The organism is Vogesella oryzagri, assembly GCF_040148885.1.
In the GTDB taxonomy this organism is placed as follows: Bacteria; Pseudomonadota; Gammaproteobacteria; order Burkholderiales; family Chromobacteriaceae; genus Vogesella; species Vogesella oryzagri.
Genome location: NZ_JBEFLD010000007.1, coordinates 223,736 through 277,348 on the forward strand (window position 1 = coordinate 223,736; position 53,613 = coordinate 277,348).

A 53,613-nucleotide genomic window follows, 5' to 3' on the forward strand; every position below is an offset into this window, starting at 1 on the left:
CGCCGAACGCGTGCATGGCATCTCGCTGGATTTTCTCGCCGACAAGCCGAAGTTCCGCGACGTTGCCGCCGAGCTGTGCGAATTCATCGCCGATGCCGAGCTGATCATCCACAACGCGCCGTTCGACGTCGGCTTCATGAATGCCGAGTTCAACCGTCTGGGGCTGCCGCTGGTGAACAAGCAGTGTGCGCTGGTGACCGACACGCTGGCGATGGCGCGCGATACCTTCCCCGGCAAGCGCAACAGCCTGGATGCGCTGTGCGACCGCTTCGAGATCGACCGCAGCAACCGTACCTTCCACGGCGCGCTGATCGACTGCGAGCTGCTGTCCGAGGTCTACCTGTGGATGACCCGCGGTCAGGAAAGCCTGATGATGGACATCGGCTACGGTGACAATGCCGACGGCAGCCGCGGGCAAGGCTACCGCTTCGAACGCAAGCCGCTGACCGTGCTGGCGGCGTCGGCCGAGGAGTTGGCCGCGCATCAGGAATACCTCGATACCCTGGATAAAAGCGTCAAGGGCAGCTGCCTGTGGCGCAGCATCGAAAACCCGCCCAGCGAGCAGCCGGCTTGAGCGCAGCCAATATGACCCGACGCATCGCGCTGGTGCCGGCGGCCGGCCACGGCAGCCGCTTCGGCTCGGCTACCCCCAAACAGTACCTGGACATCGGCGGCCAACCCTTGCTGGCGCACACGCTGGCAGTGCTGGTGGCCAACTCCGCCATCGACCAGGTGGCGGTGGTGATCTCGCCGGGTGACGAGTGGTTCGACAGCTTCGACTGGCCGCAGCCCAAGCTGACCGTACTGCGCGTCGGTGGTGCCAGCCGCGCCGCAAGCGTGGCCAACGGCTTGGCGGCGCTGCAGCCGGCGGCGGACGACTGGGTGCTGGTGCACGACGCCGCGCGCTGCTGCCTGTCACCGCAGGCGCTGGCACGGCTGATCGCCGACATTGGCGACGATGCCGTCGGTGGCATTCTGGCGCAGCCGGTGGCCGATACCGTGAAGCAGGGCGATGCCGGCGGGCGCATTAGCGCCACCGTGCCGCGCGACGGTCTGTGGCTGGCGCAGACGCCGCAGATGTTCCGTGCCGGGCTGCTGGCCAACGCGCTGGCGGATGCGGCCAACCCGGCGATTACCGACGAAGCCTCCGCTATCGAGCTGCAGGGTCACGCGCCGCGGCTGGTGGTGGGCGAGGCGCAGAATTTTAAAGTGACCTGGCCGGGCGATCTGGCGCTGGCGGCGGCGATTCTTGCCGCGCGCGGCTAGCGGATTTGTCACCGCACAGCTGGTGGTGCTGAGCGCTGCGGCCAACATAAAGGATTTGAACATGACACCGTTTCGCATTGGTCAGGGCTACGACGTGCACCGGCTGGTGGAGGGGCGGCCGCTGATCCTTGGCGGCGTGACCATCCCGCACGACAAGGGCCTGCTCGGGCACTCGGATGCCGATGCCTTGCTGCATGCGATTACCGATGCAGTGCTGGGTGCGGCGGCGCTGGGCGACATCGGCCGCCACTTTCCGGATACCGATCCGACCTTCAAGGGCGCCGACAGCGGGGTGCTGCTGCAGGAGGCCATGCGCCGGGTGCGCGCCGCCGGCTGGCAGCTGCTGAACGTGGACAGCACCATCATTGCCCAGGCGCCCAAGCTGGCGCCGCACATCGATGCCATCCGCGCGCGCATCGCCGCGCTGCTGGACATCGATGTCGGCTGCGTCAATGTGAAGGGCAAGACCAACGAGAAGCTGGGCTACCTCGGCCGTGCCGAGGCGATAGAAACCCAGGCGGTGTGCCTGCTGGTGCCGGCGGCGGGGTAGTCCTGGCCGCAACGTTGGCCGCATCAAGCGATTCAAAAAACACTAAACACCTGAAACCCGCGGAGTGATTCATGGACCAGAACCAGCTGAAACAGCAAGTGGCGCAAGCCGCCATCAAGTTTGTACCGGATGACTGCATCGTCGGCGTCGGCACCGGCAGCACCGTCAATTTCTTTATCGATGAGCTGGCCAAGATCAAGGGCCGCATCAAGGGCGCGGTGTCCAGCTCCGAAGCCAGCACCAAGCGGCTGAAAGAGATCGGCATCCCGGTGCTGGATCTGAACAGCGTCGGTCCGGACGAAGTGCCGGTGTATGTGGATGGTGCCGACGAGGTGAACCATCAGCTGCACATGATCAAGGGCGGCGGCGCGGCGCTGACGCGCGAGAAGATCGTGGCCGCGGTGGCGCAGCAGTTCATCTGCATTGCCGACAGCAGCAAGTACGTGGCGATGATGGGCAGCTTCCCGCTGCCGGTGGAAGTGATTCCGATGGCGCGCAGCCACGTGGCGCGCGAGCTGGTGAAGCTGGGCGGACATCCGGAATGGCGCATGGGGGTCACCACCGACAACGGCAACATCATCCTGGACGTGCACGGCCTGCAGATTGCCGAGCCGGTGAAGCTGGAACAGCAGATCAACCAGATCGTGGGCGTGGTCACCAATGGCCTGTTCGCCGCCCGCCGCGCCGATGTGCTGCTGCTGGGCACGCCGGATGGGGTGAAGGAATACCGCTAAGCCGGTGAGGTTGCCGGCTACCTGGGCTGTCCTGCGGGGCGGCCTTGTCGCATGGGTTGCAATCTGCCTGTCACAAAGCTGGGTTACGCTACGTCGTTACGTCGAAATTCTGACCGAGGTCTGACATGCCCGAACATCTTTCCAAACAGTATGACCTGGAGCTCGAAACCATCCGCACCCGTGTGTTGCAGATGGGCGGGCTGGTAGAGCAGCAGATCCGCGCCGCCATGGACGCCTTGCAAGAGGGCGATGTGGCGCGCCTGGAGCGTGTGATCGCCGACGATGCCAAGGTCAATGCGCTGGAAGTGCAGATTGATGAAGATTGCCAGCACATCATCGTGCGTCGCCAGCCGGCGGCCAGCGACCTGCGCATGGTGGTAACGGTGATCAAGACCATTACCGATCTGGAGCGCATCGGCGACGAAGCGCAGAAGATCGCCCGGGTTGGCCGCGACCTGTGCCAGGGCTCGCGCATGCCGGCGCCGCGCTTCCGCGAGGCGTCCAAGATGGCGGAAACCGCCATCGCCATGCTGCATCGCGCGCTGGACGCCTTTGCCCGCCTGGACCCGACCGCCGCGGTGGAGCTGGCGGAGGAGGACGTGCTGCTGGACCAGGATTACTCCTCCGAGCTGCGTGCGCAGATCACCTTCATGATGGAAGACCCGCGCACCATCAGCACCTCCATCGATACCCTGTTCCTGTGCAAGGCCATCGAGCGCATCGGCGATCACGCCAAGAACATCTCGGAATACGTGGTGTATCTGGTGAAGGGCAAGGACATCCGCCATACCTCGCTGGAAGAAAAGAAGCGCGAATCGCTGGGCGATGCCGCCCAATAAGCGTGCACCACCCTAGCGAACGGCGGTAACATTGTTACCGCCGTTTTTTTATTCAACCAATCTCTGACAAGGGGTGAGCTTTTTGAGTACCGTCACGCCCCCGTTTGACGTGCTGGCTACCGTGGACATGGGTTCCAACAGCTTCCGGCTGCAGATTTCCCGTGTGGTAGATGACCAGCTGTATACCCTCGATTCCCTCAAAGAAACCGTACGCCTGGGCGGCGGTTTGCAAGAAGACAAGACGCTGGATGAAGAAACGCTGGCCCGTGCCCTGGGATGCATGGCGCGTTTTGGCGAGCGACTGCGCGGGCTGGATCCGAAGCAGGTACGCGTGGTGGGCACCAATACGCTGCGGGTGGCGAAGAACGCGCCGGCCTTCATCGTGGAAGCCGAGCGCCTGCTGGGCTTCCCCATCGAAATCATCGCCGGCCGCGAAGAGGCTCGCCTGATCTACCTGGGCGCCGCGCATACGCTGCCGGCCACCAAGGAGCGGCGGCTGGTGGTGGACATCGGCGGCGGCTCCACCGAGTTCATCATCGGCAGCCAGTACAAGGCGCATGTGACCGAGAGCCTGCCGCTGGGCTGCGTTACCTTCAGCAAGCGCTTCTTCGTGGATGGCAAGATCAGCAAGAACGCCTTCCGTGACGCCGAGTTGGCCGCACGCAACGAGATCCAGCGCATTGCGCATCAGTATCCGCTCAGCGAGTGGCAGCTGGCGGTCGGTACCTCCGGCACCGCGCGCTCGCTGCGCGACATCATGGAAATCAACGACTGGTTTGGCGGCGAGATCACCCTGGCCGGCATGAAGCGGCTGCGCGAGGCGCTGCTGCGCTGCGGCGATATCCGCAATATCGCCATCAACGGCCTGAAGGCCGACCGCGCGCCGGTGTTGCCGGGCGGGCTGGCGATCATGATCGCGGTGTTCGAGTCGCTGGCGGTCGAGCGCATGATCGTTACCGATGGCGCGCTGCGCGACGGCGTGCTGTACGACCTGCTTGGTCGCCAGCGGGAGAAGGACATGCGTGATTCCACCATTGCCCAGTTCAAGCGCCGTTATCACGTCGATACCGCGCAGTCCGAACGGGTGACCCGGCTGGCCGAGCGGTTGTATCGCATGGTGGCGGGTGAACCGCTGGACGAGGACATGCTCAAGCGGGTGATCTGGGCGGCACGGGTGCACGAGATCGGGCTGTCGATTGCGCACACCGCCTATCACAAGCACTCCGCCTACATCCTCAACAATGCCGACATGCCGGGCTTCTCGCGCCGCGAGCAGAGCGTGCTGGCCACCATCGTGCTGGGGCACCGTGGTGACATGGGCAAGATGCTGCGCGAAGTGGGCGACGAGACACTGTGGCCGGCGGTGCTGGCGCTGCGTCTGGCGGCGCTGTTCTGCCGCAGCCGCAACCCGGTGGAAGTCGATGCCATCCACGGCCTGCGCCGCACCCTCAACGGCTACGCGCTGACGGTGGGTAAAGCCTGGCTGGCGGCCAACCCGCTGACCACCGCGGCGTTCAAGCAGGAAATCGGCCAGTGGCGCGACATCGGCGTGGCACTGGAAATGCGCGGCGAATAAGCCTGGGTAGGCGGCCACTCCGGCCGCCGGGTACCGGCCGTGCGCAGCAGCTGCCACGGCCGTTTGTCTGTCTGGAGCCGTATGCGTCATCCACAACTGAAACAGCGTTTTCCCACCCTGGGCGAGCCGCCGGGCACGCTGCTGCCGGCGGGAGAGGCGCCGGCGCTGGCGAGCCGCATCTCGCTGATCGAATACAACGCCGCCGAATGCCGTGAGACGGTGTTCGCCACGCTGGAAGAGGGGCTGGCGTACCGGCCGCAGCTGCCGGTGCTGTGGCTGAACGTGTACGGCCTGACCGACCCAGCGCTGCTGCAGGCGATCGGCCAGCGCTTCGGCCTGCACCCGCTGGTGCTGGAAGACATTCTCAACAGCCGGCAGCGCCCCAAGGTGGACGACTACGGCGACTACCTGTTCATCGCCACCCGGGTGTATCGCTACCAGCCGGACAACCAGCGTTTGCAGCACGATCAGGTGTACCTGGTGATCGGCAATGGCTTTGTGCTGAGCTTCCAGACCCAGCCGCTGGGGGTGTTTGCCGCGCTGCGCGAACGGCTGAGCCAGGGTCGCGGCCAACTCCGGCAGCAGGGCGCCGACTACCTGGCCTATGGCCTGCTGGATGCCATCATCGATGATTACTTTGGCGTCATCGACCAGTTCAACGCCAACGTAGAGCAACTGGACAAGCAGGTGTTGTCCGGGCACGACCGCTTCATCCTGGCGCGCATCCAGCGCCAGAAGCAGGAGGCGATGCGCCTGCGCCGGGCGCTGGTGCCGCTGCGCGAGGTGCTCAATGTGCTGACCCGCGGCGACCACACCTTCTTCCAGCACGGCACGCTGCTCTACCTGCGCGATGCCTTCGACCACACCCTGCACCTGATCGAATCGCTGGAAACCGCGCGCGAGGTGATCTCCGGCATGCTGGACTTGTACATGTCGGCGCAATCCAACCGCCTCAATGTGCAGATGCGGGTGCTGACGGTGATCACCATCATCTTCATGCCGCTGACGCTGATCGCCGGCATCTACGGCATGAACTTCGACAACATGCCGGAGCTGCACTGGCGCTATGGCTATTTCGGCGTGATGGCCGGCATGGCGCTGATTGCGCTGGTGTTGGGCTTTATCTTCTGGCGCCGCCGCTGGCTGTAAGGTTGGCCGCAGCAAGCGGCCGCCGGCGATGCGGCCAACGTGACTTTGCTATATACCCTGTAGGGGTATATTATGGGCTTATATTCCTCGCCGGAAATCGCCATGAATCAGCAAACCGTTACCCTGCCGGTACAGGGCATGACCTGCGCCGCCTGCGCGCAGCGTATCGAAAAAGTGCTGGGTCGCCTGCCGGGCGTCAGTGCCAGCGTCAGCTTTGCCAGTGAGTCCGCCCGTATCGAATTCGACCCCGCGCAGCAGGATGTCGCCGCCTTGCGCGCCGCCATTGGCAAAGCCGGTTTCGCCGTGCCGGAGGCCAGTGTGCAACTGGCCATCAGCGGCATGACTTGCGTCGCTTGCGCACAGCGCATCGAGAAAGTGCTGAACCGCCTGCCTGGCGTGGCGGCCAACGTCAACTTTGCTACCGAGACCGCCAGTGTGCGTTTTCCCGCCGGCAGTTTGCAGACCGACGACCTCATCGCCGCCGTGCGCCGCGCCGGTTACGACGCCAGCGTGCAAAGCGACGATAGCGCCGCGCGTGAACAGGCGGCGCAGCGGCAGTACCGGCGCGAGTTGCTGTGGTTTGCGCTGTCGCTGCTGCTGACGCTGCCGTTCGCCGGCGAGATGTGGACGATGGCTGCCGGCGGTCACCACGGCTGGCTGCCGCGTGAGTGGCAGCTGGCATTGGCGACGCCGGTGCAGTTTCTGGTGGGCTGGCGCTTCTATCGTGGCGCCTATCTGGCGCTGCGCGGTGGCGGCGCCAATATGGATGTACTGGTGGCGCTGGGTACCAGCATGGCGTGGCTGTGGTCGGCATGGGTCACCGTGGCCGGCATGCACGAGCTGTATGTATACTTCGAAGCCAGCGCGGTGATCATCACCCTGGTGCTGCTGGGCAAGCTGCTGGAGGCGCGCGCCAAGCATCGCACCGCCGGCGCCATCGAAAGCCTGCTGGCGCTATCGCCGAAGACCGCGCGAGTGGAGCGCGACGGCCAGTTGCTGGAGCTGCCGATCGGCCAGCTGCAGTCGGACGATCTGGTGATCGTGCGCCACGGCGAACGGCTGGCGGTGGATGGCGAGGTGGAGGCCGGGCAGGCGGTGCTGGATGAAAGCCTGCTCACCGGCGAGAGTCTGCCGGTGGAGCGCAGCGTGGGCGACCGCGTGTATGCCGGTACCCAGAACAGCGGCGGCATGCTGAAAGTGCGCGCCCGCGGCGTGGGGGCGCACACGCAGCTGGCCGCCATCGTGCGCGCGGTGGCCGAGGCGCAGGGCAGCAAGGCGCCGATCCAGGCGCTGGCGGACAAGATCGCCGCGGTGTTCGTGCCGGCGGTGCTGGCCATTGCCTTGCTGACGCTGCTGCTGACCGTCTGGCTGAGCGGCGACTGGCCGCGGGCCTTCATTCACGCGGTGGCGGTGCTGGTGATTGCCTGCCCGTGTGCGCTGGGGCTGGCGACGCCGACGGCGGTGATGGTGGGCATGGGCAACGGTGCGCGCCGCGGCGTGCTGTTCCGCAACGCCACCGCCCTGCAGCATGCGGCGGCGCTGGATCTGCTGGTGGTGGACAAGACCGGCACCCTTACCGTCGGCAAGCCGCAGCTCACCGACATCGTGCCGTTGACGGCCGGCGACGAGGCGCAGTGGCTGGGATGGGCGGCGGCATTGGAGCAGGGTGCCGAGCACCCGCTGGCGCTGGCCATCCTTGCCGCTGCCGCCAAGCAGCAGCTGCCGCTGGCGGTGGTGGAGGCATTCGAGGCCACTATCGGCAAGGGCGTCAGCGCGGTGTTGCCAAACGTTGGCCGCCTGCAGCTGGGCACGCCGGACTGGGTGCTGGGCACGGTGCCGGCGCTGGCGCAGCCGCTGTATGCGCAGGGCAAGACGGTACTGGCGCTGTCGCGCGATGGCGTGCCGCAGGCGCTGTTGGCGCTGGCCGACCAGTTGCGGCCAACGTCGCCGCAGGCGGTGCAGACCCTGGCTGCCTTGGGGGTGAAAGTGGCGATGCTCACCGGCGACAAGCCGGAAACCGCCAGCACTATCGCGCGCCAGGCCGGCATCAGCGAGGTGCATGCCAGCCAGAGCCCGCAGGACAAGGCGGCGCAGATCCGGCAGTGGCAGGCACAGGGCCTGCGGGTGGCGATGGTGGGGGATGGCATCAACGATGCACCGGCACTGGCGGTGGCCGATGTCAGCTTTGCCATGGGGGCGGGGGCGGATGTCGCCATCGAGGCGGCGGACGTGACGCTGATGCATGGCGATCTGCTGCATCTGGCCGATGCCGTGCGCCTGTCGCGCGCCACCATGCGCAAGATCCGCCAGAACCTGTTCTTTGCCTTTATCTACAACGTGCTGGGGATTCCGCTGGCGGCAGTGGGGCTGTTGAATCCGGTCATTGCCGGCGCAGCGATGGCCGCCAGCTCGGTATCGGTGGTCAGCAACTCGCTGCTGCTGCGACGCTGGCGCTGATGCGGCCAACGTTGGCCGCCGCCGGAAAAGCAAAAACCCGCCGAAAGGCGGGTTCTGTTTTTTTGGCTGCTGGTGCTTATGCTGCGGTAACGCAGGCTTCGCCCTGGTAGCTGGCGCTTTCGATGCCGAACGCCGAGCGGAAGGTCACCATGAAGCGGCGGCCGATTTGCTGGATGGACATTACTTCAAACGCGATAGTCGAATTGTCGATTTGCTGGGTGATGCGGTCACCCTGTTTCAGTTCTTTGATTTTCATTAGGTATTTCCTTTGCGGCAACCCGCTGGCGGGTAGCCGATTAGTGGCGGCGCCTCATTGGCGCAGCATGTTCTATTTTTGCGGTAGGGTGGCGGAAATTGATGCGGCCCTTGGTGAGATCATAGGGTGACATTTCCACCGTGACTCGGTCGCCAACCAGCACGCGGATGCGGTGCAGTTTCATCTTGCCCGAGCCATAGGCGAGAATCTCCACGTTGTTATCGAGCCGAACGCGAAAACGCGACTCCGGCAGCATCTCGATGACAACACCTTGCAGTTCGATCATGTCTTCTTTGGACATGGCAGCTCCAATCTTGAAATGGTAGGCAGCCACGTGCAGCGGTAATCGCTCTGACATGGCAGGTTGCTTCGTAAACCTGAGCGGAAATTGCTGTGCGATGTGACAGCAGTTAAGGCAAGGCAGGCGTCAGTTGAGATGACGCCAGAGAAGAGGCAAAAAGCAGTATGGTGCTAAATGCTTGATTTGTCAAATTTTATTGATGCAAGGCAAGCAGGGTGGGTTGCGGTCCATAAAAATCAGACCAGCAGCGAGACGATGGAACCGACTGTCGCGGCGGCGGCAACCCATTTGCCGGCAGTGAAATAAGTGTTTTCCGGCTTGGCCGACGGCGTGTCGACTGGCAGCGGTTCCGGCAAACCCAGTGCACCATAGGTAAAGGATTTCACCGGAGACGGTTCCGTGCCGCCCTCAGTTTCTGCCGCTGTTGCCGCCGGGGACTGCAGGGTGACGATGGTGGAGGGCGTTTCCGCTGGCGTAGCTAGCTCAGCGCCGGCAGCGGCGGTCTGGGGCGCACTGGCCGGGGCGGAATAGGGTATCGCGCTGATATTGCTGCGGATTTCCATAGCGGTCTCACGTAATGAATGCCATCTGGCAGACAGCTTATCGACAGGACTGCTGATATCTTTAAGAACATGCAGCATGTTAGCCGTAGTAAGCATCAGAATGCCACTATTGTCGGCAATACCCGCCAGGCAATCAGCCCGGCAAAACCGATCAGCAGCAGCCCGCACAGGCGGTCTACCCAGCGGCGGCCCCGCCCCCCCAGCCGTGACAGCAGGCGGCCGCCGCCGTAGGCCAGCAGCAGCCACCACACGGCCGAACCGGAGAACACGCCCAGTACCATCAGCAGCGCCTCGCCGTTGCCGGGCGCATGGCCGCCGGCCAGCCCGGCGAACACCGCGATGAACGACAGAATGGTCATCGGGTTGCTCAGTGTCAGCGCCAAGGCACTGCTGTAGGCGCCCAGCAGGCTGCCCCCTTCTTTGGCCTGTGCCGCCCCCGCAGCCTGTGGCCGGCGCAGGGTGGCAATGCCCAGATACAGCAGTAGCGCGCTGCCGGTCAGGGCCAGCGGCGCGGCCAGTGCGGTCAGCCAGCCAATCACGACTCCCATGCCGGCAGCGCCCAGACTAGCGTACACCGCATCGGCCGTGGCAGCGCCCAGCCCGGTCGCCAGCCCGCGCGCCGGGCCGTGGTGCAGGGTACGCTCAATGCACAACAAGCCGATCGGTCCTACCGGTGCGGCAATCGCCAGCCCGATGGCGACGGCTTCTACAAACACGGTCATTATTTGCTCCCAGCATCAGATTCCATATTCTTAGTGTGCCGGTGACGCTGGCGGCCAACCATGCCATGCTGGGGGCCATTGTTCGCATTGACTTGTCAATTTAAGGCAAAAACCAAGATGGACCTTACAAATGGAAATCGACAGTAAATCCTGGGCCATACTGGCTGCCCTGCAGGCCAATGCCCGCCAATCGCTGACGGAACTGGCGCAGGGGGTGGGCATGTCGGTACCAGCGGTGTCGGAGCGGGTGAAGCGGCTGGAAGAGGCAGGGGTGATTCGCGGCTACCACGCGGTGGTGGCTCCGCTGAAAACCGGCTACGCGCTGTCGGCGCTGGTGGGCATCACCGTGCCGCAACCGGCCAAGAAAATCCTGCTCGACAGGTTGGCCGCCATGCCGGAAGTGCAGGAATGCCACCACGTCACCGGCAACGACTCCTACGTATTCCGCCTGCTGGCACGCGATGTCTCGCACCTGGAGCTGCTGGTATCGCGGCTGAACGATCTGGGCGAAACGCGCACCAGCATCATCCTGTCCACGCCGATCAGCCTGCGGCCGGTGTTGCCGCCAAGGTAGGGGTTGCAGACCGGAAGTATCTAGCAAGCCAGGGGCGACTCATTAAACGCGTGGGCTAACTTTTGGTCGTTTGCCCGGCAAAGTGCCGGACGACCCATTGCTCGCACACTGCCCACAGTTGCGGTGCTCCGCGTTTGATAACCGGGCCATATCGGGATACGACTTGTTCCAGCGAAACATTGTTTTCCGCCCAGGTTCCGCCACCGGTGAAGACATTGATGAGCAGCGGTTGAAAGCGGTCGAGCGCCTTGGCGAACTTCGCGTCTTCACTCTCTGCGCGCTCGAATTCCTGCCATAAAGCAAGGAGTTCGTTGCCTTGCTGCGGCGGCAATAAGCCAAACAATCGCACAGCTGCTTCAGCTTCCTGTTTAGCCTGCAATTCGCCGGAAAGTCCGGCATGAATAGGGAAGTCGCCAACATCTATCTCGACAATGTCGTGCAGTAACAGCATCTGCATGACACGGTTTGTGTTCACGGCGGCGCAGGCGTACTCGTTCAGCAGCAAGGCATACATCGCCAGGTGCCAGGAGTGCTCGGCCGAATTTTCTTTCCGGCTTTGGTCAAGTAGTGGCGATTGCCGTGTGACGGTCTTCAGACGGTCGATTTCTCTGAGGAAATTTAACTGCTGTTCTAGTGCTGTCAGGGGCATGATTTTCACGCGGCAAAAGGTGGCGTTGCCAGATTATATAGAACGGAACGAACGGGGCCTGCCTCGGCGCTATCGCACACATTTGCGACCATGCTGGCTGATGTCCACCTGAATCTGATGTCGTTGCTCGGTTACTGCGCCATACCGGACTGTCCGGTGAAAATGAGCCAACTGCCGACTTGGTCGATAATCCTCCCCCAAATCACTGCGGCCAACCTTTTACAAGGTTGGCCGCAGTGATTTCAGCTGAGCCGAGTTTATTCCAGCCCTCGCCGCAGCCAGCGGCTGATGCCCTCCACCCCCCAGGACAGCAGCAGCATGGCGGCGATCAGGGTGGCTGCGTTGTGCAGCTGGAACAGCGACAGTGCCAGGTACAGCTGTTGACCGAGGCCGCCGGCGCCGACCAGGCCGAGGATGGCGGCGATACGGATGTTGTTTTCCCAGCGGTACAGGGTGTAGGCGATCCATTGCGGCAGCGCCTGCGGCAGCAGGCCGTAGGCCAGCCGTGTCATCGGCGCGGCGCCGCTGGTGGTCAGGGCGGCTTCCGGTTCCGGTGGCAGGTTTTCCAGCGTCTGCGCGAACAGCCGTCCCAGCACGCCGCTGGTGTGCAGTGCCAGCGCCAGCACGCCGGCTGCCGGTCCCAGGCTTAGCGCCAGTACCGCGATGGCGCCCCATAGTAGATCGGGGGTGCCGCGCAGCAGGTTCAGCAGCAGCCGTACCGGCGTGCGCAGCCAGCGTGGGCCGCGCTGACTGGCCGGTAAGGCCAGCAGCGCGCCGCCGAGAAAGGCAAAGGCGGTGCCCAGCGCCGATTGCGCCAGGGTTTCCAGCATGCCGCTGGCGACGGTGAGCAGGAACGCCGGCGCCAGATTTGGATGCAGCAGTTCGGCGGCAAAGCGCAGCAGACCGCCGACATCAAACGGGCTGCCTTGCCACTGCGGCCACAGCCAGTACAGTGCGGCGGCTTGCAGCAGGACAAAGCCGAGTGCCAGCAGCAGGCCGCCACGGCGGCTGTCCACCGCCAGCCGGGCGAGGCGGCTGACGGTTTCGGTCAGCGCCACCAGGATCATAAAGACCAGCAGCAGGGCGCCGACTTCGCCGCCGTTGAGCATGCGTACCGCGGTGTCCATCAGCAGGCCCAGGCCGCCGGCGCCGACAAAGCCCATCACCGCCGAGGCGCGGATGGCGCATTCCCAGCGGTACACGCTGTAGCTGATCAGCTCGTGCGCCGCCTGTGGCAGCAGCGCATAAGCGAAGCACGCCAGCCGGCCGGCGCCGCTGGCAGCCAGTGCGGCGGCGGGCTCGCGCGGCTGCGCTTCCAGAATCTCGGCATAGACCTTGCCCAGCATGCCGCCGTAGGCCAGCCCCAGCGCAAGTACCGCCGGCAGGCTGCCGAGGCCGGCGGCGCGCACCAGCAGCAGTGCCCACACCAGATCGGGCACGCCGCGCAGGATCACCATCACGCCGCGCAGGCCGTGTTGCAGTGCCCGCCATGGGCGGGTGGGGGCGTCGCCGCACAGCGTGTCGCGGTCCAGCGCGCGGCTGGTGAGCAGCGCCGCCGGCAGGCCGACCAGCATGGCCAGCAGGGTGCCGCTGCTGGCGACGGCTAGGGTGGTGACGGTTTCGCCGAGCAGGCTGGCGATAAAGGCCGGCTCGTGGCTGGGCGGAAAGAACTGGCTGACGAAGCTGCCCAGCGTGGCCAGCGTGGCGGCGTCCAGAAGCAAGCGCGGGTCGAAGCCGGTGTAGACCATGGCCGTCAGCAACAGCAGCGGCGTGGCGATCAGCCAGCCCAGCCGTGCGGCCAACCTTGGGTCGCGCAGCGGGTGGGTGGAGGAGGTTAGCATGGCGCCACCCGCGGCAGCGGGGTGGCCGGGTTGTCGTCCCGCTCGGGCGGGGTGTCGCCGGCGTACAGCGCTGCCAGCAGCGCCGGGCTGACCTTGCTGCGCGGCAGGTCGAACATCACCTTGCCGTCGCGCAGGCCGATCAGGCGCGGAAAGTGCGCCAGCGCCAGCTCCACCGAGTGCAGGCTGACCAGCAGGGTGGCGTGGCGCGCGGCGGCATCGCGGCACAGCAGTGCCACGGTGTCGTCGGCCAGGCGCGGGTCCAGCGCGGCTACCGGCTCGTCGGCCAGCAGCAGCTCGGGCTGCTGGTACAGCACGCGGGCGATGCCGACGCGCTGGCGCTGGCCGCCGGACAGGCGGTCGCAGCGCTGCCACAGCTTGTCGCCCAGCTGTACCTGTTCCAGCGCCGCGCGGATGGCGGCCACGTCCTGCGGCCACAGCAGGCGGCGCAGTGCGGCCAACGTTGACAGCTGCCCGAGGCGACCGGCGCCCACGGCGGTAACCACCCGTTGCAGCGCCGGCAGCGGCGCATGCTGGTACACGCTGCCGATGCGGCTGCGCAGGCGGCGCAGCGCGGCGGCATTCTGCTGCCACGGCTCGGCGCCCAGCAGCTGCACGCTGCCGCTGTCGGCGCGGTAGTGGCTGGCGGCCAGCAGCAGCAGGCTGGATTTACCGGCGCCGGACGGGCCGATCAGCGCTGCCTGTTCACCCTGCGCCAGGCGCAGGGTGATGCCGTCGAGAATGCGCTGGCCGCGCAGCGACAGCGTCGCTTCGCTCAGCGCCAGGCTCATTGCAGCAGGCCGGCAGCCTTGGCGGCAGCCTCGATGCCTTCGTAGTTTTCTGCCTTGGTGGGGATGAACTTGCTGGCGCGCTGCAGTTCCAGAATGGCTTTCTGCTCCGGGTTGGCCGCATCCAGTTTCAGGAATGCGGCCTGGATACGCTGCTGCAGCTTCTTGTCCATGCTGCCGCGCACGGTCCAGTTGTAGTCGAAGAAGGTGGGGGAGGTGCCCAGCAGGCGTACCTTGGCCGGGTCCACCTTGCCGGCTTCCACCAGCTTGTCCCATACCGAGGCGTTCAGCGCGCCGCCTTCCACCTTGCCGGAGGCCACCCAGGCCACGGTGGCGTCATGCGCGCCGGAGTAGCCCACGGTCTTGAAGAAGGTTTCCGGCTGCATGCCCTGCTTTTGCAGGAAGTAGCGCGGCATCAGGTGACCGGAGGTGGAGGAGGCGGAGCCGAAGGCAAAGCGCTTGCCTTTCAGGTCCTGCAGGGTCTTGATGCCGGCTTCCACGCTGCCGATGTACTTGGCGGTGAACTTGGCATCTTCGGCGCGCTGCACCAGCGGTACTACCTTGCCGCGCTGGCTGGCCTGCACGAAGGTGAAACCGCCCAGCCAGGCCATGTCGATCTGGTCGGCGTTCAGCGCGGTGACCACGCCGGCGTAGTCGGTTACCGGCACGAACTGCACTTTCATGCCCAGTTCTTTTTCCAGGTAGCTGCCCAGTGGCGCGAACTTGCGTTGCAGCTCGGTGGGGGCTTCGTCCGGAATGGCGGACACTTTCAGCACGGCGTCGGCGGCGCCGGCCACGGCGGAGACGGCCAGCAGCAGGCTGGCCAGGGCGATCTTGGTGTTCATGGGTCGGGGCTTTCTGGCTAGGCGGACTAAAGGCCGCGTGCAGTCAACGGGCGCCTGCGGCCAACCTTGGCGCGGTGCCCAAATAAAAATGCAGCCTGGCGACTGCATTGATGATTTGCGGTGGCGGACGAAAGGCCGCCGGTGCGAATTCTAGCGTAAAAGCCTTGTGTTTTCAGCTGGCTGCAGTGTCAGTCCACGCGGATATAGGCCCAGCCGCGTGCTTTCAGGCAGCTGCGGTACAAGTCGCTGCGGGCGCGCTCGTTGACATCGTAGGCTTCGGTTTCTGGCCAGTCCCACCAGCTACCATCCAGCCAGCATGCGCTGCGCGCCGTGGCGCCTGGCGGGCAGTGCCAGCGCGGGCCGATGTAGCGCGGCGGGTAGCTGCGCTGGCGGATGTCGGGCGGAAACGCCTTGGCCGCTTCCTGCTGGCACTGGTAGCTGTCGGTGTCAAAGTTCACCGTACCGTCCGGGTGGCGCCACTGGTAGTGGGCGCAGCCGGCCAGCAGCAGACAGGCAAGCAGGGGGACAAGGCGCGTGTTCATGCGGTTTAGACCGCGCTGCGGCCCGCGCGGTTGCCGAACCACACAAACAGCGCCGCGCCGGTGATGATCATCGGCAGGCTCAGCCACTGTCCCATGCTGATCACGTCGGACTGGCCGAAGATACCGGCGTCCGGGGTGCGGAAGTATTCGGCCACGAAGCGGAACAGGCCGTAGCCGGCGAGGAACAGCGCTGACACCTGCCCCACCGGGCGGCGCTTGCTGGAGAACAGCCACAGGATGACGAACAGCGTCAGCCCTTCCAGCAGTGCCTGGTACAGCTGCGACGGATGGCGCGGCAGCAGGTCCACCTGTGGAAACACCATCGCCCACGGCAGCTCGGCCGGCGCCGGGCGGCCCCACAGTTCGCCATTGATGAAGTTGCCGATGCGGCCGGCGGCCAGGCCGGTGGGCACCAGCGGCGCCACAAAGTCGCTGATCTGCCAGAAGCTGACGCCCTTCTTGCGCGCGAACAGCGCCATGGCCGCCAGCACGCCGATGAAGCCGCCGTGGAAGCTCATGCCGCCCTTCCACACCATCAGGATCTCGGCCGGGTGCGACAGGTAGTAGCCGGGCTGGTAGAACAGCACTTCGCCGAGGCGGCCGCCGGCCACCACGCCGATCACCGCCCAGGTCAGGAAATCGTCCAGATCCTTGCTGCTCCAGATGCCATCCGGCTGGCGGCGGATGCGGTAATTGCCCAGCGCCAGGAACAGCACGAAGCCGAGAAGATACATCAGGCCATACCAGTGCACGGCCAGCGGGCCCAGGTGGATGGCGACGGGGTCGAACTGCGGATGGATCAGCATTTGTCAGTTATGTGCGTTTGCGGTAAAAGAGGACGATAGACGCGGATTATACGAAAAAGCGTCCGGCAGCGTGGTGTCGATACCCGGACCTGCCCATGCTGCAATACAGAAACCTCCAGTACCCGGAAGTTCCTGCGACCTGCTCACAGAAGCGGGCTGACGGATGCGCGTAACCTAATATGGCAGCACGTGGCCAGCCAGTCTGGCCACGGGATAAAGATTCAGAGACATTAAGGATTCACCATGCCCCAGTACCGTTCCAAGACCTCGACCGCCGGCCGCAACATGGCCGGTGCCCGCGCGCTGTGGCGCGCCACCGGCATGAAGGACGAGGACTTTCAGAAGCCCATCATCGCCATTGCCAACAGCTTCACCCAGTTCGTGCCCGGCCACGTGCATCTGCACAATATGGGCCAGCTGGTGGCGCGCGAGATCGAAAAGGCCGGTGGCGTGGCCAAGGAATTCAACACCATCGCCGTGGACGACGGCATCGCCATGGGCCACGGCGGCATGCTGTACAGCCTGCCCAGCCGCGACCTGATCGCCGACAGCGTGGAATACATGGTCAACGCCCACTGTGCCGACGCGCTGGTGTGTATCTCCAACTGCGACAAGATCACCCCCGGCATGCTGATGGCGGCCATGCGCCTGAACATCCCGGTGGTGTTCGTGTCTGGCGGCCCGATGGAGGCCGGCAAGGTGCAGTGGGGCAACGACATCCGCAAGCTCGACCTGGTGGATGCCATGGTGGAAGCGGCCAATAGCGCGGTGTCGGACGAAGACGTCGATCGCGTCGAGCGCTCGGCCTGCCCGACCTGTGGTTCCTGCTCCGGCATGTTTACCGCCAACTCGATGAACTGCCTGACCGAGGCGCTGGGCCTGAGCCTGCCGGGCAACGGCAGCCTGGTGGCCACCCACGCCGATCGCAAGGAGCTGTTCCTGCGCGCCGGCCGCCTGATCGTGGAAATCACCAAGCGCCACTACGAACAAGAGGACTACTCCATCCTGCCGCGCAGCATCGCCACCAAGCAGGCGTTCGAGAACGCCATGAGCCTGGACGTGGCCATGGGCGGCTCCACCAACACCGTGCTGCACCTGCTGGCTGCGGCCAACGAGGCCGGTGTCGATTTCAAGATGGCCGACATCGACCGTATCTCACGCAGCGTGCCGTGCCTGTCCAAGGTGGCCCCGGCCACCCAGAAGTACCACATGGAAGACGTGCACCGCGCTGGTGGCGTGGTGGCGATCCTGGCCGAGCTGGACCGCGCCGGCCTGATCCACCGCGACGTGCCCACCGTACACAGCCCGACGCTGGGCGCTGGCCTGGAAGCTTGGGACATCATGCGCCACGGTGACGACAGCGAGGCGCAGCGCTTCTACCGCGCGGCACCGGGCGGCGTGCCGACCACCATCGCCTTCAGCCAGAGCATGCGCTACCCGACGGTGGACAACGACCGTGCCGACGGTTGCATCCGCGACAAGGCCAATGCCTACTCGCAGGATGGTGGTCTGGCGGTGCTGTACGGCAATATCGCCGAACGCGGCTGCATCGTGAAAACCGCCGGCGTCGATGACTCGATCCTGAAATTCACCGGCCGCGCGCGCATCTTCGAAAGCCAGGACGCTTCGGTGGCGGCCATTCTCGCCGACCAGGTCGTGGCCGGCGACATCGTCATCATCCGCTACGAAGGCCCGAAAGGCGGCCCGGGCATGCAGGAAATGCTGTACCCCACCAGCTACTTGAAATCCAAGGGGCTGGGCAAGGCCTGCGCGCTGCTGACCGACGGCCGCTTCTCCGGCGGTACCTCCGGCCTGTCCATCGGCCACGTGTCGCCGGAAGCCGCCGAGGGCGGCACCATCGGCCTGGCGGAAGAGGGCGATACCGTGGAGATCGACATCCCCAACCGCACCATCCATCTTGCCGTGTCCGACGAAGAACTGGCGCATCGCCGTGCCAAGATGGAAGCACGCGGTCGTGACGCGTGGAAGCCGGTCGATCGCGAGCGCGTGGTCAGCCCGGCGCTGCGCGCTTACGCCGCGATGACCACCAGTGCCGACACCGGTGCGGTGCGCGACGTGTCGCAGGTAGAACGCAAGTAAGCGCGTGCGGCCAACCTTGGCCGCCGTCCCGCACAAACGGCAGCCCTGGGCTGCCGTTTTTCATGGTGCCACGCTTGGCGGATGGTCGGTGGCGGCCATCCGTATCCAGCGTTGGCCGCCTGTGGGTGTGGCTGTTTACCGCGGTGGCGTGGCGCCCGCCTCGGAGCGACGTGTGCCGACTCCGCGCCATGGCTCGCCTGGCGGTGCTCAGCCCAGCGTGCTGACCGTATCGTCGGCCCCAGGCTGGCAGCCATCGGCAATATTATCCCAGCCGTGGTGGAGCACCAGTTGCTCGTTACGCACGCACAACTCAATGCGCCGGCTGTCGGGCCATTGCGCGCGCACGAACTGCTCGATGGCGGCCGGCATGCTCACCTGATAGTGGCGGGCGGCCAGGTTGGCCGCTGGGTGATCGCTGTTATGCAGCAGCGGCACCAGGTAGGCGGCCCACACCATGAAGCCGTATTTCACGTCGATGCTGCTGGGCTGGTACTGCGCCTGCTGCAGCCAGCGCTGCGCCGCCTCGCGCGGGGCGTCCGCGGCCGGCAGTTCGCCCCAGGCGCGAGCCAGCAGCTCGGCCAGCCACTGGTTGCAGTTCTGGTAGCGGGTGGAAAACGCATAGGCATTGGCGCTGTATTGCGCGCCCAGCACGGCCAGCGCCTGCGCACGGTCCAGCGCGGTTGCCGCCAGCTGCTCTTCGGCACGCGCGGGCAGCAGCAGGATGGAGACATAGGCGCTGTCCTGCTGATGGCTGTCGAGCAGGAAGCCGGATAGGCCCTGGTCGTAGATGTGCGGCTGGCTGTCGTCGCAGGCGTAGTACAGCTGGCGTACCGACCACGGGGTATTCGGGCTTTGCCGTAGGCTGATGCCGGCATGGGTGTAGCGGATGGCAAAGCGGTCGAGATCCAGTCCGGCGCGCGCCACGATGGCGGCCTGGCTGCCCGATTGTTGCAGTACGTTTTTCACCGCCTCGCTGAATAGCAGCAGGCGGTTTTTTTGTACCGCGGATTGCGCCGGCGGCCGGTCGCAAAACAGCAGCGAGTTGGCCTGTGCCGGCAGGGCGGCCAGCAGCAGCCAGCAGGCGAGCGTGCCGACCAGTGTCAACAGCTTGCGGCCAACGGCGGGTAACGACGGGAGGGCGATCAGGGGCGGCATGGCGATGGCAATCGGAAAGCGGCGGGCGGTCTGGCATCGGCGCCAGGGAAGCGCCGACGTCAGCAGACGAAAGGCAGGCGGATCAGGAAACGATGTTCGGCTGCAGCTCTTGCAGCCACGCCTGTTCCAGTACCAGCACAAACGGCGTACCGGTGTCGGCCTTGGCAAACGCCAGCCCGTAGGGGCGCTTGCTGGCGGTGACGGTATTGCCCTTGGCCACGGCGGCGCGCTGGGCGTCCGCCTGCGGCACATACAGGTAGAACTCGGCCTGCTGCGGGTTGTTCAGCGCCTGCAGCGTCAGGCGGGCCTGGCCCGGTTTGCCGTCGGCCTGAGCCACGTCGATCACCTTGTAATCGCCTTCCGCGATGTGCAGCGCCTTGGACGAGCCGCGCACGGTGTCGGAGATGCTGCCTACCGTGGCGCTGACGCTTTCCGATACGGAATACAGCGAGATGGCCTGGGCGGCGGGGGCGGCCAGCAGGCAGCCGGCAAGGGTGAATACGGACAGGATCGTTGGCATAGACAGCTTCATCGGGTAATGCTTTCCAGGGGTGAATGTTTCCGGTTGGTAGCCGTTTGGTACGTAATTATTAATATTTATTAATGACTTACGTGCCGCGGTGGCCAGCAAACCGGCAACTATACTGCCTGCCGCGGGTGACGGCCAGCCCCCGGGGCGCTCAGTCGCGGCTGGGCGCGTCGTGGCAGACGCAGCCCTCGCCGCTGGCGGCGCCCTCCAGCGTCTTGAGAATGCCGCAGTCGGCCACGGTATGCGGCGCATCGCAGCGCGCGCGCAGGGTGAGCAGCTGCTGTTCCAGCCGCTGCAGGCTGGCGATCTGCTGGTGAATGCGGCCGATCTGCGCATCCAGCAGCGCGTTGATATCGTCACACGGCGCCGGCGACGGGTGCTGGTGATAGGCCAACAGGCGGCGGATGTCGGCCAGCGACATAGCCAGCGAGCGGCAATGGCGGATAAAGGCCAGCTGCTCCAGGTGTGCCTGCTCGTAGCGGCGGTAACCGCTGGCACTGCGTGCCGGCGCCGGCAGCAGGCCCTCGCGCTCGTAGTAGCGGATGGTTTCGGCATCGCAGCCGCCGCGTTTGGCCAGTTCTCCGATCTGCATGTTGCTGCTCCCGCAAAAAATACTTGACCCTATAGTAACTACAGGGTTTGCAATGACACAAACTGCATTGCGGAGACTGAGATGAGCCATTGCTGCCAGAGCGGTAACGGGTCTTGCCACACGCCGGGCGACGCGCACACTGCCCGCCACGGCCACGGCCACGGCCACGGCCACGGCCACGGCCACGACCACGACCACGACCACGACCACGACCACGGCGCGTCGTGCCAGCCGTGCACCGGGCAGGCCGCCAGCGCGGCGGCCCCGGCCGACAGCCTGCAATGGCGGCTGCGCATCGCGGCGATGGATTGCCCCACCGAAGGCCGCATGCTGGAAAAGGCGCTGGCTGGCATGGCTGGCGTGCTGCAGCTGGACTTCAACTACATCGAACGGCTGCTGATCGTGCACCACCGCGGCGCCAGCCTGCCGGCGCTGCAGCAGGCCATCGCCGCCACCGGCATGCAGGCCGAGCTGCAGAGCGATGCGGCCAAGCTGCCGGCAGCGGCGCCGTTCGCGTCCTGGCCGTTGCTGGCCGCCGGCCTGCTGGCGGCGCTGGCCGAGGGGCTGGTGTTTGCCGGCCAGGCGGAAACCGGCTGGGCGGTGATCACTACGGCGGCGGCGTCCATGCTGCTGGGCGGGCGCGGTACCGCGCGCAAGGGCTGGTATGCGCTGCAGAGCCGCAGCCTCAACATCTACTTCCTGATGAGCCTGGCGGTAGCCGGCGCCATGCTGCTGGGACAGTGGCCGGAGGCGGCGATGGTGCTGTTCCTGTTTGCGCTGTCGGAGCGGTTGGAGGCGATGTCGCTGGCGCGCGCCGGCGCCGCGGTGCGCGCGCTGATGGCGCTGAAGCCGGAGCAAGCCTGGGTGCAGCACGCTGACGGCTGGCAGCAGGTGGCGGCCGGCAGCGTCGAGGTTGGCCGCATGGTGCGCGTACGCCCCGGTGAGCGCGTGCCGCTGGATGGCCGCATCGTCGATGGCCACAGCGATTTCGACGAAGCGGCGATCAACGGCGAGAGCCTGCCGCTGGCCAAGGGGCCGGGCGAGCAGGTGTTCGCCGGTACCATCAACGGTGCGGCGCTGGTGACATTGCAGGTAACCGCCGCTGCCGACGGCAGCCTGCTGGCGCGCATCATCGAGCGGGTGCGCGACGCGCAGGCCGGCAAGGCGGCGACGCAGCGTTTCATCGACCGCTTTGCCGCGATATACACGCCGCTGGTGGTGGCGCTGGCTGTGTTGTTCGCCATTGCCGCACCGCTGGCCGGCTGGTTGCCGTGGTCGCAGGCGCTGTATCAGGCGCTGGTGCTGCTGGTGATCGCCTGCCCGTGCGCGCTGGTGATCGCCACGCCGGTGACGCTGGTGTCGGCGCTGTCCGCCGCCGCCCGCCACGGCATGCTGATCAAGGGCGGCGCGGCATTGGAAACCGCCGCCCGCGTGCGTGTGGTGGCGCTGGACAAGACCGGCACGCTGACCCGCGGCCAACCGGTGCTGGACAGCGTGCACAGTCTGGATGCGGCGCTGGACGAGCGCGGCGCGTTGCAGCTGGCCGCCAGCCTGGAGGCGCACTCCACCCACCCGCTGGCACGGGCGGTACTGCAGGCAGCGCAGCGGCAGGGCATCGCCCCGCTGGCGGTGGACGCGCTGCAGGAGCTGGCCGGCGAGGGTGTCATCGCCCGCATAGCCGGCGTGCGCTACGGGCTGGGTAATGCCCGGTTGGCCGCGCGGCTGGGAGTAGCGGCGGCAACGTTGGCCGCAAGCGATCAGCCGCTACGCGGCGGCATGCTGCTGTGCCGCGATGGCCAGTTGCTGGCGCAGCTGACGGTGGCGGACGGCCTGCGGCCGGAAGCGGTGGCGGCGGTAGCGGCGCTGCAGCGGCAGGGCATGCGGCTGCTGGTGCTGTCCGGCGACCATCCGGCGGAAGTGGCGCGCATCGCCGCTGCCGCCGGCATTGCCGACGCCGCCGGCGCGCTGCTGCCGGAGGACAAGCTGGCCAGCATCCGCGCCGTGGCGGAGCATGGCGCAGTGGCGATGGTGGGCGATGGCGTCAACGACGCGCCGGCGCTGGCGCAGGCTGATCTCGGCATCGCCATGGGCGCCGCCGGCAGCGATGTGGCGCTGGAAACCGCGCAGGTGGCGCTGATGGAAGACCGCCTCGACAAGCTGCCGCAGTTGTTCGCCCATGCGCGGCGCAGCATGGCGGTGCTGCGCGCCAATATCGTGCTGGCGCTGGCGATCAAGCTACTGTTTTTCGTGTTGGCGCTGGCCGGGGTGGCCAGCCTGTGGATGGCGGTGTTCGCCGACGTGGGCGCCAGTCTGCTGGTGATTTTCAACGGCCTGCGCCTGGCGCAGCCTATCAAGGAGTAAGCGTATGCGCTGGCTGGAATGTCGGGTGCCACCGCCTGTGGTGGGCCTGTTGTGTGCCTTGTTGATGTACGGCTTGCACGGCTGGCTGCCCGCTGCCGCCATGTTGCTGCCGGCGGCGTTGGCATGGCCATTTGTGGCGCTGGGGCTATTGCTGGATGGCAGCGCGGTGCTGGCTTTTTTCCGCCAGCACACTACGGTGAATCCGCTGAAGCCGCAGAACAGCACGGCACTGGTGATCAGCGGTTTCTATCGCATCAGCCGCAACCCGATGTACCTGGGCATGCTGTGCCTGCTGCTGGCCTGGGCGCTGTGGCTGGGTAACTGGGCGACACTGGCGGGGCCGCTGCTGTTCTGGCTGTGGATCAGCCGCTGGCAGATCGCGCCGGAGGAACGCGCGCTGGCGCAGCGCTTCGGCGATGACTACCGAGGCTACTGCCGCCGGGTGCGGCGCTGGCTGTGAGCGGGACTCTGCAATGAAAAACGCCGGGTAAAAGCCCGGCGTGTGCATATGCAATGAAGCGTGCAGATTAGGTCACGTTCTGGCTACAGGCACTATCAGAGAAGGCCCCCTGGCCCAGCCCGACATTCTTGCAGCTTGCCTTCGGTGCTTTAAATTCATCCTGGCTGTGGATGGTCAGCGACGGTGCCAGCTCATGCAGCGAGAAGCCGTCCACGCCAATGGCACCAAACGGTGCATTGATGCCCAGGCTGGCGAACGGTGCTTGCTTGCCCAGGTCGTAGCCACCACCGATTTCACCCTGCAGGTCGTTCTTGCCGTTGAGGTAGCTTAGTTTCAGCTTGCTGAGGCTGACACCGCCCAGCACGTTGATGTGCACGGCCAGGTTGGCGCCCTCGGTGTTGCCGTTCTGCTTGACGCGGGTATCGAACACGCCCAGCACCAGAGTTGGCACCAGCTTGTTGCCGAGGGCGATATTGACGCCGGCATAAGCGTTGGTGTTGTGCTTAACACCATCGGTTACCAAGTCGTAGCCGAAACCGATGGCTTGGGCATTGGTAGCAAACAGACTGCCGATCACGGCTGCAGTAGCAAGTACTTTTTTCATGTTGTCATTCCCTGTTGTGGCCAGTGGTACTGCTGGCTGGATTGGAAAAATGCTGCTTAGCCCGGCGCGTTGCTGCAGGTGCTGTCAAAGAACTGCCCCTGACCCAAGCCGACATTCTGGCAGCTAGTGCTCGGGGTATTGAATTCTTCCTGGCTGTGGATGGTCAGCGACGGCGCCAGCTCATGCAGCGAGAAGCCGTCCACGCCAATGGCGCCGAACGGCGCATTGATGCCCAGGCTGGCAAACGGTGCTTGCTTGCCCAGGTCGTAGCCGCCACCGATTTCACCCTGCAGGTCGTTCTTGCCGTTGAGGTAACTCAGTTTCAGCTTGCTGAGGCTGACACCGCCCAGCACGTTGATGTGCACGGCCAGGTTGGCGCCCTCGGTGTTGCCGTTCTGCTTGACGCGGGTATCGAACACGCCCAGCACCAGAGTTGGCACCAGCTTGTTGCCCAAGGCGATATTGACGCCGGCATAAGCGTTGGTGTTGTGCCGCACTTCATTGCTGGTGAGTGCATAGCCGTTACCTGCATCGGCGTTGGCCAGTGTTGCGAACAGGCAGCCCATCAGGCTGGCGGTAATCAGTTTTTTGTTCATGGTCGATTTCTTGCAAGTGGTGATGCATTCCATGAAATTGTAAATTAAATGCTTAAAACATTTCGGCGTAATTGCTAGTGAATGGCAGGGGTGTAATCAGGCGTTATAGCTGGAGAGGTTTTATCGCGGTTGTTGCTGTGCAATGGGCATCTTCACGCTTGGATATCCACCGCATTGCCCAGCAAATTAGCAACTGGGCCGTCGCCGCTGGCATAGGCCTGACTCAGCTTGCTCTGTTGCTGGCGCTGCTGCGCCGCCTCGGCCAGCGCCTTTAGCTCCATCTGGCGCGCTCTGGCGGCCACTGCCAGATCCTGGCCGGATGGCTGCGCCGGCGCCAGCGCGGCAGACTGGATGATGCGTGCCTTCTGCGCGGTTTCCTCGGGCGTGCGTGCCGGCGAGACTTCAATGTTGACGCTGCCGCCGATGGCGTAGCGCACGCCGTCCGGTCCTTGCTGGTAGTCGTAGCTGGGGCCGCTGACGCTGATGCCGCTGGCGGCGGCCAGGTGCGCCTGTTCGTGGGCGCGCACTTCGCGGTCGCGGTTCTGCAGGGCGCGTACCAGGGTCTTGTCGTCGTCGCTGAGCTGGCCGTTTTTGCTGCCGCCGCGGCTGTAGCCGGGCGAGCGGTCGGCAATGGTCGATAAGTCCCCCTCGCTGCTGTACAGCGCAGCGCCGTAACTGTCGGAGGAGGAAATGCCGGAAATTGCCATGACGAATCAGCCACTTGGGAAGGCTGTTTCATTGTAGGACATCGTTACACGACGCAAGGGCGTGCCAGCGGCACGCCCTTGTCGTTGCGGCCAACGTTGGCCGCCGCGCGAGTAGCTAGCTCAGTGGCTGCGCTCGCCGGTCTGCAGCCGCCACAGCGCGGCGTAGCTGCCGTTGGCCAGCAGCAGCTGCTCGTGGGTGCCGGCCTCCACCACGCGGCCCTGTTCCAGCACATAGATGCATTCGGCATGGCGCACGGTGGACAGGCGGTGGGCAATCACCAGCGTGGTACGGCCCTGCGACACCACGTCCAGCGAGCGCTGGATCGCCGCTTCGGTCTCGTTGTCCACCGCGCTGGTGGCTTCGTCCAGCACCAGGATTTTCGGGTCTTTCAGGATGGCGCGCGCCAGTGCCAGCCGCTGGCGCTGGCCGCCGGACAGCTTCTGGCCGCGCTCGCCGATCGGGGTGTCGTAGCCCTGCGGCAGGCGGGCGATGAATTCGTCGGCCTCGGCGGCGCGCGCGGCGGCAATCACCGCTTCGCGGCTGGCCTGCGGCACGCCGTAGGCGATGTTGGCCGCCACCGTACCGTCGGTGAGGAACACGTCCTGGCTGACATAACCGATGGCGCGGCGCAGGTCGGCCAGCGCCAGCTGGCGGATGTCGTGGCCATCCAGCGTGATGCTGCCCTGGCTGCTTTCGTAAAAGCGCAGCAGCAGCTTGATCAGCGTGCTCTTGCCGGAGCCGGTGGCGCCGACAAAGGCCACGGTGTGGCCGGCCGGTATCTGCAGCGACACCTCGTGCAGCACCGGCTGCGCGCCGTAGCCGAATGACAGCCTATTGAAAGCCAGCGCGCCGGATACTTGTGCCGCCGGCAGTGCCTTGCCGTGGTAGTCGATGGTGAGCGGTGCGGCCAGAATGCCCAGCACGCGGTCGATGGCGGTCATCGAGCGCTGGTACAGGTCGGCGATGTCGGCGAGGCCGGTGAGCGGCCACAGCAGGCGTTGCGTCAGGTACACCAGCACCGAGTAACTGCCGACGCCGATGGCGCCGGACAGCGCCAGGTAGCCGCCGTACACCAGCGTCACCACGAAGCCGGCCAGGATCGCCATGCGGATCACCGGGATGATGGCCGACGACAGCCGGATGGCGCTGGCGTTGGCCGCCCGGTAGCGCGCGCTGGCGTCGTGGATGTGCTCGGCCTCGAATGCCTCGGCGGTAAACGCCTTGATGGTGGCAATGCCCAGCAGGTTGTTGTTGAGGCGGCCGTTCACCACTCCGGCGGCCTCGCGCACCGCGGCGTAGCGCGGCGCGATGCGTTTCTGGAACCAGAAGGTGCCGAACAGGATCAGCGGCACCGGAAACAGCGCGATGGCGGCCAAGGTTGGCGCCAGGTAGAAGAACACGCCGCTGACCAGCACGCTGGAACACAGCACCTGGATGATGCTGTTGGCGCCGCCATTGAGGAAGCGCTCCATCTGGTTGATGTCGTCGTTGAGAATGGACATCAGATTGCCGGTGCTCTTATTCTCGAAATACGCCAGCGGCAGCTTCTGCACATGGCGGTAGGCATCCAGCCGCAGATCGTGCTGCAGGTTCTGCGCCAGGTTGCGCCAGCGTAGCTGGTACAGGTATTCGAACAGCGATTCGCCGGCCCAGATCAGCACGGTGAGCAGGCCCAGCCACAGTAGCTGGTGAAAAGTGTCGGTAATGCCGAGGCGTGCCAGGAACGAATCCTGCTTGCTCACCACCACATCCACCGCCACGCCGATCAGCACCTCGGGCAGGATGTCGAAGAATTTGTTGCAAGCGGAAAACACGCTGGCAAGATACGCATCCCGCCGGTAATGGCGGGCATACTGGAACAATCGCGACAGTGAAGAAGACATGGCGGTAGCGGGTGGTGGCGGGGATGCGCCATTGTACGCGGCTGTCATCGATAACAAAGCTGGTAAAGCGGCCACGGCGCTGCGATACAACAGCACAATAGATAAGGACAGGCAGGGTATGAGCGAACAGAGTGTTAATCAGCGCGAGCTGAGCATGTCGGTGTTGATGACGCCAGACATGGCCAATTTTTCCGGCAACGTGCACGGCGGCGTGCTGCTGAAGCTGCTGGACCAGGTGGCCTACGCCTGCGCCAGCCGCTACGCCGGCTGCTACGTGGTGACGCTGTCGGTGGACCAGGTGCTGTTCAAGCAGCCGATCCACGTCGGCGAGATGGTGACCTTCTACGCCAGCGTCAACCACGTTGGCCGCACCTCGATGGAAGTCGGTATCAAGGTGGTGGCGGAGAACATCCAGGAGCGCAGCGTGCGCCACACCAACAGCTGCTACTTCACCATGGTGGCCTACGACAACGGCAAGGCCATGCCGGTGCCGCCGCTGAGCCTGGACAGCGACACCCACAAGAAGCGCTTCCGCGAGGCCGAAATCCGCAAGCAGATGCGGCTGGAAGCCGCCCGCAAGATGGAAGAATCCACCAGCGCCTGAGCCGGCACGCGGCTTGCCGCGGCAGCGCCACGCCGCGACAATGCCGCCTTTGCCCGCCGACGGAGCCGCCGCATGTTCCAGCTGATTGCCACCGACCCGCGTTTCTACGTGATTGCCAAAGCCCCCGGGCTGGGCTTTCACCGCGAGGACGATGCCCCCGGGGTGCTCGACATCGTGCGCGACGGGCTGCAGGACGCGGCGCTGTGGCCGGTGCACCGGCTGGACAAGGTCACCTCCGGCCTGCTGGTGCTGGCGCGCAGCCAGCCGGTGGCGGCGGCGCTGGGGGCGGCGTTTGCCGGGCGTGAGGTACAGAAGTACTACCTGGCGCTGTCCGACGCCAAGCCCAATCGCAAGCAGGGGCTGATCAAGGGCGATATGGACAAGGGGCGTGGCGGTGCCTGGCGGCTGTGCCAGAGCCAGGACAACCCGGCGGTGACGCAGTTTTTCAGCCACTCGCTGGCCCCCGGACGGCGCTTGTTCGTGCTGCGTCCGCGCAGCGGCAAGACCCACCAGCTGCGGGTGGCGATGAAGTCGCTGGGGGCACCGATTCTCGGCGATGCGCTGTATGGCGGCAGCGCCGCCGACCGCACCTATCTGCATGCCTACGCGCTGAGTTTCGCGCTGGATGGCGAGTCGTTCAGTTTCACCTGTCCACCCGCGCATGGCGAATGTTGGCCGCAGCCGCAGCTGGCCGACTACCTGGCGGCCAACCCGCCGGCGGCGCTGCCATGGCCGGTGCGGTAACGCCGGCTGGGCGTGACGGTAGTCACTTCAATATCCGCGCCATCCGCGTTGCGGTGAGAACGCTAGCGGCTTGCCCGCTTGCCGGGTGGCAGCCGCCGCAAAACGCTCGTTCGGCCCCGCGAATTCAACAGCTCCAGTCTTGACGCCGGCTTGCGGCAAAACGGGTGTTCACTCGTCTGCAGGCTGGCGCGGCTCTGGCGGCGTGCCGCTCAGCCGCCGTGCCTGTACCTCGAACGGGTTGTCCCAGTACGGCCGCCGGCCGCGCAGCCATTGCCACAGGCTGGCCGCCGGATAGGCCAGCAATAGCAGCACGCCCCAGCGCCGGAACTGGCGCACGTGCACCTGCTCGTGCGCGCGCAGCGCCGCCAGCGTGGCCAGATCCAGCCCCAGGATCACGTGGCCGAGGGTGATGGCGGCAAACGGCAGCCGCCGCAGCCAGCGCCAGGGTGGCAGTGCCACTTCCAGCACACCTTGTTGCCATTGGGCGCGGCCACCGCAGGACAGCAGCAAGGCGGCCAGCAGCAGCCCCGGCAGCGAGCACGGCGCCGCCCACAGATAACCCAGGCTGCGACGCAGACGCTGGCGCGACATAGTTACTTCACCGCCCGTGCCATCAGCAGGCAGTCGTGATAGGCACCATGGCGCAGGCCATCGCCGCGCAGCGTGGCTTCGCGGGCAAAACCGAATTTCTCGTACAGCGCGATGGCCGGCGCATTGTCGCAGAACACTTTCAGCTGCAGCCGGCGGTAGGGCAGGTAATGGCTGACCTGCAGCAGCAGTGCCGTCAGCAGGGCATTGCCGATACCGCTGCCCTGCTGCGCCGGATGCACGCTGATGCCCAGCTCGGCAATGTGCGCCAGCCGCGGGTTGTCGCCCGGCTGCCAGATGCCGGCATTGCCGAGGATGCTGCCATCCGCCGCTTCCGCCACCAGGCCAAGGTTGCCGGCGCCCAGCCGCTGGCGCCAGCTGCGTTCGTCCGGGTAGGGCAGCTGCAGGGTATTGCTCTGCACGGCATCTTGCGCCATCAGCGCGGCGATGGCGGCGGCGTCGCCTAGCTCACTGTGACGCAGGCTGAACGGTTGCCGCTCTCGGCGTGGCAATGGAGATGCTGCCGCTGCCGGCGCAGGGTTGGCCGCATGCTCGCCGGGGCGAAAGCGCAGCCGCGCCATCAGTACTGCATCCTCATACACGCCTTCGCGCAGATTGAAGCCACGCGCCACGCCTTCGTGCAGAAAGCCATAGCGTTCATACAGCGCGATGGCGCCATGGTTGTCATGCACCGCGTCCAGCTCGATGCGCTTGAGATCCAGCCAGTTGTCGGCATAGTCCAGCAGCGCGCGCATGAGGGCACCGCCCACGCCCTTGCCCTGCCAGTCGTCGCGCACCATCAGGAACAGCAGTGCACAGTGGCGGCGGCGCAGGGGCTGCGCCAGGTGCAGGCCGCCGCAGCCCACCAGCGCTCCATCCGGCGTGCAGGCTACCAGCGCGTGGATGTGCGGCGGAAAGTTGTCCACTAGCTGCTGCACGCTGGCCAGTGACTGGAACGGCTGTTGCAGGGTATTGCGCACTACGCCGGGGCTGGTGCGCAGGCGGTGCAGGGCGGCGGCATCGCCCGGGGCGAGACGGCGGATGTGGTAGTTCATGGCGGGCTTTCGGCGTTGCCGGGCGACGGCAGCAATTGGCCGCACCCGAAGCGATACCATGCCATGTGCTTAGCCGGAAGCACAACTGCCCGTGCGGCCAACGTTGTGGCCGCACGAGCAGTGGGGGCGTGGTTACGGCTTAGCGTCGCGGCTGCGCCGCGCTATCCACCAGCACCATCAGGTGCTGGTAGGGGATGCCGCTGTGGCTGGACAGGCCGATCTCGCAGGTGGCGCTGGTGGAGAAGCCGCCGCAGCAGCCGGAAACCTGTTGCTTCAGCCCGCTTAGCGCGCTTTCGTTCAGCTCCGGGTGCGAAAAACCCTTGTCGCCGGCAAAGCCGCAGCAGGTGATGCCGGCCGGCTCGATCACCGTCTTGGCGCAGCGGCGTGCCAGCGCGTTGAGGGTGGCGGACTGGCCTTTCTTGCGCATCGAACACACCACGTGCAGCGCCACGGTCTCGTCCTGCGGGCTGAACTGCAGGTACTGTGCCGCCTCGTCCTGCACGAAGGTGGTGACATCCACAATGCGTAGCCGCGGGTCCTGCACGCCGTCCAGCAGCGCGGCGGTGCACACGCCGTTGTCGATCAGCACCGGCCAGCGGCCGTTGTCGCTGGCGGCCAGCAGCGCGGCCTCCACTTCGTTGATTTTCTTCTGTGCCGCCTCGGCCGCGCCCTTGGACTTGAACGGCGTGCCGCAGCACAGATTGGCCAGATTGTCCGGGTACAGCAGCTGGTAGCCGGCCTTGTTCAGCACCGAGGCCACTACTTCGTTCAGCGGCCGCGCATCCGGCGCCTTGGCGGACGGCACGAAGGTGCGGGTCAGGCAGGACGGCAGGTACACCACCTTGCGCGCGCTGCCGCTCTGGCCGGTGGCCAGCTGCAGCTTGCCGGCGGCGCGCGGGAAGTACGGCGTCCAGCGCGGAATCTTGCGGCCAACCACCTTGCGCAGGCCGTGCATGATGGCGCCGGTGGCGGCATCGCCGGCCACTGCGTGCAGGGTGTCCAGCGCCTTCAGCCCCAGCTTGGCGCCGCTGGCGGCGGTGGCGAAGTTGTCGGCCAGGGTGTTGGCGGTGGCCCAGCCGATGTCGGTGAGCTGCGCCTCGCGGATCAGGCTGGTCAGGCTGCCGGTGTTGATGCCCACCGGGCAGGCGGTTTCGCACAGGCCGCAGGTGGTACAGGTTTCATCGCCGGCGTACTGGTAGGCGGCCTGGATCTCGGCCAGCCGCTCGCTGTCGCCCTGTTTTTCCAGCAGCGCCATCTCGCGGTTGGCGACGATGCGCTGACGCGGGGTGAGGGTGATGGCGCGGCTGGGGCACATCACCTCGCAGAAGCCGCACTCGATGCACTTGTCGATCAGCGGGTTGGCCGTCGGGATCGGCTTCAGGTCGCGGATGTGCAGCTGTTTGTCACGGGTGATGATCACGTCCGGGTTGAGAATGCCCTGCGGATCGAACAGCGCCTTGATCTCCTGCATCAGGCGGAAGGCGGCGGCGCCCCACTCCAGCTCCACGAACGGCGCCATATTGCGGCCGGTGCCGTGCTCGGCCTTCAGCGCGCCTTCGTACTCCACCGCCACCAGCTGGCACACCGCGTCGATGAACGCCTCGTAGCGGGCGATTTCCTCCGCGCCGCTGAAGTTGGGGGTGAACACGAAGTGCAGGTTGCCTTCCAGCGCGTGGCCGAAAATGATCGCCTCGTGGTAGTGGAACTGCTTGAACAGCGCCTGCAGCTTCAGCGTGCCCTCGGCCAGATGCTCGATCGGGAAGGCCACGTCCTCGATGATCACCGTGGTCTCTGCCGCCCGCATCGCCCCCACGCTGGGGAACATGCCCTTGCGGATGTTCCAGTACTGGGTGTACTCGGCGACGTCGCTGGTGAAGCGGATGCCGGTTGCGGTGGCGATGTGCTGGATAAAGCCGCTGATGGCCGCCACGTTGGCCGCAATCGCCTCCGGGCTGGCGGCGCGGGTTTCCATCAGAATGGCGGCGGCGTCCGGCCCCAGCGTCTTGATGAAGTCCGGCACGCCTGCTTTGTTTTCCACCGATTTCAGGCTGGCGCGGTCCAGCAGCTCGGCCGACGACACCACGTCCTTGTGCTGCGCCAGGATGGCAATCGCGTCGCAGGCGGCCTTGATGCTGTCGTAGAACACCAGCGCCGACGCCTTGTGCGGGTGCTCCACCACGCTGTGGTAGGTGACCTCGGACACGAACGCCAGCGTGCCTTCGCTGCCCACCAGCAGGTGCGTCAGCATCTGCAGCGGGTCGGCAAAATCCAGCAGCGCGTTCAGGCTGTAGCCGGTGGTGTTCTTCATCTTGTACTTGCGGCGGATCTTGGCCGCCAGATCGGCATCGTTCAGCACGCGCTGGCGCAGCGCGGCCAACTGTGCCAGCAGGCCGGCGTGGCTGACACGGAACGCCGCTACGCTGGCGGCGTCGCCGCTGTCCAGCAGCGTGCCGTCGGCCAACAGCAGGCGCAGCGATTTCAGCGTCTGGTAGCTGTTCTCGGCGGTGCCGCAGCACATGCCGCTGGAGTTGTTGTTGACGATGCCGCCGATCATGGCGGAATTGATGGTGGCCGGATCGGGGCCGATCTTGCGGCCGTACGGCAGCAGCGCGGCATTGGCCTCGGCGCCGATCACCCCCGGTTGCAGGCGGATGGCGGCGCCGTCATCCAGCACCTGCAGCTTCTTCCAGCCGTGGCTGGCCACCACCAGGATCGAATCGCTCACCGCCTGGCCGGACAGCGAGGTGCCGGCGGCGCGGAAGGTGACCGGCAGCTGCAGGCTGGCGGCCTCGCGCAGGATGGTGCGCACCTCGTCCTCGTGCTCGGTCTTGATGACGATCTTGGGCGTCAGCCGGTAACAGGAGGCATCGGTGCCGTAGGCCAGCGTCGACAGCGGGTCACTGAACACCCGGCGCGCGGGCAGCACTTCCAGAATGCGTTGATGGAATTCGCGATAGGCACCTTGCAGCATGGGTCTCTCCGGCGGCCGCGGCGGGCCTGTTCTCTCTGTAGCCCGCATGGTGCCACAACGCATCGCGGCGCCCATTTGGGGTTTGCCCTTGCTTATGGCAACTGCGTAAGCTGCTGCTGGTCATAGTAGGAGTCGGGTTGCACCGGCGAAAGCCGCGATTACCGAGGAGATGAACATGCTGATCGACAAGAACGATGCCACCTTGCTGGTGGTGGATGTGCAGCAGAAGCTGCTGCCGGCGGTGCTTGACGCGGATGGCATGCTGGCACGCTGCCGCTGGCTGGTGTCTGCCGCGCACGATGTGGGGCTGCCGGTGGTGTTTTCCGAGCAGTACCCGCACGGCCTGGGTCATACCGCACCGGAGCTGCTGGCGGCGGCACCGGCTGCCATGGTGGTGGAAAAGCTGCACTTTTCCTGCGTGGCGGCGGAGTGTCTGCCAGAGGACTTGCTGGCGCGCAGCCAAGTGGTGGTGTGCGGCATGGAAACCCATGTCTGCGTGCTGCAGACGGTGCTGGAGCTGCTGGCGCTGGGCAAGCAGGTGTTCGTGGTGGCCGACGCGGTGTCCAGCCGCGGCGTGGCCAACCGCGACTACGGCCTGCAGCGCATGCGCGATGCCGGTGCGGTGCTGGTGACGCGCGAGATGGTGCTGTTCGAGGCGCTGCGGGTGTCCGGCAGCGATGAATTCCGCAGCATGAGCAAGCGCTATCTGCTGGGCGAGCAGCCCTGAGCGCTGCCGGGCGCTGCCGACACGAGCCGAGCCTGCCGCCGGGCCGGCTGCCGCGTCGTTGCGCCGGGCCACAAAAGCAAAAGGTTGGCCGCATACCTGCGGCCAACCTTGTTGCCTGTCGAGATGACGGCTGAGCCGTTCTGGTTCTCCCTCTATCAAACTGCTGGCCCCGCCGCGTGGCGTGGCAATGAATTCGTAAAAAGAGGCCCCGAATTGGCGCGTTGCACCAATTCGGGCGGTTTGGTTGCACCAAAACCGTGCAAAAGTCTCCGTCAACTTGGTCGGCTGGCGTACAGCTGGCCCGGCAAGCGGAGAACAACACCTGTCGCTCCATGGAGCAAGTCTGTAGCTAGCAAGCGGCGTGCCAGCCATAAAAAAAGCCACCGCAAGGGTGGCTTGTTGACGGGGGCGTGGCGGCGTTAGCGGCTGTCGAAATCGATCAGCCAGGTCTTGTCCGGGTATTTCAGCGCCATTCGCCACTGCCGGCTGCCGGTCACGCATACCGGCAGCGTGATACGGGCTTGCCAGTCATTGCCATGCGGTAGCAGCTGGTAGCGGTTGAAGCCCATGTCCATGTCGCGCATGGAAAACTCGATGGCCGGCGCCGGGCCGCTGCCGTGGCGTAGCGTCAGGCCGAACGGCGTGGCGGCCTGTGGCGCGCGGTCCAGCTGCAGCCGGCTGCCGTCCGGCAGCTGGCAGCCGGCTTGCAGATTGGCGCAACTTACCGCCAACGGTGTGGCTGGTTGCTGCTTGTGCTGCAGATACCACCAGATCAGCCCGCCCTTGAGCAGGGCGAAGGCGATCAGCAGTACGGCGATCAGCGCCAGTTGCTGGCGGGTGAGTTTGGTCTTCATGTCCGGTTTCTGTGCAATGTCTTTCGGCAGGCGGGAAACGCCATCTGGCTACTGCCAGGCCGCGCGCATCTGCGCCACACCGTGCGCGCCGCAGCGGCGCGCTTCGTCAAGGTTGGCCGCAGTCAGCCCGCCGATGGCGAACACCGGCAGCGGCGCGGCCGGGGCGGTGATGGCGGCCAGACCATCCCAGCCCAGCGGCGCTGCGTCCGGGTGGCTGGCGGTGGCCAGTACGTGGCCCAGCAGCGCGTAGTCGAGGCCCAGCTCGGCGGCGCGTTCCAGCTCGGCGCGGCTGTGGCAGGAGGCGCCGACCCAGGCAAAGTGCGCCGGGCGCTGCTGCAGTGCAGCCAGCCGTGCGGCGGTGAGGTGCACGCCGTCTACCGGCCAGCCCTTGATCCACGCCGGGTCGGCATTAACGATCAGCTTGCCGCCGCGGGCATGCACGATCTGGCTGATCTCGCCCACCAGCGCCGCCAGTTGTTCGCGGTCCAGCTGCGGCTCGCGCACAATCACCCATGGCTCGTCGTCACGCTGCGCCAGCGCTTCCAGCACCGCATCGCGGCCCAGCTCATGCACGCAGCTGATGTTCAGCACGTTCGGCAACTGCAGCGCGCGCAGGATCGGCGCATTGGCCGGCAGCATCGGCTGCACCGACAGCTGGCCCGGCTGCTGCCAGGCAAAGCTTTGCCCCTCGTGCGGCTGCGGCTCGCCTTGCCATGCCCACACGCGGTAGAACAGCAGCTCCACCGAGGCGTGCTCGTAGTGATGCACGCGACGCAACCACGGTGTGGCGTGGCTGACGGCAATGCCCATTTCCTCGTCCAGTTCGCGCACCAGCGCCTGGTACGGCGTTTCGCCGGCTTCCACCTTGCCGCCCGGAAACTCCCAGTAGCCGGGGTAGGGCTTGCCGGCCGGGCGGCTGCCGAGCATGAACTGGCCGTCGGCCTGCATCAGTGCGCCGGCCACCACCGGGATGATCTGCTTGTCACCCATCATCAGCGCCCCAGCTCCGCTACGCGCTCGCCCGGCTCGCGGCCGGCCCAGTCGCAGGCAAATTGCCACGCCACGCGGCCGGAGCGGCTGCCGCGCAGCTGGCTCCACTGCAGCGCGGCGCGTTCGGCCTCGGCATCCAGCGGCAGCTCGAAATGCGCCAGCCAGCCGCGCACCGCCGCCAGGTAGGCGTTCTGGTCAAACGGGTAGAACGACAGCCACAGCCCGAAGCGGTCGGATAGCGACACTTTTTCCTCGGTGGTTTCGCCCGGGTGGATCTCGCCGTCCTGCACCCAGCTTTCGCGGTTCTCGCTGAAACGCTCCGGCATCAGGTGGCGGCGGTTGGAGGTGGCGTAGACCAGCAAGTTGGCCGCACGCTGTGCCAGGCCGCCGTCCAGCGCCGACTTCAGCGCCTTGTAGCTGTCTTCGCCTTCCTCGAACGACAGGTCGTCGCAGAACAGGATGAAATGCTCCGGGCGGGGAGCCACCAGCGCCACGATCTGCCCAAGATCCGGCAGGTGGCTCTTGTCCACCTCGATCACCCGCAGCCCGCGCGTGGCATAGTTCGCCAGCAGCGCCTTGATCAGCGACGATTTGCCGGTGCCGCGCGCGCCGGTGAGTAGCACGTTGTTGGCCGGGCGGCCGGCAAGGAATTGCTCGGTGTTGCGCACGATCAGCGCCTTCTGCCGCTCGATGTCGGTCAGGTCGCTCAGCGCCACGGTATGCGGCGCGTGAATGGCCTCCAGCCAGCCGCTAATGCCGGCGCGGCACCAGCGGAACGCCGGGGCAGTCCAGTCCGGTTCGGGGATGGCCGGCGGCAGCAGCGGCTCCAGCCGCGCCATCAGTGCTTCGGCGCGGGCGAGAAAGGCGTCGAGTTTTTCCATGAAGCTATTACCCAGGGTCGGGTTAATCGGCGAGGTGTTTTTCCAGTACTTCCAGCTCCAGCCCGTCCTGCAGCAGCTGGCCGACGCCGGCTTCCAGCGGGAACGGCTGGCGTTCGCCGGTGGGCACATAGCCACGGCGCAGGTAGAAGGCGCGCAGTTCCGGGCGTGAGGTCAGCACCGTCATGCGGCTGCGGCCAACGTTGTACTGCGCCTGCAGCTGTTGCTCGGCATGCGCCAGCATCATCTTGCCCAGGCCGCCGGTCTGGCAGCCCGGGTCTACCGCCAGCATGCCGACGTAGCCGTAGTCGCCGCCGTTTTCGATATGCACGCAGGCGACGATCTGCCCCTGCTGGCAGCCGAGCAGTACCTGGCCGTTGGGCTGCGCCAGCAGGCTGGCCAGTTGTGCGGGGTTGATACGTTGGCCGCTGACCAGACCGTTTTCGTGGGTCCAGCCGGCGTGCTCAGGCGCCGGGCGGTAGGCACGGTTGACCAGCACGCTCAGGGCGGCGATGTCATTGGCGTCGGCGCGGCGAAATTGCATAGTCAGTCCCGCAGGGTGATCACCGGCCAGCCGTGGGCTTCGGCGTGGGCGCGCAGGGTGTCGTCAGCATCCACCGCTACCGGGTTGCTGACGATGGATAACAGCGGCAGGTCGTTGCGCGAGTCGCTGTAGAAGAAGGTCTTGTCGTAGCTGGCCAGCGTCTCGCCGCGTGCAGCCAACCATTCGTTGAGGCGGGTGATCTTGCCTTCCTGGAAGCTGGGGGTGCCGGTGGGCTTGCCGGTGAAGTTGCCGGCGGCGTCCTGCTCCAGCTCCACCGCGATCAGGTGTTCCACTCCCAGTTCGCGGGCGATGGGGCCGGTGATGAAGCGGTTGGTGGCGGTGATGATCATCACCACATCGCCCTGCGTCTGGTGCGCCGCCAGCAGCTGGCGTGCCTTGGGCGGGATGATGGGCAGGATGTGCTCGGCCATGTAGCCGGCGTGCAGGCTGTCCAGCTCGTCGCGGCTGAAGCGGGTGAGCGGCGCCAGCTGGAAGTTGAGGAACTCGAAGATGTCCAGCGTGCCGGCCTTGTACTGCTCGTAGAAGTAGTCGTTCTGGCGCGCGTGATGTTCCGGATCGAGGATGCCGCGCTTGATCAGGAATTTCGGCCATTCGCTATCGGAATCGCCGGCAATCAGGGTGTTGTCGAGGTCAAACAGGGCAAGGTTCATGGCTCGGTTTCGGTGGTTTGCAGTACGTTTTTCACCAGCGGCACGGTAATCGGCCGCCGCAGCGCCAGCGAGTAGCGGTCCAGCATGTCCAGCATGGCGATCAGGCTGGACAGGTCGCGGCGCCAGTGGGTCAGCAGGTAGCGGAACACGTCGTCCGGAATGGCCAGCTGACGGCTGGCGGCGTGGTGGCGCAGCGCGTCCAGCTTGTCGTCGTCGGACAGCGCCTTGACTTCGAACACCAGGCCCCAGCCCAGGCGGGTGCGCAGGTCGTCGCGCACCGGCGCCTGCATCGGCGGCTGGCGGCCGGCCATCAGCAGGCGGCCTTCACCGCTTTCCTTCAGCGAGTTGTAGATGGAGAACAGCATGATCTGGTCGTCTGGCGCCAGGTCGTCGACATGATCGACGGCGATGAAGCTGGCCTCGCGGGCGAAATCCGGCAGTTGTTCGTGCTGGGCGTCCAGATAGATGGAGGCGCGGCCCAGCCGTTCGGCGTGGGCGATCCACGCCTGCAGCAGGTGGGTTTTGCCGCAGCCCGGCTCGCCCCATAGGTAGACGAAGCGTTCGCCTTCCTCGGCGGTCAGCGCGGCGATGATTTCGCGGTTGCGCTGGGCAAGGAAGTTGTCGAACGCCGGGAGGGGTTCTGGCAGGAGGTCGAGAACGAGCTGGTCCAACATCGGTATGGGCTATCTGGGGTTAGGGGTCGATTCTACGCTGATAAAAGCGGCTGTTGAAATAATGGCGGATCAGGTGCCGCCCCAGAATCACGCTGATGGCCGACAGCGGCAGCGCCAGCAGTACGCCGGCAAAGCCCATCAGCTCGCCAAACGCCATCAGCGCAAAGATCACCGTTACCGGCGACAGGCCGATGCGCTCACCCACCAGGTAGGGGGTGATCAGGAAGCTTTCCAGCAGCTGGCCGATGGCAAATACCCCCCACACCAGCAACAGGCCGTTGGCGCTATCGAACTGCAGTACCGCCGCCAGCGTGGCCAGCAGCAGGCCGGTAAACGCGCCCAGATAGGGGATGAACACCAGCAGGCCGGCGACGATGCCGATGGCGAGGCCGGAATCCAGCCCCACCGCAGCCAGTCCGCCGCCGTAGAGCAGCGCCATGATCAGCATCACCGACAGTTGGCCGCGCAGGAACTGGCCCAGCATGTCGTCCACCTCGCGGGCGATGTCGCCGATCTGGCCGGCCCAGCGGCGCGGCACCAACGTGGCGGCGCGCACCACCATGTGATCCCAGCCGTGCAGAAAGTAGTACAGCAGCACCGGCAGCAGGGTGAGGTTGGCCACCGTCTGCAGCAGCAGCGCGCCACCATGCCCCAGCTGCGGCGCGATGCGCGCCAGTGCCTGGCGCACGCCGGCAGCGTTGCCGGCCAGTGCCTCGCGCCAGCTCTGGCTGTCGATGCTGATGCTGGTGCCCAGCGTGCGGTTGAGCCACGGCAGCGCGCTGTGCTGCACGAAATCCACCAGCACCGGCAGGCGGGCGGTGAGCGCCTGCGCCTGTGAGATCAGCATCGGCACCACAATCAGCAGCAGGCCCAGCACGGTAAAGAAGCCAGCCAGCATCACCAGCAGCAGCGCGGCGGTGCGCGACAGGCCGCGTGCCTGCAGCCGGTCTACCAGCGGGTCGAGAATATAGGCCAGCACCGCGGCGGTGATGAACGGTGCCAGCACGGCGGACAGCCGGTCCAGCAGCCACAGCACGGCAAACAGGCCGGCGGCGCCCAGAAGCCAGGGCAGCAGGTTGGAGCGTTGCGCTTGCATGGTGGGGTATCGGAAAAGGTTGGCCGCACGGCGGCAGGATCAGTCGACGATGAACAGGGAGGCGCCCAGCGGGCTGGATGAACGGTGCGCTTCGGCGTGGTCGGCCACCTGGTAGCTGACGCCCGGCGTCAGTACGAAGCGGCGGCCGTCGGCCAGCTCGGTGTGCAGCTCGCCGCCCAGGCACAGCAGGATATGGCCCTTGTGACACCAGTGGTCGGCCAGGTAGCCGGCGCTGTACTCCACCATGCGCACGCGGATGTCGCCAAAATGCTGCGTCCGCCAGCGGGCTTCGCCTTGTGCGCCCGGGTGGATTTCCACCGCGATGGCTGCCCAGTCGGTGGTGCCGAAGGCGATGTCTTTGAGCTGCATGGTCGCTCCCTTGACGCAGTTCTGACTGCGGGTCGGTTTTCAGTTAAAATACAGGCGCTTCGGGCCACGAGCCCGCGCACTCCCAGGCAGCAAAGCGATTACGTTAGCAGAAAGCGAGTTTACCTTGAACACCACGTCCCTCAGTTACCGTGACGCCGGCGTCGATATCGATGCCGGTGACGCGCTCGTCGAAAACATCAAGCCGTTTGCCAAGCGCACCATGCGCCCGGAAGTCCTCGGCGGCCTCGGCGGTTTCGGCGCACTGGTGGAAATCTCCAAGAAATACCAGGAACCGGTGCTGGTTTCCGGCACCGACGGCGTGGGCACCAAGCTCAAGCTGGCCTTCGACTGGAACAAGCATGACACCGTCGGCATCGACCTAGTGGCCATGAGCGTGAACGACATCCTGGTGCAGGGTGCCGAGCCGCTGTTCTTCCTCGACTACTTTGCCTGCGGCAAGCTGGACGTGGCGCAGGCCACCGACGTGATCAAGGGCATTGCCGAAGGTTGCGAGCAGGCTGGCTGCGCGCTGATCGGCGGCGAAACCGCCGAAATGCCCGGCATGTACCCGGTAGGCGAATACGACCTGGCCGGCTTTGCCGTCGGCGTGGTGGAAAAGAGCAAGGTCATCACCGGCCGCGACATCAAGCCGGGCGACGTTGTGCTGGGCCTGAAATCCAACGGTGTGCATTCCAACGGCTACAGCCTGGTGCGCAAGATCATCGAGCGCGCCCAGCCGCAGCTGGATGCCGCTTTTGACGGCGACAAGACCCTGCGCGACGCCATCATCGCCCCGACCCGCATCTACGTGAAGCCGCTGCTGGCACTGATGCAGCAACTGAACGTGAAGGGCATGGCGCACATCACCGGCGGTGGCATTACCGAAAACACCCCGCGCGTGCTGCCAGCCAACACCGTGGCACAGATCGATGCCGGTAGCTGGGAGCTGCCGAAGCTGTTCCAGTGGCTGCAGGCGGAAGGCAATGTCGATGCGCAGGAAATGTATCGCACCTTCAACTGCGGTATCGGCATGGTAGTGATCGTGGATGCGGCCGATGCCGACGCTGCGGCTGCCTTCCTGACCGAACAGGGCGAAACCGTATCGCGCATTGGCGTGATCCGCGCCCGCAACGGTGACGAGCACCAGACCCAGGTGGCGTAAGCCGTACGGGTTTAACAGCGCCGCTGGCCCTGCTGGCGGCGCTTGTCATTTGGCGGCAGAAGATGTCGCCGCCCGCTGCAACCCGGTTGCGGCCAACGTTATCCGGCGCCCGCGGCGCCCGTAGTCATATCGTCATGAAAAACATCGTCATCCTGATTTCCGGCCGCGGTTCCAATATGCAGGCCATTGTCGAGGCGGACATTGCCGGCGCCAACATCGCCGCGGTGATCGCCAACCGCCCGGATGCCGCCGGCCTTGCCTGGGCGGCGGAGCGTGGCATCGCCACCGTGGGTCTGGATCACAAACAATTTGCCAGCCGCGAAGCCTTCGACGTGCAGCTGGCCGCTGAAATCGACGCCTTCAACCCCGACCTGGTGGTGCTGGCCGGTTTCATGCGCATTCTCACCCCGACCTTCACCGCGCGCTACGAAGGCCGCATGCTGAACATCCATCCGTCGCTGCTGCCGGCCTTCCCCGGGCTGCACACCCACCAGCGCGCCATCGACATGGGCTGCAAGGTGGCCGGCTGTAGCGTGCACTTCGTGACCGCCGAGCTGGATCACGGCCCGATCGTGGCACAGGCGGTAGTGCCGGTGCTGGATGACGATACCGAAGCCACGCTGGCCGCCCGCGTGCTGCAGCAGGAACACAAGCTGTACCCGGACGCGGTGCGCCGCTTCGTGGCCGGCGAGCTGACCATCCGCGCCGGCCGGGTTGCTGGTGTGGCGGCACCTGCGGCCAACCTTAGCCTGCTGGTGCCGGCGCCGCGTTGAAACTGCCGCGCCTGACAGCCAGACGCCTGATGCTGCTGGCCTTCCTGTTTTCCCTGCTGCTGCACTTGTTGACGCTGGGCGGCGGGCTGCTGTCGTTCGACGCCATCGACATGCCCGAGGATCCCACGCTGCGCAAGCTCAGCGTGCGGCTGGACAGCATGCAGCTGGAGGAGGCATCGGCGCCGGCGCTGGAAACGGCGCTGCTGACCACTGGCCCGGCGGGCGGGCGTCATCAAGATGCCTCGCAGCCGCTGGCGGCGCGGAAGAAAAGGCCCCGTCCGGTTATCCGGCACACGGCGGCGTCCGCGCCAGTGGCAAGCATGGCAGCATCGGCGGCGCTGGCACAGGCGCCGCACCATATGGCCAGCGCCAGCGTGGCGGCAGTACCGGCCAGCGCCGCAGTGGCGGCCACGCCTGTGGCCGAGGTGGAGACAGTGAAGCCGGACAAGCCGATTCGCCACTTCCCGTCCAGCGCGCGGGTGCAGTACGCGCTGTTCTATGCCGGCATAGCGGCAGGGCGCGGCGATATGGTGTGGCAGCGCGAGGCAGGCAACTACAGTCTGGTGACCGACATGCAGCCGGTGATCGGCCCGAAACTGCACTATGAAACCACCGGAACGGTGGGCAAGCAGGGGCTGAAGCCGGAGCGCTTTGAAGCGACGCGCAACGGCGAAATGCGTGAGCGTGCCTACTTCGACTGGGGCGGCGGCGTGCTCAGCTACGGTGATCGCAATGCCGACAAGAGCGAACCGCTGGCATCCGGTGCGCAGGACTGGCTGGGGCTGGGGGTGCAACTGGCCTTGCGTGGCGACAATATGGGCGATGCGCCGATACAGATCACCACCGGCAAAAAGGTGTACAGCATGCTGCTGAAGCCGGATGGCGAAACCGACTTCGACACCGGCGATGGCGTGATTCGTGCCGTGGTGGTGCGGGTGAAGCAACCGGACGAAATGTACGAATTCTGGTTGGCGCCTGACTTTGCCAATATTCCGATCCGCGTACTGCGAGTGGGCAAGGATGCCCGCTACGAAATGCGGGCTAACCTGATCGAACTGGCGGGCAAGACTGTCTGGAAGCTGCCGCCAAGAAAGCTGAACCACAATGAAAGTAAACGCTAGACAATTCGAGCAGCTGGACAAGGTGCTGCACAACATGCTGCGCTTCGACCGTCCGGCCGATGCCGTGCTGACTGCCTTTTTCCGCGAGCACAGCAAGCTGGGTGCCAGCGATCGCCATCTGATCGCCGAGACCGCCTTTGCCTGCCTGCGCCATCTGGAGCTGCTGCGCCACCTGTGCGCACCGCGCATCAACACCCGCCGCCTGGCGCTGGCTACCCTGGTGCGCATCGGTGGCTCCAACCTGCGCGAGCTGGAAGCGGTGACCAAGGAAGGCGAAAACGAATGGCTGGCCAGCATCAAGGGCGCCGAACTGCCGGCCGACCTGAACGTGCGCTCCGGTCTGCCCGGCTGGGTGATCGGCATGCTGGCCGAGCAGGACGAGGGCGACGTGGTAGCGCTGGGCAAGGGCCTGGCCAGTGCCGCGCCGCTGGATCTGCGCGTCAACAGCCTGAAAATGCGCCGTGACGATGCGCTGGTGTACCTGCGTGATTCCGGCATCGAGTGCGAGCCGACGCCGTACTCGCCGCTGGGCATCCGCCTGAAAGGCAAGCCGGCGCTGGCCAAGCACCCGCTGTTCGTGCAAGGCGCCATCGAAGTGCAGGATGAAGGCAGCCAGTTGCTGGGCCTGCTTACCGGCGCACGCCGTGGCGAAATGGTGGTGGATTTCTGCGCCGGTGCCGGCGGCAAGACCCTGCTGCTGGGGGCGCAGATGGCCTCCACCGGCCGCCTGTACGCCTTCGACGTATCGGAAAAACGCCTGGCCAACCTCAAGCCGCGCCTGGCACGCTCCGGGCTGTCCAATGTGAACAGCACGCTGATCGCGCACGAGAACGACACCAAGGTGAAGCGTCTGGCCGGCAAGGCCGACCGCGTGCTGGTGGATGCGCCGTGCTCCGGCCTGGGCACCCTGCGCCGTAACCCGGATCTGAAATACCGCCAGAGTCCGGAAAGTGTGGCCGAGCTGAACGTGAAACAGACCGCCATCCTGGCCTCCGCCGCGCGCCTGGTGCGTGCCGGCGGCCGTCTGGTATACGCCACCTGCAGCCTGCTGCCATCGGAAAACCAGGCCATCGTCGAGGCCTTCCTGGTGGCCAACCCGGACTTCAGCCTGCTGCCAGCCAACGCGCTGCTGGCCGAGCAGAAGATCGCGCTGGATACCGGTGACTACCTGATGTTGCGCCCGCACCTGCATAACAGCGATGGCTTTTTTGCCGCGGTGCTGCAACGCAAGGCTTGAGCCGGGGGGCGAAGCGGGCCTAAAATAACTTATTGAATTAGTCGGGTAATTCCCCGGCGCCAGACCGAAGCAAAGGAAAATCATGTCCGTTCAAGACACCATCCAGCAGACCGTTAGCAGCAACCCGGTAGTGTTGTTCATGAAAGGTTCCGCCACTTTCCCGCAGTGCGGTTTCTCCTCGCGCGCCGTGCAGATCCTGAAAGCCTGTGGCGTGAACGACTTCGTGACCGTTGACGTGCTGGCCGACGCCGACGTGCGTCAGGGCATCAAGGAATTTTCCAACTGGCCGACCATTCCGCAGCTGTACGTAAAGGGCGAGTTTGTTGGCGGTTCGGACATCATGTACGAGATGTACCAGGCCGGCGAACTGCAGGATCTGCTGAAAGACCTGGCTGCCTGATAGCCGGCTCCCGCCATGAAACGGCCCGCCCTGTGCGGGCCGTTTTTGTTTGATGGCGGGCAAGCGGCGGCCACAAAATCGGCTATCACGATAAGCGGGGGCAATCCCGCAGCGCACTAACAAGCGTTTGCCTGTAAAATGCCGCCCCAAATCCAGTACCGGCAGGTTCATCCCTGCCGGTTTTCCGTATCCAGAGCGTGGCTGTCCTTGGCTCCTGCAGGGGCGGCCGCCTGTCGCAAGATTTGGACCTGCCATGAACATTACCGTCGTCAACCATCCGCTGGTGCAGCACAAACTCGGCCTGCTGCGCGAGGGCGATATCAGCACCATGAAATTCCGCCTGCTGACCCAGGAACTGGCGCGCCTGCTGGCCTATGAAGCCACCCGTGATTTCGAACTGGAACCGGTGACCATCGAAGGCTGGTGCGGCCCGATCGAGGTGCAGCAGATCAAGGGCAAGAAAGTCACCGTGGTACCTATCCTGCGCGCCGGCATCGGCATGCTGGACGGCGTGCTGGATCTGGTGCCGTCGGCCAAGATCAGCGTGGTGGGCTTGGCGCGCAACGAAGAAACCCTGGAGCCGGTGTCCTACTTCGAGAAGTTCGTCGGCAACCTGGACGAGCGCATCGCCATGATCATCGACCCGATGCTGGCCACCGGCGGTTCGCTGATCGCCACTATCGACCTGCTCAAGCGCAACGGCTGCCAGCACATCAAGGCGGTGGTGATGGTGGCGGCACCGGAAGGGGTGAAGGCGGTCAACGAAGCGCACCCTGATGTGCAGATTGTGGCCGCGTCGCTGGACAGCCATCTCAACGAGCACGGCTACATCATCCCGGGTCTGGGTGATGCCGGCGACAAGATCTTCGGTACCAAGCACGCCTGATGCCAGCCGGTCGCCGCTGGTCGGCGACCGCCTGACCTGGTTGCGGCCAACGTTGGCCGCAGGGAGCCCGCCATGAACGCCTATCAACAGATCGACGCCGATTTTCTCGCCCGCTTCCCGCACGGCTTGCAGGACGAGGCTTGGCTGGCGCTGGGCAAGAAGCACCGCAGTATCGATGGGGTGATCCGGCTGTGCCGCGAGGCACTGGCCGAACCGCTGCTGCGCGCAGCCGTCGACAGCGGCAACACCGCGGCGGTGATCGACAGCTGCCGCCAGATCGTCGGCCGCTGCAGCACGGTGAGCACCTTCGAGAAGATGGCGTTCCGCAACTATCTGGCGTTCAGCGATGTGCACCGGCCGTTCGTGGCGGCTCTCTTTGCGCTGCTGTACCACTTTGACGAAGCCAGCTTTGCCGATTTCGTCGAGGTGCTGCAGCTGTGCCGCCACGACGGCAATGCCAACCCGGCCAAGTGGCCGCTGGTGACCTGCTTCCTGGCCTACAGCGATCCGCAGCGCCACGTGTGCATCAAGCCCACCACCATCAAGAAGTTGGCCGCACGGCTGGGGGTGGATATTGGCTACCGGCCGCTACCCAATTTCGACACCTATCGCCGCGTGCAGGCGATGGTGCTGGACTTCCGCCAGCACAGCACACTGGCAGCGGACCAGAACAACATCATCGCGCAGGCGGTGATGTACTGCACGGTGTAGCCCGGCGGCGGGCCACACGCAGGCAAGACTTCCACACAACCCGATAACAACAAGGATTCTTCATGTTCCAGCAACTCAAGACAGCGGTATCTGGCGCCCAGATCCTGTTCGTCGCCTTCGGCGCCCTGGTGCTGGTGCCGCTCTTGACCGGGCTTAACCCGGCGATGGCGCTGCTTGGCGCCGGCGTCGGCACGCTGCTGTTCCAGCTGTGCACCGGTCGTCAGGTACCGATCTTCCTCGGCTCCTCGTTCGCTTTCATCGGCCCCATCATCTACTCGATGCAGATGTGGGGCATGGGCGCCACCATGTTCGGCCTGTTCTGCGCCGGCTTCATGTACTTCGTGTTCGCGGCCATCGTGCGCTGGCGCGGCATGGCGCTGGTCAACCGCCTGCTGCCGCCGGTGGTGATCGGCCCGGTGATCATGATCATCGGTCTTAGCGTGGCCGGTGCCGCCTCCGGCATGGCCATGGGCCGCGCCGGCGGCAACCAGGTGATGCCGTACGAAACCTCGCTGCTGCTGGCCGGTATCTCGCTGGCCACCACCATCGCGGTATCCATCTACGCGCGTGGCATGTTCAAGCTGGTGCCGATTCTGGCCGGTGTTACCGTCGGCTACATCGTGGCCGCCTTCATGGGGGTGGTGGATTTTGCCAAGGTGGCCAACGCGCCGTGGTTTGCGGCGCCGGTTTTCCACAGTCCGGAAGTGAACTGGGCGGCGGCGCTGTTCATGCTGCCGGTGGCGATTGCCCCGGCCATCGAGCACATCGGCGGCGTGATGGCGATTGGCGGCGTGACCGGCAATGACTACACCAAGAGCCCGGGCCTGCACCGCACCCTGGCCGGCGACGGTCTGGGCGTGTGCCTGGCCGGCCTGATCGGCGGCCCGCCGGTGACCACCTACGCCGAGGTAACCGGCGCGGTGATGATCACCCGCAACTTCAACCCGGTAGTAATGACCTGGGCGGCGCTGTTCGCCATCGCCATGGCGTTCTTCGGCAAGTTCAACGCGCTGCTGCAGTCGATCCCGATGCCGGTGATGGGCGGCATCATGGTGCTGCTGTTCGGCACCATCGCCTCCATCGGCCTGAAGACGCTGATCGAAGCCAAGGTGGACCTGATGGAGCCGCGCAATCTGGTGATCATCTCGGTGGTGCTCACCGCCGGCATCGGCGGCCTGGAGCTGAAATTCGGCAGCTTCGGTCTGGCCGGCGTCGGCCTGTGCTCGCTGCTGGCCATCGTGCTGAACCTGATCCTGCCGCGTCAATCCGCCAGCCACGACGGTATCGTGGAAGGCCAGGACGTGTGACGCTTGCGGCCAACGTTGGCCGCAAGCCGTGCGCAGCAACAAAAAACCCGCCAGTAGTGGCGGGTTTTTTGTTTGTGCCGGGCGCGGATCAGGCGGCGATTACACGCAGGCTCAACGCCGGGGCGCCTTGCTCGGCAATCGCCAGCAGGCGGTCGATATTGGGGTGCTTGCCGGGAAAGGCGCGCGCATCGGCGGTGTGCTCGGCGTACAGCGCCAGGCCTTCGCTGGCGGCGGCCTGGTCGATCTGGCCAAAGCGCTGGCCCAGCGCGTGATACAGGCGTACCGAGCCGGCGGTGCCGGGACGGTTTTCCAGTCGTGCCACGCTGTGGCCGGCGGCATCCAGCAGTTCTACGGCGGCAATGCCGTCAATGGCGGGCAGGGTGGCGAGGTTGTCGGCAAAAGTCATGTGTCAGGTCCGTGGGGGAGGAATCAGCCGCCAATTGTTTCATATGTCGCCAGCAGTGGCGACGGGCTGGCGCTTACAATGCAAACAGGATGGCAAGAAGCCAAAGGGACAAGCATGGGACGATGGCGCGGAAAGTGGCTGCTGTGGGCATTGCTGGCAGGGCTGCTGTTGGCCGCAGTCTGGTGGTGGACGCGACCGCCGGTGGTGAGTGTGCTGCGGCTGCACGCCAGCACGGTGCAGTACAGCGTGGTGAGTACCGGCCGGGTGGCGGCGCAGCAGGAAAGCACGCTGTCCAGCACGGTGACTGGCCGGGTGATTGCCACCCCAGTAGAGGAGGGCGCCAGCGTGCGCGCCGGACAGGTGCTGCTGCGGCTGGAGCCGGAAGAATTGCAGGCGTTGCAGACGCAGGCGGCGGCACAGTTGGCCGCGGCGCGCGCCAATCTGCAGGATGCGCAGCGGCAGTGGCAGCGCCAGCAGCAGCTGTTTGCCCAGGGTTTTGTCAGCCAGGCGGCGCTGGACAGCGTGCGTCTGAGCCGCGATGCCGCCAGCCAGAGCGTGGCGCAACTGCAGGCGCTGCAGCGGCAATACCAGGCGCGGCTGGGGCAGAGCGAGCTGCGCGCGCCAGCTGATGGCGTACTGTTGCGCCGCGAGGTGGAGGCCGGCGATGTGCTGACCGCCGGCAAGGCCGCGTTGCTGTTTGCTTCTGCCGGTCGGCAACGGGTGTTGCTGGATCTGGATGAACGCGATGTCGGCCGGCTGGCGGTGGGGCAGCAGGCTGCGGTGCTGGCCGATGCGTTTGCGCGGCAACCGTTGGCCGCACGAGTCAGCCGTGTGGCGGCGCAGGTGGATCAGAACAGTGGCACGCTGGAGGTGGAGCTGCAGCTGCTGCAGGCGGCGCCGTTCCTGAAAAGCGGCATGACGGTGTCGGCGGAGATCCGCACCGGCCTGGCGCAGCAGGCCTTGTTGCTGCCGGCCACCGCCGTGCGCGATGGCCGCGTGGCGGTAGTGCAGCAGGGGCGTGTGCGGTGGCGGCCGGTGCGTACCGCCCCCGCCGTGGCCGGGCAGCTGCCGGTGGAGTCCGGCCTGCAGCCAGGCGAGCTGGTGGTGGTGCCGGCGCCGCTGCTGGATGACGGCCAGAGTGTGCGGGTGCAACCATGAGCTTCGTCTGGACCGTGGCATGGCGCCTGTTGCGCGAGGGGCGCTTCCAGACCGCGCTGATTCTGGGCGGGGTGTGCATCGGTGTGGCGGTGGTGGTGTACATCACCGCTATTGTCAACGGCCTGCAGGCCACTATCGTCGAGCGCACGCTGTCCAGCCAGGCACACGTGGTGTTGCGGCCGGCGGATCGCAACAACCAGCCGGTGCTGCGGGTGCCGGCGGGGACTGTCGCGCTGGCCGATATCCGTAAGCGCACCCAGCGCGAAAACACTATTGCCAACTGGAGCCGGTTGTTAAACGTGGTGAAGGCGACGCCGACGGTGACCGCGGCGGCGGCAATGGCGGCCGGCCCCGGCGTGGCACAGCAGGGCGGGGTGCGCAAATCGGTGACGCTGATGGGGGTGAGTCTGGCGGATTACCAGCAGGTGGTGCGGCTGGACAACAAACTGGTCAGCGGCCAGCTGCTGTTGGGCAGCGGCCAGGTGCTGGTTGGCAAGGAGCTGGCCGCCGATCTGGGGCTGACGCCGGGTAGCCGCCTGCGCCTGCAGTCGGCCAGCGGCACGCAGGATTCGGTGCAGGTCAGTGCGGTGCTGGATTTTGGTATCAAGGATCTCAATCGCCGCTGGGTGCTGCTGCCGCTGCGCAGCGCGCAGAACCTGCTTGGCTACCGGCTGGATATCACCGAAATCTATGTCAGGACCAGCGAGTTGCATGAGGCGGAAACGCTGGCGGCCAACCTGTCGGCCGCCACCGGGCTGACCGCCGACAGCTGGCAGTCCAGCAACGGCCAGCTGGTGACGGCGCTGAAGAGTCAGCGGGCCTCCAGCCTGATGATCCGCGTGTTTGTGACCTTTGCCGTGGCGTTGAGTATTGCCAGTGTGCTGGTGGTGTCGGTGGTGCAGCGCCAGCGCGAGATCGGCATTCTGCGGGCGATGGGCACGCCGGCCACGCGCATCCTGGGGGTATTCCTGCTGCAGGGCGGCATCGTTGGCCTGGTGGGGTCGGTGTTCGGCTCGCTGCTGGGCGGCGGCCTGGCGGTGGGGTTTACCCATATTGCCAAGACGGAAGATGGTAGCCCCTTGTTTCCGGTGGTGCTGGATAGCGAGCTGTTTATCAGTACCGCGCTGATTGCCTTTGCCGTGGGGGTGCTGGCGGCATTGATGCCGGCCTTGCGCGCGGCGCGGCTGGACCCGGTGGAGGCGATTCGTGGCTGATGTATTGCTGCTGCAAGGGGTGCGCAAATCCTACGGTGGTGGTGCCTCGCCGCGGGTGGAGGTGCTGCACGGTATCGACATGGCGCTGGAAGAAGGCAGCTTTGCCGCGCTGACCGGGCCGTCCGGCTCCGGCAAGTCCACGCTGCTGAACATCATCGGCCTGCTGGAGCCGCCCACCGAGGGCGAGTTGCGCATGGCCGGTACCCTGAGCAGCGGACTGGATGACGCCGCGCGTACCACGCTGCGTAATCGCTATCTGGGGTTTATCTTCCAGTTTCACCACCTGCTGCCGGCGTTCAGTGCCGAGGAAAACGTGTTGATGCCGATGCTGGCCGGGGTTGGCCGCATCAACCGCGACGACCGCGCACGCGCCAGCATGCTGCTGCAGCGGGTGGGGCTGGCGGAACATGCGCACAAGCGGCCGGTGCAGCTGTCCGGCGGCCAGCAGCAGCGGGTGGCCATCGTGCGGGCGCTGATGAACCGGCCGCGGCTGGTGCTGGCAGATGAGCCGACCGGCAATCTGGATACCCAGACCGCCGCCGAGGTGTTCGGCCTGCTGCACGAACTGAACCGCGAAGAAGGCACCACGTTTCTGATCGTGACGCATGATCCGCGGTTGGCCGATACCTGCCAGCAGCAGTTCAAGCTGCTGGATGGCCGTTTGCTGTAAATCCGGCGGCGCCTCGCTGAGCTGGCGCCGGTAGCAGGTTGGCCGCATGCGTCACGCGGATCACTCCAGTGCGCCAACCCATTGCCCGCTCAGGGTGGCAAACATGCCCGGCACTTGTTCGATCGGGCCGGACAGGGTGAAGTTATTGCTGTCGCGCATCAAGTGGCCGCTTAGTGCCAGCAGGTAATGGCTGGCGGGGCCAAATAAGGTGTGCGGCGCTTCCGGATTGCGCTGTACGTCCAGCCGCACCGCGACGTGTTCGCCAGACAGTAGCAGCCGGCCCTGATAGCGGGCATTGTGGTCATTACCGTTAAGGTGCTGCTCCTCTACCACCCATTGCCCTTCGCTGAATTGCCCGTCACTGGTGGCCAGACGGACTTGATAAATGCCGCTGAGCATAGCTGTCTCCTTGTTGTGTACTGGATGCAGCCATCAGGCTGCTATCTGTTTCAACTTAGACCACGGCGACAGGCAACGGTATCAATAAGACTGCTCTGGGACGTGCAAAAAAACAGGGCCGCCAGAGGCTGCCCTGTTTTTTGCTGGTAAGCGTTGCTTAGCGCAGCAGGAAATCCACGGCGATGCCGGCAAAAATCACCGCGCCTACGCGGTTGTTGTCCAGAAACGCCTTGAAGCACAGCTTGCGATCGCGGGTGCGGATCTCGGTATATTGCTTGGCAATCAGCAGGCAGGACGCCAGCAGCGACAGGTAGTATGTCCAGCCCAGCCCTTGGTCCAGCCCCAGCAACACCATCATCGCGATGAACACGCCGTGGCACAGCATGATGGCGGCCACGTCGTAGTCGCCAAAGGTGATGGCCGAGGTACGGATGCCGATTTTCAGATCATCCGGCTTGTCGGCCATGGCGTAGGCGGTGTCGTAGGCCACCGTCCACAACAGGTTGGCCGCCAGCAGCCACCAGGCAGTGGCCGGCACCTGGCCGGTCTGTGCCGCATACACCATGGGAATGCCAAACGAGAAGGCGATGCCGAGGTAGGCCTGCGGAATCGGGAAAAAGCGCTTGGTAAACGGGTAGGTCGCCGCCAGCAGCACCGCCGGGATGCTCATTAGCAGCGTCAGGCCATTGAGCGGCAGGATCAGCAGCAGGCTCAGTAGCGCCAGTGCCGTGGCCAGTAGCAGCGCTTCTTTTTCGCTGACTGCGCCACGGGCGAACGGGCGCTGGCTGGTGCGCGCCACGTGCAGATCGATATGGCGATCGGCGTAGTCGTTGATTACGCAGCCGGCGGAGCGCATCAGGAAGGTGCCCACCACGAACACCACCAGTATCAACGGGCTGGGGCGGCCGCTGGATGCCAGCCACAACCCCCACAAGGTGGGCCACAGCAGCAGCAGGGTGCCGATGGGTTTGTCCACCCGCATCAGCTGGCCATAAACCTGCAGGCGGTCGTGCATTGTGGCGTGAGTCATGTCAGGTATTTCTCCAGGGCAGGCAAGAATACTTCGCACACCAGTAGTGGCGAATCCTGCAGTTGAAACCGGCAGCGACGCGCCAGCAGGCTATCGGCCGGACCGGTATGTGCGGTGGCCAGTCGGTGCAGGCCGTGGGGCGGTTGCACCGCGGCAAATTGCAGCGCGTCGCGCTGCAGCGCCGGCAGGCCGCCAAACAGGGTCAGGCCCAGCGAACGCGCGCCGCGCTCCAGTATCGGGCGCCACACCTGGCAATCCAGGCGGGTAACGCTGCGGGCGACCACCACGGGTTCGCCCGCTAGTGTCAGGCAGACCTGTCTGGCATACACTGTTGCCTGTGCATTAACCTGCAGTAGCGCCTGCTCGTCGGGCAATGCACTGTCTTCGCCCTGCGCCAGTACTTGTACGGCAAAAGGTTGGCCGCTTGCCATCAGGTATTCGGTGAGTGAGCCTTGTGTGCCGATACAAGCTGCCAGCGCGCCTTGCGGCAGGGGCAGTGTGTCGGTCCAGAGGGGTAGGGTAGTCATGGCGCGCATTATGCCAAAACGCGCTCGCTGCTGTCCCCGTCATTGCGGCCAAGTTGCCGCACTAGCTTGCAATCCGACCACATCATGATCGAAACCTTTATCTGGCTGCTGGGCTTCCAGTTTACCGGCGAAGTGCTGGCGCGCAGCCTGGGGCTGCCGGTGCCCGGTGCCGTCATTGGCATGCTGCTGCTGTTCATCACGCTGGTGTTGCGCCAGGGGGTGCCTGCGGCGTTGCGGCAGAATGTGCCCACGCTGATGACACATATGTCCTTGCTGTTCATCCCGGCCGGGGTCGGCATTCTGGCATTCTGGCCATTGCTGTCCGCGCACCCGCTGGCGATGACGGTAGTGCTGCTGCTGGCAACCTTGTCGACGTTCCTGATTACCTTGCTGGCCATGCATTG

At 65.6% G+C, this 53,613-nt stretch carries 59 protein-coding genes (2 of these 59 only partly in view); 27 read left to right on the forward strand and 32 right to left on the reverse strand.

What is annotated here, in order from left to right; all coding sequences use genetic code 11:
- The 8 genes from dnaQ to ABNW52_RS14560 form a co-directional block, all read left to right on the forward strand.
- Positions 1–574, forward strand: partial view of a DNA polymerase III subunit epsilon gene (gene dnaQ / locus ABNW52_RS14525; protein WP_349589228.1) — the 3' portion only. Its footprint begins 155 nt before the window's first position; 574 of the gene's 729 nt are visible here — the last part of the coding sequence; the start codon falls outside the window, past its left edge; it ends in the stop codon at positions 572–574.
- Between the two features lie 11 nt (positions 575–585).
- Positions 586–1,266, forward strand: coding sequence for a 2-C-methyl-D-erythritol 4-phosphate cytidylyltransferase (gene ispD, locus ABNW52_RS14530; protein WP_349589231.1), 681 nt, complete (start codon positions 586–588; stop codon positions 1,264–1,266).
- 61 nt (positions 1,267–1,327) lie between these two features.
- Positions 1,328–1,816, forward strand: coding sequence for a 2-C-methyl-D-erythritol 2,4-cyclodiphosphate synthase (gene ispF, locus ABNW52_RS14535; RefSeq protein ID WP_349589233.1), 489 nt, complete (start codon positions 1,328–1,330; stop codon positions 1,814–1,816).
- Between the two features lie 71 nt (positions 1,817–1,887).
- Positions 1,888–2,550, forward strand: a complete 663-nt coding sequence (rpiA, locus tag ABNW52_RS14540) for a ribose-5-phosphate isomerase RpiA (protein ID WP_349589235.1) — start codon at positions 1,888–1,890, stop codon at positions 2,548–2,550.
- 125 nt (positions 2,551–2,675) lie between these two features.
- Entirely contained in the window at positions 2,676–3,389 is a 714-nt protein-coding gene (gene phoU / locus ABNW52_RS14545) for a phosphate signaling complex protein PhoU (RefSeq protein ID WP_349589237.1), read from the forward strand.
- A gap of 82 nt (positions 3,390–3,471) precedes the next feature.
- Entirely contained in the window at positions 3,472–4,965 is a 1,494-nt protein-coding gene (ppx, locus tag ABNW52_RS14550) for an exopolyphosphatase (protein WP_386108091.1), read from the forward strand.
- 81 nt (positions 4,966–5,046) lie between these two features.
- Positions 5,047–6,114 (forward strand): magnesium/cobalt transporter CorA, encoded by a 1,068-nt coding sequence (gene corA / locus ABNW52_RS14555; protein WP_349589242.1) that lies wholly within the window; start codon positions 5,047–5,049, stop codon positions 6,112–6,114.
- A 102-nt stretch (positions 6,115–6,216) separates the two neighbouring features.
- A complete protein-coding gene (locus tag ABNW52_RS14560) occupies positions 6,217–8,571 on the forward strand; it encodes a heavy metal translocating P-type ATPase (RefSeq protein WP_349589245.1) in 2,355 nt (784 codons plus the stop codon).
- Between the two features lie 76 nt (positions 8,572–8,647).
- On the opposite strand, the gene ABNW52_RS14565 is transcribed toward ABNW52_RS14560, so the two are convergent.
- The 4 genes from ABNW52_RS14565 to ABNW52_RS14580 form a co-directional block, all read right to left on the reverse strand.
- Entirely contained in the window at positions 8,648–8,827 is a 180-nt protein-coding gene (locus ABNW52_RS14565) for a hypothetical protein (RefSeq protein WP_174874703.1), read from the reverse strand.
- A 40-nt stretch (positions 8,828–8,867) separates the two neighbouring features.
- A complete protein-coding gene (gene infA / locus ABNW52_RS14570; RefSeq protein ID WP_174874702.1) occupies positions 8,868–9,128 on the reverse strand; it encodes a translation initiation factor IF-1 in 261 nt (86 codons plus the stop codon).
- Positions 9,129–9,364: 236 nt separating this feature from the next.
- Positions 9,365–9,769 (reverse strand): hypothetical protein, encoded by a 405-nt coding sequence (locus ABNW52_RS14575; RefSeq protein ID WP_349589248.1) that lies wholly within the window; start codon positions 9,767–9,769, stop codon positions 9,365–9,367.
- 17 nt (positions 9,770–9,786) lie between these two features.
- Positions 9,787–10,413, reverse strand: a complete 627-nt coding sequence (locus ABNW52_RS14580) for a LysE/ArgO family amino acid transporter (protein ID WP_349589250.1) — start codon at positions 10,411–10,413, stop codon at positions 9,787–9,789.
- Positions 10,414–10,543: 130 nt separating this feature from the next.
- Here ABNW52_RS14580 and ABNW52_RS14585 point away from each other — a divergent pair, with 130 nt between their 5' ends.
- The gene (locus ABNW52_RS14585; protein WP_349589252.1) at positions 10,544–10,987 is read left to right on the forward strand and encodes an Lrp/AsnC family transcriptional regulator; all 444 of its coding nucleotides are present in this window, start codon (positions 10,544–10,546) and stop codon (positions 10,985–10,987) included.
- A 55-nt stretch (positions 10,988–11,042) separates the two neighbouring features.
- On the opposite strand, the gene ABNW52_RS14590 is transcribed toward ABNW52_RS14585, so the two are convergent.
- The 6 genes from ABNW52_RS14590 to lgt all read right to left on the reverse strand — a co-directional run bounded on the left by ABNW52_RS14590 (position 11,043) and on the right by lgt (position 16,455).
- Positions 11,043–11,636, reverse strand: coding sequence for an HD domain-containing protein (locus tag ABNW52_RS14590; protein ID WP_349589255.1), 594 nt, complete (start codon positions 11,634–11,636; stop codon positions 11,043–11,045).
- Between the two features lie 257 nt (positions 11,637–11,893).
- On the reverse strand, positions 11,894–13,477 hold the full coding sequence (locus tag ABNW52_RS14595) for a PhnE/PtxC family ABC transporter permease (protein WP_349589258.1): 1,584 nt from the start codon (positions 13,475–13,477) through the stop codon (positions 11,894–11,896).
- Entirely contained in the window at positions 13,471–14,265 is a 795-nt protein-coding gene (locus tag ABNW52_RS14600) for a phosphonate ABC transporter ATP-binding protein (RefSeq protein WP_349589260.1), read from the reverse strand. The genes ABNW52_RS14595 and ABNW52_RS14600 overlap by 7 nt, the downstream gene beginning before the upstream one ends.
- Positions 14,262–15,107, reverse strand: coding sequence for a putative selenate ABC transporter substrate-binding protein (locus ABNW52_RS14605; RefSeq protein ID WP_349589263.1), 846 nt, complete (start codon positions 15,105–15,107; stop codon positions 14,262–14,264). Before ABNW52_RS14605 ends, ABNW52_RS14600 begins: the two co-directional genes overlap by 4 nt.
- 188 nt (positions 15,108–15,295) lie before the next feature.
- Positions 15,296–15,649: a hypothetical protein gene (locus ABNW52_RS14610; RefSeq protein ID WP_349589265.1), complete on the reverse strand. Its 354-nt coding sequence runs from the start codon at positions 15,647–15,649 to the stop codon at positions 15,296–15,298.
- A 5-nt stretch (positions 15,650–15,654) separates the two neighbouring features.
- Positions 15,655–16,455, reverse strand: coding sequence for a prolipoprotein diacylglyceryl transferase (gene lgt, locus ABNW52_RS14615; protein WP_349589267.1), 801 nt, complete (start codon positions 16,453–16,455; stop codon positions 15,655–15,657).
- Positions 16,456–16,698: 243 nt separating this feature from the next.
- Here lgt and ilvD point away from each other — a divergent pair, with 243 nt between their 5' ends.
- Positions 16,699–18,555 (forward strand): dihydroxy-acid dehydratase, encoded by a 1,857-nt coding sequence (gene ilvD, locus ABNW52_RS14620; protein ID WP_349589269.1) that lies wholly within the window; start codon positions 16,699–16,701, stop codon positions 18,553–18,555.
- A 207-nt stretch (positions 18,556–18,762) separates the two neighbouring features.
- Here ilvD and ABNW52_RS14625 read toward each other — a convergent pair whose 3' ends face one another.
- The 3 genes from ABNW52_RS14625 to cadR form a co-directional block, all read right to left on the reverse strand.
- Positions 18,763–19,710 (reverse strand): DUF2145 domain-containing protein, encoded by a 948-nt coding sequence (locus ABNW52_RS14625; protein WP_349589271.1) that lies wholly within the window; start codon positions 19,708–19,710, stop codon positions 18,763–18,765.
- Positions 19,711–19,792: 82 nt separating this feature from the next.
- Positions 19,793–20,242: a hypothetical protein gene (locus tag ABNW52_RS14630; protein WP_349589273.1), complete on the reverse strand. Its 450-nt coding sequence runs from the start codon at positions 20,240–20,242 to the stop codon at positions 19,793–19,795.
- Positions 20,243–20,390: 148 nt separating this feature from the next.
- Positions 20,391–20,831 (reverse strand): Cd(II)/Pb(II)-responsive transcriptional regulator, encoded by a 441-nt coding sequence (gene cadR, locus ABNW52_RS14635; RefSeq protein ID WP_349589275.1) that lies wholly within the window; start codon positions 20,829–20,831, stop codon positions 20,391–20,393.
- 81 nt (positions 20,832–20,912) lie between these two features.
- Between cadR and ABNW52_RS14640 the strand changes: the two genes are divergently transcribed.
- Positions 20,913–23,192, forward strand: a complete 2,280-nt coding sequence (locus ABNW52_RS14640; RefSeq protein WP_349589277.1) for a heavy metal translocating P-type ATPase — start codon at positions 20,913–20,915, stop codon at positions 23,190–23,192.
- Between the two features lie 4 nt (positions 23,193–23,196).
- Positions 23,197–23,652, forward strand: a complete 456-nt coding sequence (locus ABNW52_RS14645) for a methyltransferase family protein (protein ID WP_349589280.1) — start codon at positions 23,197–23,199, stop codon at positions 23,650–23,652.
- Between the two features lie 67 nt (positions 23,653–23,719).
- On the opposite strand, the gene ABNW52_RS14650 is transcribed toward ABNW52_RS14645, so the two are convergent.
- The 4 genes from ABNW52_RS14650 to ABNW52_RS14665 all read right to left on the reverse strand — a co-directional run bounded on the left by ABNW52_RS14650 (position 23,720) and on the right by ABNW52_RS14665 (position 27,443).
- A complete protein-coding gene (locus tag ABNW52_RS14650; RefSeq protein WP_349589283.1) occupies positions 23,720–24,256 on the reverse strand; it encodes a hypothetical protein in 537 nt (178 codons plus the stop codon).
- Positions 24,257–24,312: 56 nt separating this feature from the next.
- Complete coding sequence (locus tag ABNW52_RS14655) at positions 24,313–24,852, reverse strand: hypothetical protein (RefSeq protein ID WP_349589286.1); 540 nt, start codon at positions 24,850–24,852, stop codon at positions 24,313–24,315.
- A 152-nt stretch (positions 24,853–25,004) separates the two neighbouring features.
- Positions 25,005–25,559 carry a putative metalloprotease CJM1_0395 family protein gene (locus ABNW52_RS14660; protein WP_349589289.1) on the reverse strand — a complete coding sequence of 185 codons (555 nt, stop codon included), beginning with the start codon at positions 25,557–25,559 and terminating at the stop codon, positions 25,005–25,007.
- Between the two features lie 120 nt (positions 25,560–25,679).
- Positions 25,680–27,443 carry an ABC transporter ATP-binding protein gene (locus ABNW52_RS14665; protein ID WP_349589292.1) on the reverse strand — a complete coding sequence of 588 codons (1,764 nt, stop codon included), beginning with the start codon at positions 27,441–27,443 and terminating at the stop codon, positions 25,680–25,682.
- A gap of 118 nt (positions 27,444–27,561) precedes the next feature.
- On the opposite strand from ABNW52_RS14665, the gene ABNW52_RS14670 reads away from it, so the two are divergent.
- Together ABNW52_RS14670 and ABNW52_RS14675 are read left to right on the forward strand one after the other, a co-directional pair.
- Entirely contained in the window at positions 27,562–28,047 is a 486-nt protein-coding gene (locus ABNW52_RS14670) for an acyl-CoA thioesterase (RefSeq protein ID WP_349589294.1), read from the forward strand.
- A gap of 72 nt (positions 28,048–28,119) precedes the next feature.
- Complete coding sequence (locus tag ABNW52_RS14675) at positions 28,120–28,791, forward strand: TIGR01621 family pseudouridine synthase (RefSeq protein WP_349589296.1); 672 nt, start codon at positions 28,120–28,122, stop codon at positions 28,789–28,791.
- Positions 28,792–28,959: 168 nt separating this feature from the next.
- On the opposite strand, the gene ABNW52_RS14680 is transcribed toward ABNW52_RS14675, so the two are convergent.
- The 3 genes from ABNW52_RS14680 to ABNW52_RS14690 all read right to left on the reverse strand — a co-directional run bounded on the left by ABNW52_RS14680 (position 28,960) and on the right by ABNW52_RS14690 (position 33,405).
- Positions 28,960–29,382 (reverse strand): hypothetical protein, encoded by a 423-nt coding sequence (locus ABNW52_RS14680; RefSeq protein WP_349589299.1) that lies wholly within the window; start codon positions 29,380–29,382, stop codon positions 28,960–28,962.
- A gap of 2 nt (positions 29,383–29,384) precedes the next feature.
- Positions 29,385–30,434 carry a GNAT family N-acetyltransferase gene (locus ABNW52_RS14685; RefSeq protein WP_349589302.1) on the reverse strand — a complete coding sequence of 350 codons (1,050 nt, stop codon included), beginning with the start codon at positions 30,432–30,434 and terminating at the stop codon, positions 29,385–29,387.
- Positions 30,435–30,573: 139 nt separating this feature from the next.
- Positions 30,574–33,405, reverse strand: a complete 2,832-nt coding sequence (locus ABNW52_RS14690; RefSeq protein WP_349589304.1) for an FAD-binding and (Fe-S)-binding domain-containing protein — start codon at positions 33,403–33,405, stop codon at positions 30,574–30,576.
- A gap of 175 nt (positions 33,406–33,580) precedes the next feature.
- On the opposite strand from ABNW52_RS14690, the gene ABNW52_RS14695 reads away from it, so the two are divergent.
- Positions 33,581–34,132 carry a hydrolase gene (locus ABNW52_RS14695; RefSeq protein ID WP_349589307.1) on the forward strand — a complete coding sequence of 184 codons (552 nt, stop codon included), beginning with the start codon at positions 33,581–33,583 and terminating at the stop codon, positions 34,130–34,132.
- Between the two features lie 419 nt (positions 34,133–34,551).
- On the opposite strand, the gene ABNW52_RS14700 is transcribed toward ABNW52_RS14695, so the two are convergent.
- From ABNW52_RS14700 to ABNW52_RS14735, 8 genes are read right to left on the reverse strand one after another with little or no spacing between them, the layout of a single operon-like run.
- Positions 34,552–34,986 carry a hypothetical protein gene (locus ABNW52_RS14700; RefSeq protein WP_349589310.1) on the reverse strand — a complete coding sequence of 145 codons (435 nt, stop codon included), beginning with the start codon at positions 34,984–34,986 and terminating at the stop codon, positions 34,552–34,554.
- 48 nt (positions 34,987–35,034) lie between these two features.
- Complete coding sequence (locus tag ABNW52_RS14705; protein ID WP_349589313.1) at positions 35,035–35,979, reverse strand: Nudix family hydrolase; 945 nt, start codon at positions 35,977–35,979, stop codon at positions 35,035–35,037.
- On the reverse strand, positions 35,979–36,857 hold the full coding sequence (locus ABNW52_RS14710; protein WP_349589315.1) for an ATP-binding protein: 879 nt from the start codon (positions 36,855–36,857) through the stop codon (positions 35,979–35,981). Before ABNW52_RS14710 ends, ABNW52_RS14705 begins: the two co-directional genes overlap by 1 nt.
- A 22-nt stretch (positions 36,858–36,879) precedes the next feature.
- Entirely contained in the window at positions 36,880–37,398 is a 519-nt protein-coding gene (locus tag ABNW52_RS14715) for a GNAT family N-acetyltransferase (RefSeq protein WP_349589318.1), read from the reverse strand.
- A 2-nt stretch (positions 37,399–37,400) separates the two neighbouring features.
- A complete protein-coding gene (locus ABNW52_RS14720; RefSeq protein WP_349589321.1) occupies positions 37,401–38,069 on the reverse strand; it encodes a histidinol-phosphatase in 669 nt (222 codons plus the stop codon).
- Positions 38,066–38,743: a DnaA regulatory inactivator Hda gene (gene hda / locus ABNW52_RS14725; protein WP_349589324.1), complete on the reverse strand. Its 678-nt coding sequence runs from the start codon at positions 38,741–38,743 to the stop codon at positions 38,066–38,068. The genes ABNW52_RS14720 and hda overlap by 4 nt, the downstream gene beginning before the upstream one ends.
- A 19-nt stretch (positions 38,744–38,762) precedes the next feature.
- Positions 38,763–39,839 (reverse strand): AI-2E family transporter, encoded by a 1,077-nt coding sequence (locus tag ABNW52_RS14730; protein ID WP_349589326.1) that lies wholly within the window; start codon positions 39,837–39,839, stop codon positions 38,763–38,765.
- A 39-nt stretch (positions 39,840–39,878) separates the two neighbouring features.
- Positions 39,879–40,208: a DHCW motif cupin fold protein gene (locus tag ABNW52_RS14735; protein ID WP_349589328.1), complete on the reverse strand. Its 330-nt coding sequence runs from the start codon at positions 40,206–40,208 to the stop codon at positions 39,879–39,881.
- Positions 40,209–40,332: 124 nt separating this feature from the next.
- Between ABNW52_RS14735 and purM the strand changes: the two genes are divergently transcribed.
- From purM to ABNW52_RS14775, 8 genes are all read left to right on the forward strand, one after another.
- Complete coding sequence (gene purM, locus ABNW52_RS14740; protein ID WP_349589330.1) at positions 40,333–41,370, forward strand: phosphoribosylformylglycinamidine cyclo-ligase; 1,038 nt, start codon at positions 40,333–40,335, stop codon at positions 41,368–41,370.
- Positions 41,371–41,504: 134 nt separating this feature from the next.
- Positions 41,505–42,143, forward strand: a complete 639-nt coding sequence (gene purN / locus ABNW52_RS14745; protein ID WP_349589333.1) for a phosphoribosylglycinamide formyltransferase — start codon at positions 41,505–41,507, stop codon at positions 42,141–42,143.
- A gap of 29 nt (positions 42,144–42,172) precedes the next feature.
- Positions 42,173–43,264, forward strand: coding sequence for a DUF3108 domain-containing protein (locus ABNW52_RS14750; protein WP_349589334.1), 1,092 nt, complete (start codon positions 42,173–42,175; stop codon positions 43,262–43,264).
- On the forward strand, positions 43,248–44,501 hold the full coding sequence (locus ABNW52_RS14755; RefSeq protein WP_349589337.1) for an RsmB/NOP family class I SAM-dependent RNA methyltransferase: 1,254 nt from the start codon (positions 43,248–43,250) through the stop codon (positions 44,499–44,501). The genes ABNW52_RS14750 and ABNW52_RS14755 overlap by 17 nt, the downstream gene beginning before the upstream one ends.
- Positions 44,502–44,583: 82 nt before the next feature.
- On the forward strand, positions 44,584–44,901 hold the full coding sequence (grxD, locus tag ABNW52_RS14760; protein ID WP_386108115.1) for a Grx4 family monothiol glutaredoxin: 318 nt from the start codon (positions 44,584–44,586) through the stop codon (positions 44,899–44,901).
- 253 nt (positions 44,902–45,154) lie between these two features.
- On the forward strand, positions 45,155–45,787 hold the full coding sequence (upp, locus tag ABNW52_RS14765; RefSeq protein ID WP_349589340.1) for a uracil phosphoribosyltransferase: 633 nt from the start codon (positions 45,155–45,157) through the stop codon (positions 45,785–45,787).
- A 72-nt stretch (positions 45,788–45,859) separates the two neighbouring features.
- Positions 45,860–46,498: a hypothetical protein gene (locus ABNW52_RS14770; RefSeq protein ID WP_349589342.1), complete on the forward strand. Its 639-nt coding sequence runs from the start codon at positions 45,860–45,862 to the stop codon at positions 46,496–46,498.
- 62 nt (positions 46,499–46,560) lie between these two features.
- Positions 46,561–47,805, forward strand: coding sequence for a uracil-xanthine permease family protein (locus ABNW52_RS14775; RefSeq protein WP_349589345.1), 1,245 nt, complete (start codon positions 46,561–46,563; stop codon positions 47,803–47,805).
- Between the two features lie 88 nt (positions 47,806–47,893).
- Here ABNW52_RS14775 and ABNW52_RS14780 read toward each other — a convergent pair whose 3' ends face one another.
- Positions 47,894–48,211 (reverse strand): DUF2322 family protein, encoded by a 318-nt coding sequence (locus ABNW52_RS14780; protein WP_349589348.1) that lies wholly within the window; start codon positions 48,209–48,211, stop codon positions 47,894–47,896.
- A 114-nt stretch (positions 48,212–48,325) separates the two neighbouring features.
- Between ABNW52_RS14780 and ABNW52_RS14785 the strand changes: the two genes are divergently transcribed.
- From ABNW52_RS14785 to ABNW52_RS14795, 3 genes are read left to right on the forward strand one after another with little or no spacing between them, the layout of a single operon-like run.
- A complete protein-coding gene (locus ABNW52_RS14785) occupies positions 48,326–49,369 on the forward strand; it encodes an efflux RND transporter periplasmic adaptor subunit (RefSeq protein WP_349589351.1) in 1,044 nt (347 codons plus the stop codon).
- A complete protein-coding gene (locus ABNW52_RS14790; protein ID WP_349589354.1) occupies positions 49,366–50,583 on the forward strand; it encodes an ABC transporter permease in 1,218 nt (405 codons plus the stop codon). The genes ABNW52_RS14785 and ABNW52_RS14790 overlap by 4 nt, the downstream gene beginning before the upstream one ends.
- Positions 50,576–51,253, forward strand: coding sequence for an ABC transporter ATP-binding protein (locus ABNW52_RS14795; RefSeq protein WP_349589357.1), 678 nt, complete (start codon positions 50,576–50,578; stop codon positions 51,251–51,253). Before ABNW52_RS14790 ends, ABNW52_RS14795 begins: the two co-directional genes overlap by 8 nt.
- Positions 51,254–51,313: 60 nt before the next feature.
- On the opposite strand, the gene ABNW52_RS14800 is transcribed toward ABNW52_RS14795, so the two are convergent.
- The 3 genes from ABNW52_RS14800 to ABNW52_RS14810 form a co-directional block, all read right to left on the reverse strand.
- Positions 51,314–51,652: a GrlR family regulatory protein gene (locus ABNW52_RS14800; RefSeq protein ID WP_349589360.1), complete on the reverse strand. Its 339-nt coding sequence runs from the start codon at positions 51,650–51,652 to the stop codon at positions 51,314–51,316.
- A 157-nt stretch (positions 51,653–51,809) separates the two neighbouring features.
- Complete coding sequence (gene ubiA / locus ABNW52_RS14805; protein WP_349589363.1) at positions 51,810–52,682, reverse strand: 4-hydroxybenzoate octaprenyltransferase; 873 nt, start codon at positions 52,680–52,682, stop codon at positions 51,810–51,812.
- A complete protein-coding gene (locus tag ABNW52_RS14810) occupies positions 52,679–53,209 on the reverse strand; it encodes a chorismate--pyruvate lyase family protein (protein WP_349589365.1) in 531 nt (176 codons plus the stop codon). Before ABNW52_RS14810 ends, ubiA begins: the two co-directional genes overlap by 4 nt.
- Positions 53,210–53,293: 84 nt before the next feature.
- On the opposite strand from ABNW52_RS14810, the gene ABNW52_RS14815 reads away from it, so the two are divergent.
- Positions 53,294–53,613 carry the 5' portion of a CidA/LrgA family protein gene (locus ABNW52_RS14815; RefSeq protein WP_349589367.1) on the forward strand. Its footprint extends 31 nt past the window's final position, so the window shows 320 of its 351 coding nt (coding positions 1–320); it begins with the start codon at positions 53,294–53,296; its stop codon lies off the right edge, out of view.

Excerpts from the sequence above, each read along its gene's own strand:
- ilvD (WP_349589269.1), top strand. The coding sequence starts at position 16,699 with ATGCCCCAGTACCGTTCCAAGACCTCGACCGCCGGCCGCAACATGGCC.
- ABNW52_RS14720 (WP_349589321.1), bottom strand. The coding sequence starts at position 38,069 with ATGAACCTTGCCCTGTTTGACCTCGACAACACCCTGATTGCCGGCGAT.
- rpiA (WP_349589235.1), top strand. The coding sequence starts at position 1,888 with ATGGACCAGAACCAGCTGAAACAGCAAGTGGCGCAAGCCGCCATCAAG.
- ABNW52_RS14785 (WP_349589351.1), top strand. The coding sequence starts at position 48,326 with ATGGGACGATGGCGCGGAAAGTGGCTGCTGTGGGCATTGCTGGCAGGG.
- ABNW52_RS14730 (WP_349589326.1), bottom strand. The coding sequence starts at position 39,839 with ATGCAAGCGCAACGCTCCAACCTGCTGCCCTGGCTTCTGGGCGCCGCC.
- ABNW52_RS14700 (WP_349589310.1), bottom strand. The coding sequence starts at position 34,986 with ATGAAGACCAAACTCACCCGCCAGCAACTGGCGCTGATCGCCGTACTG.
- ABNW52_RS14665 (WP_349589292.1), bottom strand. The coding sequence starts at position 27,443 with ATGTCTTCTTCACTGTCGCGATTGTTCCAGTATGCCCGCCATTACCGG.
- ABNW52_RS14590 (WP_349589255.1), bottom strand. The coding sequence starts at position 11,636 with ATGCCCCTGACAGCACTAGAACAGCAGTTAAATTTCCTCAGAGAAATC.
- ABNW52_RS14610 (WP_349589265.1), bottom strand. The coding sequence starts at position 15,649 with ATGAACACGCGCCTTGTCCCCCTGCTTGCCTGTCTGCTGCTGGCCGGC.
- cadR (WP_349589275.1), bottom strand. The coding sequence starts at position 20,831 with ATGCAGATCGGAGAACTGGCCAAACGCGGCGGCTGCGATGCCGAAACC.
- lgt (WP_349589267.1), bottom strand. The coding sequence starts at position 16,455 with ATGCTGATCCATCCGCAGTTCGACCCCGTCGCCATCCACCTGGGCCCG.
- ABNW52_RS14605 (WP_349589263.1), bottom strand. The coding sequence starts at position 15,107 with ATGAACACCAAGATCGCCCTGGCCAGCCTGCTGCTGGCCGTCTCCGCC.
- ABNW52_RS14735 (WP_349589328.1), bottom strand. The coding sequence starts at position 40,208 with ATGCAGCTCAAAGACATCGCCTTCGGCACCACCGACTGGGCAGCCATC.
- ABNW52_RS14715 (WP_349589318.1), bottom strand. The coding sequence starts at position 37,398 with ATGCAATTTCGCCGCGCCGACGCCAATGACATCGCCGCCCTGAGCGTG.
- ABNW52_RS14810 (WP_349589365.1), bottom strand. The coding sequence starts at position 53,209 with ATGACTACCCTACCCCTCTGGACCGACACACTGCCCCTGCCGCAAGGC.
- ABNW52_RS14710 (WP_349589315.1), bottom strand. The coding sequence starts at position 36,857 with ATGGAAAAACTCGACGCCTTTCTCGCCCGCGCCGAAGCACTGATGGCG.
- ABNW52_RS14695 (WP_349589307.1), top strand. The coding sequence starts at position 33,581 with ATGCTGATCGACAAGAACGATGCCACCTTGCTGGTGGTGGATGTGCAG.
- ABNW52_RS14595 (WP_349589258.1), bottom strand. The coding sequence starts at position 13,477 with ATGCTAACCTCCTCCACCCACCCGCTGCGCGACCCAAGGTTGGCCGCA.
- ABNW52_RS14655 (WP_349589286.1), bottom strand. The coding sequence starts at position 24,852 with ATGAACAAAAAACTGATTACCGCCAGCCTGATGGGCTGCCTGTTCGCA.
- purN (WP_349589333.1), top strand. The coding sequence starts at position 41,505 with ATGAAAAACATCGTCATCCTGATTTCCGGCCGCGGTTCCAATATGCAG.
- grxD (WP_386108115.1), top strand. The coding sequence starts at position 44,584 with ATGTCCGTTCAAGACACCATCCAGCAGACCGTTAGCAGCAACCCGGTA.
- ABNW52_RS14800 (WP_349589360.1), bottom strand. The coding sequence starts at position 51,652 with ATGCTCAGCGGCATTTATCAAGTCCGTCTGGCCACCAGTGACGGGCAA.
- ABNW52_RS14625 (WP_349589271.1), bottom strand. The coding sequence starts at position 19,710 with ATGCCGCCCCTGATCGCCCTCCCGTCGTTACCCGCCGTTGGCCGCAAG.
- ABNW52_RS14640 (WP_349589277.1), top strand. The coding sequence starts at position 20,913 with ATGAGCCATTGCTGCCAGAGCGGTAACGGGTCTTGCCACACGCCGGGC.
- corA (WP_349589242.1), top strand. The coding sequence starts at position 5,047 with ATGCGTCATCCACAACTGAAACAGCGTTTTCCCACCCTGGGCGAGCCG.
- ispD (WP_349589231.1), top strand. The coding sequence starts at position 586 with ATGACCCGACGCATCGCGCTGGTGCCGGCGGCCGGCCACGGCAGCCGC.
- ABNW52_RS14585 (WP_349589252.1), top strand. The coding sequence starts at position 10,544 with ATGGAAATCGACAGTAAATCCTGGGCCATACTGGCTGCCCTGCAGGCC.
- ABNW52_RS14790 (WP_349589354.1), top strand. The coding sequence starts at position 49,366 with ATGAGCTTCGTCTGGACCGTGGCATGGCGCCTGTTGCGCGAGGGGCGC.
- ABNW52_RS14780 (WP_349589348.1), bottom strand. The coding sequence starts at position 48,211 with ATGACTTTTGCCGACAACCTCGCCACCCTGCCCGCCATTGACGGCATT.
- ABNW52_RS14680 (WP_349589299.1), bottom strand. The coding sequence starts at position 29,382 with ATGTCGCGCCAGCGTCTGCGTCGCAGCCTGGGTTATCTGTGGGCGGCG.
- ABNW52_RS14770 (WP_349589342.1), top strand. The coding sequence starts at position 45,860 with ATGAACGCCTATCAACAGATCGACGCCGATTTTCTCGCCCGCTTCCCG.
- ABNW52_RS14690 (WP_349589304.1), bottom strand. The coding sequence starts at position 33,405 with ATGCTGCAAGGTGCCTATCGCGAATTCCATCAACGCATTCTGGAAGTG.
- ABNW52_RS14750 (WP_349589334.1), top strand. The coding sequence starts at position 42,173 with ATGCTGCTGGCCTTCCTGTTTTCCCTGCTGCTGCACTTGTTGACGCTG.
- phoU (WP_349589237.1), top strand. The coding sequence starts at position 2,676 with ATGCCCGAACATCTTTCCAAACAGTATGACCTGGAGCTCGAAACCATC.
- ABNW52_RS14755 (WP_349589337.1), top strand. The coding sequence starts at position 43,248 with ATGAAAGTAAACGCTAGACAATTCGAGCAGCTGGACAAGGTGCTGCAC.
- ABNW52_RS14630 (WP_349589273.1), bottom strand. The coding sequence starts at position 20,242 with ATGAAGCTGTCTATGCCAACGATCCTGTCCGTATTCACCCTTGCCGGC.
- ABNW52_RS14645 (WP_349589280.1), top strand. The coding sequence starts at position 23,197 with ATGCGCTGGCTGGAATGTCGGGTGCCACCGCCTGTGGTGGGCCTGTTG.
- ABNW52_RS14560 (WP_349589245.1), top strand. The coding sequence starts at position 6,217 with ATGAATCAGCAAACCGTTACCCTGCCGGTACAGGGCATGACCTGCGCC.
- ABNW52_RS14650 (WP_349589283.1), bottom strand. The coding sequence starts at position 24,256 with ATGAAAAAAGTACTTGCTACTGCAGCCGTGATCGGCAGTCTGTTTGCT.
- ubiA (WP_349589363.1), bottom strand. The coding sequence starts at position 52,682 with ATGACTCACGCCACAATGCACGACCGCCTGCAGGTTTATGGCCAGCTG.
- ABNW52_RS14575 (WP_349589248.1), bottom strand. The coding sequence starts at position 9,769 with ATGCTGCATGTTCTTAAAGATATCAGCAGTCCTGTCGATAAGCTGTCT.
- ABNW52_RS14600 (WP_349589260.1), bottom strand. The coding sequence starts at position 14,265 with ATGAGCCTGGCGCTGAGCGAAGCGACGCTGTCGCTGCGCGGCCAGCGC.
- ABNW52_RS14705 (WP_349589313.1), bottom strand. The coding sequence starts at position 35,979 with ATGATGGGTGACAAGCAGATCATCCCGGTGGTGGCCGGCGCACTGATG.
- ABNW52_RS14670 (WP_349589294.1), top strand. The coding sequence starts at position 27,562 with ATGAGCGAACAGAGTGTTAATCAGCGCGAGCTGAGCATGTCGGTGTTG.
- ABNW52_RS14775 (WP_349589345.1), top strand. The coding sequence starts at position 46,561 with ATGTTCCAGCAACTCAAGACAGCGGTATCTGGCGCCCAGATCCTGTTC.
- infA (WP_174874702.1), bottom strand. The coding sequence starts at position 9,128 with ATGTCCAAAGAAGACATGATCGAACTGCAAGGTGTTGTCATCGAGATG.
- ispF (WP_349589233.1), top strand. The coding sequence starts at position 1,328 with ATGACACCGTTTCGCATTGGTCAGGGCTACGACGTGCACCGGCTGGTG.
- ABNW52_RS14565 (WP_174874703.1), bottom strand. The coding sequence starts at position 8,827 with ATGAAAATCAAAGAACTGAAACAGGGTGACCGCATCACCCAGCAAATC.
- ABNW52_RS14660 (WP_349589289.1), bottom strand. The coding sequence starts at position 25,559 with ATGGCAATTTCCGGCATTTCCTCCTCCGACAGTTACGGCGCTGCGCTG.
- hda (WP_349589324.1), bottom strand. The coding sequence starts at position 38,743 with ATGTTGGACCAGCTCGTTCTCGACCTCCTGCCAGAACCCCTCCCGGCG.
- ABNW52_RS14685 (WP_349589302.1), bottom strand. The coding sequence starts at position 30,434 with ATGAACTACCACATCCGCCGTCTCGCCCCGGGCGATGCCGCCGCCCTG.
- upp (WP_349589340.1), top strand. The coding sequence starts at position 45,155 with ATGAACATTACCGTCGTCAACCATCCGCTGGTGCAGCACAAACTCGGC.
- ABNW52_RS14675 (WP_349589296.1), top strand. The coding sequence starts at position 28,120 with ATGTTCCAGCTGATTGCCACCGACCCGCGTTTCTACGTGATTGCCAAA.
- ABNW52_RS14580 (WP_349589250.1), bottom strand. The coding sequence starts at position 10,413 with ATGACCGTGTTTGTAGAAGCCGTCGCCATCGGGCTGGCGATTGCCGCA.